This window comes from Acidimicrobiales bacterium (genome assembly GCA_030747595.1).
Taxonomy (GTDB): domain Bacteria; phylum Actinomycetota; class Acidimicrobiia; order Acidimicrobiales; family MedAcidi-G1; genus UBA9410.
On the sequence record JASLKK010000007.1, the window covers coordinates 57293 to 114963 of the forward strand.

Sequence of the window (57671 nt, forward strand, 5' to 3'; positions counted from 1 at the left end):
TGCCAGCGTGGGGCGCATAGACACCATCGGTCACCGGGATGCAACCCCGGGAAGCCGGGCCGCGGTGTCGATAGGTCATTGCCAGCTTCCTTGGAGAAGGCCAGAAACTCCTCGGTCATCAGAGCGCACACGGTGTGCACGCCGAGGTCGTCAGCTCCGGTGTTGCAGCAACCATCCCGGTAGAAACCGGTCAGGGGGTCAACACCGCATTCCTGGAGCGGCGTTCCCAGCACGTTGACGGCCATCGGTCGAAGCCCCAGAGGACCGTCAGGCTCGAGCGTTCTTGAGGCGCTTGACGGTCCGGGCGCGAGCGGTGGCGTCGAGTTCGACCTTGCGGAGACGCACCACGCCCGGCATCACCTCGACGCACTCGTCGTCAGCGATGTACTCCAACGCCTGCTCGAGGGAGAGTCGCCGCGGCGGTGTTAGGCGGATCGTGTCGTCAGATGCCGAGGCCCGCACGTTGGTGAGCTTCTTTTCTCTGCAGATGTTGACGTCCATGTCCTCGGCCCGGGGGTTCTCGCCGACGATCATCCCGGCGTACACCTCCTCGGTGGGGCCGATGAACATCGAAGCCCGTTCCTGGATGCCGGTGATGGCGTACGCCGTGGCACTACCGATGCGGTCGGCCACCACGCTGCCTGTCTGGCGGATTCGCAGGTCACCCATCCACGGCTCCCAACCTTCGAACACGTGGTGCAGAAGGCCGGTACCCCGGGTTTCGGTCATGAATTCGGTCCGGAAACCGATCAGTGCACGGGCAGCCACCACGTAGTCGAGACGGACCCAACCGGTGCCGTGGTTGGTCATGTCCCCCATGCGGGCCCGGCGCTCGCCGAGTAGTTGGGTGACGGCACCCACGTACTCCTCGGGGACGTCCACTGAGAGGCGCTCGGTGGGCTCGTGCAAGGTGTCGTCGATCTCACGCAACAGCACAGCTGGCTTACCCACGGTGAGTTCAAAGCCTTCGCGGCGCATTGTCTCGACCAAGATGGCCAACTGGAGTTCGCCACGACCCTGGACCTCCCAGGTGTCAGGACGCTCGGTGGGCATCACCCGTAGCGACACGTTGCCGACCAGTTCAGCGTCGAGACGGTCCTTGACCTGGCGGGCGGTGAGTTTGGTGCCGTCCGATCCGGCCACCGGTGAGGTGTTCACTCCAATGGCCATCGACAGCGTGGGCTCATCGACGGTGATACCGGGAAGAGGACGGGGATCATCCAGGTCAGCCAGGGTCTCACCGATGGTGACATCGACGATGCCCGACACATAGACAATCTCACCCGGTCCGGCCTCCTCCACGTCGACCTGTCCGAGGGCGTCGGTGACGGTGACGGTGCCGATCTTGGCCGGCTGGATGGTGCCGTCGGTGCGGCACCATGCCACCGGGGCACCTCGCTTGAGGGTGCCGCTGTCGATTCGACAGATGGCGATGCGACCTAGATACGGCGAGGCGTCGAGGTTGGTGACGTGGACCCGTAGCGGGGCTGTCTCGTCGAACGAAGGCGGCGGCACGTGCTCGAGCACCACGTCGAAGAACGGGCTGAGATCTGCACCGGGGACAGACGGATCCAGGGTTGCGGTACCGGCCCGGGCATCGGTGTAGACAATCGGGAACTCGATCTGGTCTTCGGTGGCGTCGAGGTCCAGGAACAACTCGTAGGTCTCATCGACCACCTCGTCAAGGCGGGCGTCGGGCCGGTCGACCTTGTTGATGACGAGCACGATGGCCAGACCGGCTTCGAGTGCCTTACGAAGCACGAACCGGGTCTGGGGGCGTGGGCCCTCTGCGGAGTCGACGAGCAGGATCACGCCATCGACCATGTTCAGTGCCCGCTCGACCTCGCCGCCGAAGTCCGCGTGACCGGGAGTGTCGACGATGTTGATCTTTACGCCGTCACGGACAACGGCCGTGTTCTTGGCCAGGATCGTGATGCCCTTCTCACGCTCGAGATCCATGGAGTCCATGACACGCTCGGCGATCTCCTCGTTGTCCCGGAAGGCACCGGACTGGCGCAACAAGGCATCAACGAGGGTTGTTTTGCCGTGGTCGACGTGCGCGATGACGGCGACGTTGCGTAGGTCGGGACGGCTTCCCGTGCGCGCCGGGTCGGAGGTCTGAGATTTAGCCACGACGAAAAGGTTACGGCCCGGCGAGCCTCCGTAGACGGAGGTGTGACCGATGGGCGCAACCAGCAGAATCCGCTGATCTGTGCCGGTCAGCGGTGGCGGCCGGTCTCCAGGCGCCGACGGGGCGCCTCGCTTCCCCGGCGAGCAATGGCCTTCCCGAGATCTTCTACTGCGTCGTCCAAATCGGGCCACGTCCCAAAGGCCGGCCCGGTAGTACCCAGCATGGCGAGGCGCTCAGCGGCATCGGCGACCAGCAGCGGGTGGGGAGGGCGTCCGTCCACCTCGTCCACCGCCGCCCGGGTGGTGGCCGCCCACAGCACGAGGTCGGACGCCACAGGTATCTGGACGGCGTGCAGCGGGGTGCTTCCCCGGACACGGCGCCCGGTGAAGGTCACCACCATCCGGGGGCGTGTCCGGCGCCACGAATCGAGACGGGTGGCCAAGGTCTTGTGGGGCACGCCGAGCCGTTCGGCCAGCTCTCGGATGCCGCCGACTCCGAGGAGGACAAACCCAACATGTTCGGGCCGTGCCGTGGCCTCATCAACGAGTCGAGCCCAGAGTGATCGCTGCTGGTGACTCTTGAGGGGATCGGTCCGTCGGATGCCGGGCGCCCGTGAGAGGCCGGCGGCGATTCCCCGCATGATCGACCGCGGCACCAGCGAGTCGGGTGACCGATCGGCAGCTTCACGGATTACCTCGAACCGGGAAGCCAGGGCGCCGTATTCGAGTGGTTCCTGCCCGGGACCCCGGGGATCGTCGTCAACAGGCGCGGGCACGTCGTAAACGGTAGTCCCAACAAGGTCGAAAGACGGAACGCGACGAGGGTCGGGCTGGAGACTGTGGTGTTAACTCGGTGCTGCTGTCCGAGGGCGTCTCTGACACCCTCGGTGTAGGTACGCGCAGTCCGGGGCATTGTCGAAATATGGTTTCGTCATGAACGACAAACATGGGGCGACCGAATTCGGTCTGGTCAGTGAGGTTCCGTATTACGCCACAATCTTCACTACTCGTATGACAAGCAATCTTGACGGATATGAAGAGACGGCTGACCGCATGGCCGAACTAGTCAACGCCCGTGAGGGCTTTTTAGGCATGCAATCGGCTCGGGGAGACGACGGCCTCGGAATCACCGTGTGCTACTGGCGTACCGAAGAGGACATCGCCGCCTGGCGAAACGACCTGGAACATGAGATTGCCCAGGACGAAGGCCGTAATCGCTGGTACGCCCAGTACACGGTCGAGGTGGCGCGGGTAGATCGGACTATTGGATTCAAGCGCCCTAGCTAGAGCTTGTCGAACCCTCCGCTACAGCGGGCGGGAGGCGGCATCGAAGCCCGCAGGTGCGGATATGCGCAGACAGTCTGAGTGCTCGGACCCCGCCCCAAGGGACGGGCTCCGAGCGACAGGGTTCTAGTTGTCGTTGATTGCGGCTGACGCAATCGGCCACCACTCATCAAGGGCTACGAACGGCCCAGCGGAAACGAACTCCAGCAAGCCTTTCGCTGAGATCTCGATCTGGGTCTTCACCGCTGCAGCCGAATCCTCATATTTTGTAACCGATACGTTGACGCCGCGAGCTAGGTCCTGACCAGATAGGACCATTTCACCGCCATTGGCAGCAAGAACCCCAAAGAGTTCAGCCAACAAGGCGTCACCTTCCTCGGTGGTCTCTGCCGCCTGCATCCGTGGCCCGGGCCTCGTAGTGGTAATGCTCGTATAGGACATGGTTCCCCTTTTCGTATGTGAGCGGATAAGGGTCCCACAGATCAAATGCTGACGCTGGTGAACCCCATCCTTAGGGGGGTGGCCCTAGGTACGAATCCCCTAGGAGTAGATATGCACGACCGTCACGTTCACCTAGATCGCCGCCAGTACATACTGGCCTGGTGCGAATTCTTGGATTAGTCCTGCTTCTGGCGACATCATCGATTAGCTGCAGCGTTGACGGCAGCGACTACGACGAAGAAATTCGCAACAACTTCCTAGTCAGTTGCCAAAGCGAGGCTGATGCGTCTTCTTGCGAGAAGATGCTCAACTGCATCGAAGGAAAGTTGTCTCAGGACGAGTTTCTTTACGAGGAGAGGCGCTCGTTTCTCACGGGCGAGTTCTCGGATCGGCTCGCAGAGGTAATAGCCCGGTGCACTTCTGATTGAGTATCCCACCCCTCCCTGAGGGGTGGGATACGACATCAGACCTCCCAGGCGTAGACACGCGCAGGCGTTATGCCACAGTGGATACCAGCCTGCGGCCCGACCTAATCGGCGTAGGACTTGAAAAGTTCCCAAGCGATGCAATCCACTGCGCCGTACTCGCTGCAGCCTCCTTCGCGTCTGGCGTATCGGACGGTTGAATTCGCCAGGATTGAGATCGACATATCGAAGCGGGACGAGTAGTAGACCCGCGAGGTGTAGCCCGCTCCTCCTCCGGGATGCCCAAGAACCGATAACAATGTTCCGTCTTCGAGTGGGAAGGTTCGTCTCCCCACGTAGTAGCCGTACTGCTGCGGTTGCCCAGCAAGCGAGATGGTTTCTTCGTTGATCGAGTTGAGGAGAACCGACCGGCTCTGGTCCGCGAGTGCGGAACCGTTGCCGCTATAAAGCTCGTAGCCCCAGCGAGCAATGTTGGCCGGGGTCGACACGATTCCCGCTGTAGCCCAAGCCAGCCGTGCATCTTGTTCGTACCAGTCGTCAGCCGTGTTCCCGTACCGGGTCCTGTCCAACTCGATCATGTCGCCGAACCCACTTCCCCCCCAGTAATCAAGGTCCGTGTATGGGCGTGCCGTGCCTTCGGGAACTGGTTCATCGGGGAGCAGTACGGCAGCAATGTCGAGCGGATCGAGGAATCGTTCTCGGTAGAGGACAGAGAGATCCTTTCCGGTGTGTAGCTCAGCGACCATTCCAAGGAGAAAGTTGTTCGAATCGGAGTACTCGTACTCCCCGGGTTCAACCCATGGGTCCTTTATTAGACCAACTGTGTCCACTGGCTTCCACGACGGTTTCTTGACGACCCAGAGCAAATCCAGGTTGTTCTCTTCGCCTGCTCCCGCTGCGAAGGGACGAATACCTGAACGCATGCTCAAGAGTTCGTGGACAGTTACGGCGCCGTTGATCGTCGTTGGGTCGAGCAACGAATAGTCAGGATCGGCTGACAGGACCGATTCGAGAGAGTCAGTGAGTTGGAAGTGGCCGTCCTCGACTAGATCAAGGATCAGCGCAGCCAGAAATGTCTTAGAGGTGCTACGGATAAGTGTCGGCGTACTAGTCGTCATCGGCGTCGTTGCCGAAGCGTCTCCGACCGCGTATGTCCACAGGAATCCATCGGTGAAGACGGCGACTGCCATACCAGACTTGTAGGTGCCCATGGCCGTGAACTCGCTGTCCACGACTGCCTTGAATCCATCTTGGGTCTGGTTGTTAAACGCGCCGAAGTTTGTTGGTGCTTCAAAGTCAGGTGCAGGCAGTACGACCTTTGGTGCCGCTGTCGTGGTTGGTGCCGCTGTCGTCGCAGGAGCCGCTGTAGTCGTAGGTGCCACCGTTGTGGTTGGTGCCGCTGTAGTGGTTGGAGCCGCTGTAGTGGTTGGTGCCGCTGTCGTCGCAGGAGCCGCTGTAGTGGTTGGTGCCGCTGTCGTCGCAGGAGCCGCTGTAGTGGTTGGTGCCGCTGTAGTGGTTGGTGCCGCTGTCGTCGTAATGGATGGTTCTTTAGTTGTCGTCGTGCCTGGTGCTGCTGTGTCTGAACTTCCACCACAGGCCGATGCAACCAGAACAAGCGTCATGACCACTGCAAGTGTCCTCATCTCGTAAGTCTGCCACCCCATCTCGGAGGTGGAGGTGGTCCTAGGTACGAACCCCTAGGTGTAGATACGTGCAGGCGGGTCAGCGCCTAGCGGTTAGGCCTACCATCAGCGCATGGTCTCCGAGGGAACACTGAGCGGGCGCATGGCCCGCACCACCATCGCTGAGGGGTTTCACATCCTTCCTGGCATGGGCAACTGTCTGGCTGCGGAGACCGACGCCGGGATGGTCATCGTCGACGGCGGGCCGGTCGCGGTGGCGCCCCAGATGATTGATCACCTACGTGGAATCACCGACGCCCCTGTTCACGCGATCTGCTACAGCCATGGCCACAACTCGTACAACGCGGGGCTTGGAGCCTGGCTAGAGCACGCCGCAGACCGGGGGGACCCGCCACCTCGTCTGGTGGCTCACGTCAATATTTTGGACCGCTACTCCCGCTACCGAGAGACCCACCATCTCCAAGCCCGAATGGCCGCCGTGCAATTCCCGGGGCGCAACGGGGTTCCCCTAGCCGCTCTTGATGACGTATTTGTCCACGTCGATCCCACCGAGACCTTCGAAGACCACCTGGTGCTCGTAGAGGGCTCCCGACCTGTGGAGGCCTACTGGGCTCCCTCGGAGACCGACGACGCTCTGGCCCTGTGGTTTCCTGCGGATGGTCTTCTCTACGGTGGCCCAGCCACCCCAGCCGACTCCATCCCCAACGTGGGTACTCCTCTACGTACCCAGAGGTTCACCGTCCGGTGGGCCGACACCCTGGACCGTCTGGCCGCCCTAGGCGCCCAGACTCTGGTCACCGAATTCGGTCCGGTGGTATCCGGTGCTGAGATGGTGCGAGAACGTCTGACCATGACCGCCGAAGCACTGCGCTGGCTTCGAGTCGAGGTGGTCCAAAGGATGAACCGAGGCATGAGCGAGGCTGAGATTCTCGCCGACATGTCTTACCCGCCCGAATTGTTTGACCACCCGTGGATGGCCCCTACTTACGGCTGTGCCGACTACATCGTGCGAGATCTCTACCGAGAGGAGAATGGGTGGTGGGACCGCAACCCCACCACTCTGCATCCATCCCCACCTGACCAGGCGGCTTTCGAGATTCTGTCCGCCCTAGGCGATCCAGCGACCGTGGTGGATAGGGCCAAGGATCTCGCACAAGGGGGGCAGACCCAACTGGCCCTCCACGTCATTGACCTGGTGGCCCTGGCCCCCGGCGATGACCCGGTGGTAGCCGAGGCCCGTGTCGTCAAGGCCGAGTTGTGTCGGGTGCGTTCCAAGGAGGTGGAGCCCTTCGTGTCGAAGTCCTGCTACCGCTCATCAGCCCGGCTTCTAGACGAGGGCCACACCTCCTGGCAAGACCTCCCCTGACGGGTCGACGTGCAGGCGGTGCGTCCGACGGTGCCCCATAACGCACAAATGACCAGCATTTCCGCTGGTCACCGTGGTGGGCCGTGAGGGATTCGAACCCCCGACCCCCTGCGCGTCATGCAGGTGCTCTAGCCAACTGAGCTAACGGCCCCGGAACGACACAGGCTAGCGGTCGCCCTTTAGTGGCACACCCAGCGAGAGATGGGTCAGCGGGAGCCAAACGACCAGGGACCACGGTCCAACAACGCGCCACCAACCAGCAGTACCCCACCGAGCGCCACCACTGGTAGGCCGCTGCCTACCGACCGTTCGAGCGACGAGACGGCGTCGACGGCCCGCACGTCGGAGATCTCCAGACCGGCCACTGCCAGCAGCACGCCCCCGGCTAGCAGCAGCACCAGCTTGTGCACCAGCCCCCGCTGTCCGATCCACAGTGCCCCGGTCACTCCGGCGGCAACCAGGCCGGTAACCAGCACGAGCACGGCATCGCCGGCGAGATCCCACCCGATCAGGTGGTCGACGGCTCCGTCGGCCCGATCCACAACGATCCACGGCAGGAACGTCCCCATGATGGCCAGCACCACGCCGACCGTCGCCGCCATCGCCGCCAGGCCGTTGCCCGCGGGTCGTTCCCGACGCGGTGGGTCGCCCCCGAGGTCGGGTGGACCGACCGGCGGCGCGTCGCCGGGATGTACGGCCCTGATGCCGAACGGCGGCGTATGGGGCAGCGGCGAATCAGCCCCGCGGGCACGGTCATCGCTGGTGCTGGCCTCGACCTCGTCGGCCGATTCCTGATCATCCATGGGTTCCCCCGTTTCTCATCGGTCGCCCCGACCCGCTGTTGCGGATCGCCCGATCAGTCGAGCACCGGGCGGGATTTGAACCCGCGGCTTTACGGCTTTGCAGGCCGTCCCCTTGGGCCTCTCGGGCACCGGTGCATCTCTCCGGTCGGAACCGGAGCAGAGCCAATGGTAGCGCTGCGTCCCCGGCCTCAATCGGGCCGGTCCTCGGCCAACTTCACCGTGCAGGTGCCCTGGGCCAGAGCCACCAGACGCATCCCGTCGTCGGCCAGGTTCTCGACCCGGATCGAGACCACCGCGGATCGCTTCGTCATGGCCTCGATGGTGGCCGTGGCCCGGCACGTCCCCTCCGACACCGGCTTGAGGTAGTTGACCTTGAACTCGGTGGTGGCCGCCCATGACCCCGGCGGCATCACCGGGTAGAGGACCACGCCCAGGCAGTGGTCACAGAGGGCGGCCAGGCAACCCCCGTGCATGTTTCCGATGAATGACAGGTGCTGGTCGTCCACGTCGAACTCGGCGACCAGGCGGCCGGCCGATATCTCCTCGTGGCGGATCCCCAGAAATCCGTCGATGCAGGTGTCGGACTTCCGCCCGACCATGAAATCGATGAAGCCCTGGTTCCGGACCTGTAGCCCGGACGCAGGAAGATCTTGTGTGGTCATCGTCGGCTCTCCTCACCCCGTCGGGGATGGTCGTCGCCCACGCTATGCACCAGCAAGGATGGGGCCATGACCGGCCCGAGGATGCGAACCGCCATCCAACTGGCTGCCGAGCAGGCGCCGTGGCCCGAGCATGTCGCATGGGTCGTCGAAGCCGAACGCCTGGGCATCGACCACTGCTGGGTGGCCGAAGCGTGGGGTGGGGATGCCGCCACGCCGATCGCCGGCCTTTCCCAACACGTCGAGCGGATGACCTTCGGTTCGGGCGTCTTCCAGGTGGGTGCCCGGTCAGCGGCCAACACCGCCATGACGGCCCTCACTCTTCAGCACATCACGGGTGGTCGGTTCAGCCTTGGCCTCGGGGCGTCGGGACCCCAGGTGGTCGAAGGGCTACACGGCGTGCCGTTCGCTCGCCCGCTCACCCGGATGCGTGAGACCATCGAGGTGGTTCGGATGGCCGAGGCCGGTGATCGTCTGGCCATCAACGGTGAACAGATCTGCCTTCCCCTGCCCGGCGGGGAGGGCAAGGCTCTCCGTTTGGCCCTACGACCGCCGGCCGGATCGGACTATCCACCCCTTCCGATCTACATCGCCTCGTTGTCGCCGAGGATGCTGGCCCTCACCGGCGAGGTGGCCGACGGTTGGTTGGGGACGAGCTTTGTCCCGGAAGGGGCAGCATCGTCTTTCGAGTCCCTGACGGCGGGGGCTCAACGGGCCGGGAGGTCGCTAACCGACCTGGACCTCTGCCAGGGCGCCGAGGTGGCCTTCGCCCGCGACGAGGCGGACCTGACCGCCATGGTCGACATGCGACGGGCCGGGCTGGCGTTCAGCCTCGGCGGCATGGGGTCGGCCGACACCAACTTCTACAACGACGCGTACGCCCGCCAGGGCTTCGCCGAGGTGGCCGCCGAATCCCAGCGCCTCTGGCTGGCTGGCGACCGGGCGGCCGCCTCCTCGGTCATCCCCGACGAGATGGTGCTGGCCACCACCCTGCTGGGCACTGAGGAGATGGTGGCCGAACGCCTCCGGGTGTGGCACGACGTCGGCATCACCCACGTCCGCCTCTACCCGGCCGGCGACAACATTGAGGAACGCCTCGAGACGCTTGGACGGGCGCTGGACCTCATTCCCACCTGAGTGGAGTCCCGCTGGGAGGTCGCGCTGTGCCCGGCCATAGGGTCGATGCCATGAGCGACACCGATTACGCACCGAGCCCCTGGGAGCCCGTTGCCGACCACGTCGAGCGCTATCTGGCTACCGACGGCGTCGATGGCTTCGAGTTCAATGGTGCCGAATGCATCATCCTGACCACGATCGGTCGAAAGTCCGGCATGGTCCGGCGGTCGCCGCTGATCCGTGTCCACGACGGCGAGTTCTATCTCGTGGTTGCCTCGATGGGCGGTGCGCCCAGGAACCCGATCTGGTACCTGAATCTGGCGGCCAACCCGGAGGTCACCATCCAGGACCGGGCTGAGGTCCACGAGCTGATGGCCCGCACTGCTTCGCCCGAGGAGAAAGCTGAACGCTGGCCGGCCGCATTGGCCGCATGGCCCGCCTATGCCGAGTACCAGACGAAGACCGACCGCGACATCCCCTTGGTGGTCTGCGAACCCCGCTGACCAGGACTTCTCTGTCGGTCAGCGTTTGCGACCGGACTCCCGCTTCGAGTTGATGACGCCGGTGTCGAAGCCGGCCAGGTGTAGGCCGCCGTGGAAGCGGGCGTGCTCGATCTTCAGGCAACGGTCCATCACCAGGTCCATGCCTGCGTCGAGCACGGTCCGGGCCGCCTCGGGGCTCCACAGACCGAACTGGGTCCAGAACACCGGGGCACCCGCGGCCACTGCCTCGTCGGCGACCTCGGGCACGTCGTCCAGCCGACGGAACACGTCCACGCAGTCGGGCACCACCGGTAGATCGGCAAGCGTCGGCACGCAGGGCCGACCGAGAATCTCGTCGGCCATCGGGTTCACGAAGTAGACCTCGTAGTCGGTACCCAGCAAGTAGGTAGCTACAAAGTTGCTGGGGCGGGAGGGGTTGGCCGACACCCCGACCATGGCGATGGTCCGTATCCTGGCCAGCAGATCGCGGCGCTCGACGGCCGATGGTGGGGTCCAGCCGTCGATGGCCGGCCACCCGCTCACTGGGCACCGCCGGTGAGGGCCTGGTCAAGGTCCCACAGGATGTCGTCGACGTCTTCGAGGCCGACAGAGAGCCGCACCATGTCGGAACTCACACCACCGGCGACCATGGCCTCCTCGGAGAGTTGCTGGTGGGTGGTCGACGCCGGGTGGATGACCAGCGTGCGGGCGTCGCCGATGTTGGCGAGGTGACTCACCAACTGCAATCGCTCGATGAAAGCCGCTCCGGCCGCCCGGCCGGCACCTCCCTCGGCAGCAATACCGAACGTGAACACGGCACCGGGTCCATCGGGCAGGTATCGATCGGCCAGGGCCCGATACGGAGAGCCAGCCAACCCTGGGTAGGCGACCCACGAGACTGCGGGGTGTCCGTCCAGGAACTCGGCGACGACCCGAGCGTTGGCCACGTGCTCGACCATCCGTTGGGGCAGGGTTTCGAGACCCTGTAGGAGCAGGAAGGCGTTGAACGGCGACAGGGACGCTCCGACGTCACGGAGCTGCTCGGCCCGCAGCTTGGTACAGAAGGCGAACTCGCCGAAATTCTCCCAGAACCGGAGGCCGTTGTACCCGGCGTTGGGTTCAGTCATCTGCGGGAAGCGGCCGCTCCCCCAATCGAACCGACCCGACTCGACGACCACACCGCCGATTGACGTGCCGTGACCACCGATGAACTTGGTGGCCGAGTGGACGACGATGTCGGCCCCGTGCTCTATGGGACGACACAACCACGGAGTGGCGAACGTGGAATCCACCACCAGCGGCAGGTCGTGGGCATGGGCCACGTCGGCCACCGCCGCCACGTCGGCCACCGACCCTGATGGGTTGCCGATGATCTCCGTGTACAGGAAGCGGGTGTCGTCGTCGATCCGGGCGGCGAAGGCTTCAGGGTCGTCGCCGTCCACGAAACGAGCGTCGATCCCGAATCGACCCAGGGTGGTGTCGAACATGGTGTGGGTGCCGCCGTACAGCGCGGACGAAGCTACGAAGTTGGTGCCCGCCTCAGCGAGGGCCGCTGCGGTGAGAAACTCGGCGGCCTGACCCGACGAAGTCGCCACCGCGCCGATGCCTCCCTCCAGGCTGGCCATGCGCTCCTCAAATGCCGCAACGGTCGGGTTGGACATCCTCGAGTAGATCGTCCCGTACTTCTGGAGGGCGAACAGGTCGGCAGCATCGGCCGCGTCGTCGAACACAAAGCTTGTGGACTGGTAGATGGGCACGGCCCGCGCCCCGGTGGTCGGATCAGGCTGTCCCCCAGCGTGCAGCGCCCGGGTCCGGAAACCCCACTCGCGGTCGGTCATGGACAGAATCTAGGCGTCGTGCATGCTGATCAACCGGTGACCGTCAGACGTTGGGCCGCCTTCTCGCCGCTCATCCAGGTTCCGGACCGACGGCCGCCGGCCGGTCCGAGTGGCTCCACTGTGACCAGGACCCCACGAACAGGCGGCCCCGTCCCAGCCCGGCGTGCTCCATGGCCAACAGGTCGTGGCACGCGCTGACACCGGATCCGCAGTAGGCGACCACGTTGGTGGCGTCCACCACCCCGATCTCCTCGTACCGGGAGACCAGGTCATCGGGTGACCGGAACCGGCCGGTCCGGGGGCCCTCGACCTCGAGGTTCACAGCAAACGGTGCGCTCCTCGCCCCTGGGACGTGCCCAGCCCGCGGGTCCATTGGCTCACTCTCTCCCCGATACCGCTCAGCACCACGAGCGTCTAGCACGATCCCCTCAGCCCCTCCCGACGCCGCCAGAGTGGCCACCTCGTCGATGGTGGCCACTGCACCGACAGGCCAAGGTTCGACCGGCATCACCACCGGCGATCGGACGGTCGGCGAGGTCTCCAGCGGCCCATCCCAAGCCCCGACGCCACCGTCGAGCAACGCTGCAGGTCGGCCCAGTACACGCAGCATCCACACCAGGCGTCCGGCGGCCATCCCACCGGCATCGTCGTAGGCAACCACCGGGTCGTCCCGCCCGATGCCCAGATCTCTCATCGATCGAGCAAACGCCTCGGGCGTGGGCAGCGGATGGCGACCTACCTCGGAACCCGGTGTCGAGGTCAGGTGTTCGTCGAGGTCGACGAAGACGGCGCCCGGGAGGTGGCCGGCGTCGTAGGCATCGCGACCCGATCTGCCATCCAGGTACCACCGCACGTCGCACATCACGACGCCCCGAATAGCCGCCACCTCAGAGGCCTCGACAATGGGGGCGAACTCATATCGGGTCGGCACGCCACGAGCATCCCACCGGGAATGCCCCTCCTGATCCGCGCAGCCCCGTACGGGTAATCAGATCGGTAACTTTGCACTCTTATTCTTACTGCCCTAAGGTTTCGGCCATGCTTCACCGGCTCCTCGCCCCACCTCTTGCGTCCACTCTGGACACCCGCAGCGATGCCTTCGCCCAGAACCGCTCTGACATGGAAGAACACCTGGCCGTGATCGAGGAACTCCTCGACGAGGCAGACGCCGGTGGGGGTCCCGAGTCGATGGCCCGCCTCCGCTCCCGGGACAAGATGCCCATCAGGGAACGAATAGCCCATGTAGTCGACCCCGACAGCCCATTCCTCGAGATCAGCCCGCTGGCCGGATACGAGTCCTCGTACACGGTGGGCGGGGGCTTCGTGGTGGGGATCGGCGTGATCGCCGGCGTCGAGTGCGTCATCTGCGGAAACGACCCGACAGTGCTGGGCGGCGCCATGACCCCCTACATGGCCAAGAAGTGGATGCGGGCCATTGAGATCGCCCGCCACAACCGGATGCCCTACGTCAGCTTCGTGGAGTCCGCCGGTGCCGACCTACGGGTCCAGACTGGCGGCGGCTCCGGCGGGCGGCGGGCCAGAACCGACCACTTCGCCGAGACCGGTCGCTTTTTCTACGAGATGATCGAGCTCTCCAAGTTGGCCATCCCCACGATCTGCGTGGTGTTCGGGTCGTCAACGGCCGGCGGGGCCTACCAGCCCGGTATGTCCGACTACACGATCTTCATCAAGGAACAGTCCAAGGTCTTTCTGGCCGGGCCCCCGCTGGTGAAGATGGCCACCGGAGAGGACGCCGACGACGAGACCCTGGGCGGCGGCGCGATGCACGCCGAGAAGTCCGGTCTTGCCGACTACCTGGCTAATGACGAGATGGACGCCCTACGCATGTGCCGCGAGGTCGTGTCTCACCTCGACTGGCGCAAGGCCGGCCCCGATCGGTCATACGAGGTGACCGAACCGATCCACGACGTTGAGGGCCTCATGGGCATGGTGTCCAAGGATCTCAAGCAGCCGGTCGACGTCAGGGAGATCATCGGTCGAGTTGTCGACGGTTCCCGATTCGAGGATTTCAAACCCCGGTACGGACCGACAATGATCTGCGGGTTCGCCACCATCCACGGCTACCCGGTTGGAATCCTCGGCAACAACGGCGTGATCTACCCGGAGGCCGCCGAGAAGGCCGCCCACTTCATCCAGCTCTGCAACCGGCAGGACACACCGCTGGTTTTCCTTCAGAACATCACCGGGTTCATGGTGGGCACCGACTTCGAAGAGGCGGGAATCATCAAGAAGGGCTCCCAGATGATCAACGCCCTGACCAACTCCACCGTGCCCCACCTCACGGTCATCATCGGCGCCTCCTACGGGGCGGGCACCTACGCCATGTCGGGGCGGGGCTACGAGAACCGGTTCACCTTCCTATGGCCGATGGCCAAGATCGCCGTCATGGGTCCCAAGCAGATCGCCGGCGTCATGTCGATCGTGCGACGGGGCCAGGCAGCCCGCAAGGGCATCGAATTCGACGAGGAGGCAGACGCCGAGATCGTTCGACAGGTTGAGGCCGCTCAGGAGAAGGGGTCTCTCGCACTGGAAGCCACCGGGGCGGTTAGCGACGACGGGATCATCGACCCACGCGACACCCGCACGGTGCTCGGACTATGCCTGTCGGTGGTGAGGACAGCGCCTGTCGAAGGCGCCGAGAACTACGGGGTGTTCCGACTGTGAATCACACCTCCAACGTCCCGATCACGGGGGTACTCGTTGCCAACCGCGGCGAGATCGCCTCTCGGGTGTTCCGCACCGCCCGCTCCATGGGCATGCGTTGCGTCGCCGTGTATGTCGACGCAGATGCGACCGCGCCCTACGTGGCCGAGGCCGACGTGGCCGTCCGACTCGACGACGGGGGCTACCTCGACGGCGACGCTCTAGTAGCGGCCGCCAAGGCAGCCGGCGCCGATGCCGTGCATCCCGGCTACGGGTTCCTAGCCGAGGACGCGGCCTTCGCCATAGCGGTATCCGATGCCGGCCTGACGTGGATCGGCCCGACGCCCGACGTCATCGCCTCAATGGGCGACAAGATCTCGGCCAAGGTCACTGCGGTCGCCGCCGGAGTCCCCACCCTTCCGTCCTCGGACGACCCCACCAATGATGAGGCCGTGGGCTATCCGCTCCTGGTCAAGGCAGCAGCGGGCGGCGGCGGCAAGGGCATGCACCTCGTAGAACGACCCGAGGACCTGGCCGACGCGGTGGCAACCGCACAGCGGGAGGCCGCAGCATCGTTCGGCGACGACCGGGTGTTCCTCGAGCGGTACGTGGCCCACTCCCGCCATATCGAGATCCAGATCCTGGGTGACGCCCACGGGAACCTGGTGCACCTCGGTGAACGGGAGTGCTCCATCCAGCGCCGCCACCAGAAGGTGGTCGAAGAGTCCCCAGCCGCCGTGCTCGATGCCGACGACCGGAACGCCATGGGAGCAGCTGCCCGGCAACTGGCCGACGGGATCGGCTACCGGTCAGCCGGGACGGTCGAGTTCCTGGTCGACGACGCCAGCGGCGAGTTCTTCTTCCTGGAGGTCAACACCCGCCTCCAGGTCGAGCATGCGGTGACCGAAGAGGTCACCGGCATCGACCTGGTCCGCGAGCAACTACGAATCGCCGCCGGCGAACCGCTGGGCTACGGGCAGAACGACGTGACCTTTGACGGCCACGCCATCGAGGTGCGGCTCTACGCTGAGGACCCGTCAGCCGGCTTCCTCCCGGCCACCGGAACGCTGGAGGCCTGGGAGCCGGCCGACGAACCAGCCGTGCGTTGGGACACCGGGGTGACAGCGGGCAGCGTGGTCGGGGTCGACTTCGACCCCATGCTGGCCAAGGTGGTGGCCCACGGGCCGACCCGCGCCGAGGCCGCTGGACGCCTGGCCCTGGCGCTTGAACGCATGCACCTCGGTGGGGTGACCACCAACCGGGACTTCCTGGCCGCCACGCTGCGTCACGAGGCGTTCCTGGCCGGCGACACCACCACCGACTTCATCGAGAGGCACACCCCGGCGACGACCATGGTCCATGACGGCCCGACGGCCGACCGGGTGGCGACCACGGCCGCCCTGTGGATCCAGGGACGCAACCGGACCAACGCTCTCGTTCAGGGCCAGGCCCCCAGCGGTTGGCGCAACGCCCGCCTTCCCGATCAGGCGGTCACCCTCGCCCGGGTGGGAAGCGAAGACGCTCCGACCGCCGTCCGCTACCGCTCGGAGCGCGACGGGACGTTCTCGGTGAGTATCACCCAACCTGACTCCCGGTCCGACGACGACTCGGTCCGACATCAGGCGACGATCTACGCCTGGTCGGCCAACGGGATCGACCTGGCGGTCGACGGCATTCGAACCACGGCACTGATCACCGCGGTGACCGCCGACGAGTTAGCCGGCCGGGGCGAGGTACTCCACGTCACCATGGCCAACACCACCACGTCGCTGGAGACGGTCCCCCGATTCAACCTGCCCGGGACCGAGGCTCCGACCGGTGGCCTGACGGCACCCATGCCCGGGAAGGTCCTCGACGTGCTCGCTGCAGCCGGTGACGTGGTCATCGCCGGACAGGCCATGGTCGTGCTGGAGGCCATGAAGATGGAACACCGCATGACCGCCCCGTTCGACGGCACAGTGGCCGAGGTACGGGTGACGGCCGGCGATCAGGTCGACAACGGAGCCGTCCTCATGGTCATCGAACCCGCCGACGGTCACCCGATGGGCGAAGATGGCGCTGATGGCTGAACCGATCCGCATCGCCAACTGCTCCGGCTTCTACGGAGACCGCCTCTCGGCGGCCGCCGAGATGGTAGAAGGCGGCCACATCGACGTCCTGACCGGTGACTGGCTGGCCGAGTTGACGATGCTGATTTTGGCCCGCACCAAGGCCAAGCGGGCGGGCGGCGGCTTCGCCGGGAGCTTCGTCAAGCAGATGGAACAGGTCATGGGCACCTGCCTCGACCGGGGCATCACGGTGGTCAGCAATGCCGGCGGTCTCGACCCCGCCGGCTGTGCCGAGGCGCTCGCCGAGGTGGCCGATCGCCTCGGGCTGTCACCCACCATCGCCTACGTGGCCGGCGACGACCTGCTGGGACGCCTCGACGACCTGCTGGCCGCCGGCGTGGACCTTCCCGACATGGTGACCGGCGAGCCGCTGGCCGACCCGGGCCGCTTCGTGAGTGCCAACGCCTACCTCGGCTGCTGGGGCATAGTCGACGCCCTGGACCGGGGTGCCGACATCGTGGTGACCGGTCGGGCCACCGACGCTGCCATTGTTTGCGGCCCGGCGGCGTGGCACCACGGCTGGGCCCGTGACGACTGGGACGCACTGGCCGGAGCCGTGGTAGCCGGCCACGTCATCGAGTGCGGCACCCAGGCCACCGGTGGCAACTACTCGTTCTTCACCGAGGTGCCGGGCATGGGCCGGGTGGGTTTCCCGTGGGCCGAGGTGGCCGCCGACGGATCATCGACCATCGGCAAGCACGACGGGACCGGCGGCCAGGTGTCGATCGGCACCGTGACCTCGCAGTTGCTGTACGAGATCGGATCACCGGCCTACCTGGGCCCTGACGTGACGTCACGATTCGACACCATCCAGCTCGACGAGGTCGGGCCGGACCGTGTGCGGATCCACGGCGTACAGGGCGAACCACCCCCGACGACGTTGAAGGTCTCGATGAACGCCATGGGCGGCCACCGTGCCGACCTCTCCGTCGCCCTGACCGGCCTGGACGTCGAAGCCAAGGCTGCACTGGCAGAGGAGGCATTCTGGATCGCTATGCCCGATGGGCCCGACGACTTCGAGTCGGTCGAATCCCGCATCGTCCGTACCGACAAGATCGACCCGGCATCCAACGAGGAGGCGGTGGCCCAGTGGTGCCTAACCCTCAAGGACGCCGACGAGCGAAAAGTGGGTCGTGGAGTGTTCAACGCCATGACCGAGATGGCCTTGTCCACCATTCCCGGGTTCTTCTCGGTGCGTAGCAGCGCGTCCAGAACCTTCGGTGTCCACCGGGCAGGCCTCGTGCCCGCCGACCTCGTCCCGCAGGACGTGGTGGTGCTCGAAGCCGGCCAGGTGACCTCACGAACCATCGTGGAATCGGCTGCTCCAACCAGTGAAGCGGCCGATGTCTCTGTCGAACCCCGACCGGGGCCCGACGTGACCATCCCTGGGGGCCCAACGGTGGCCGTGCCCCTCGGCCGCATCGCCGGTGCCCGCTCGGGCGACAAGGGTGGCGATGCCAACCTCGGCCTATTCGTCCGCGACGATGCAGCCTGGGCGTGGCTGGACGACCACCTCACCGTGGACCGCCTCCGAGTCCTGCTACCCGAGACGGCCGACCTGTCCATCGAGCGTCACCGGCTGCCGGCTATCCGGTCGCTCAACTTCATGATCCGTGGCCTATTGGGCGAGGGGGTGGCTGCGTCGTCCCGTCAGGATGGCCAAGCCAAGAGTCTCGGCGAATGGATCCGAGCCCGGATCGTGGACGTGCCCGCCTCACTGCTCCCCGCCGAGCAGTCGAACGAGGCCTCCGGCTGATGGCCAAGAGCACGGCCCTGCTGGCCGTCGAACAGGCCACCGAACAGGCCGCCGAACAGGCCCGCCGACTCCGGGCCGTGCCCGCCCCCCGTCCCGTCCTGGACCGCGAGCGGGAGGACCAGCTCACTGGCCGCCAGCGTGAAGTCCTGGACCAGTTGGTGGCCCTCTTCGCCGACGGCTTCGTCGAGCTCACCATGGCCGACATTGCCGCCCAGGCCGGCTGCTCGTTGCGCACCCTCTACGACCTCGCACCCAGCAGGGACGAGCTGGTACTCACGGTCATCGACCGCAACCTGCGACACATCGGACGAGCCGCCGTTGGCGCCATGGCTCCCGACATGGCCCCGCTGGAAGCCATCCGGGCCTACCTACGGGCGGCCAACCTGGCCGTGGCCTCAACCACGCCGGCATTCGCCCGCGACCAGGCGGCCACCCCGTCGACCCACCGGCTGGCCACCGCCCACTCCGACTATCTGGTGGCCGTCACCCGAACTCTTCTGGACCTGGCCGTAGAGCGTGGCAACCTGGCCGATCCGAGCGGCGATCCGATCGACACCGCGGCAGTGGCAAGGGTGGTGGCCGGCCTGGGGGCCATGTTCGCCCTTCCTGAACACATCGAAGCCATCGACTCGACACCCCGAGATGCCGCCAACACCATGGTCGACGTCATCCTTCGAGGACTGGAGAGCACACCGTGACCGACTCGCCTCTCACCATGGCGAATCTCACCGCCGACCTCACGGCCGAGCAGCAGGCCCTCGATGACGTCGTAGCCCACCTCGACCTCGACGCCTGGGATATGGCGACGGCCAGCCCCCGCTGGACGGTCGGCGACCAGATCGCCCACCTTGCCTACTTCGACGCGACCGCCACGTTGGCCATCACCGACCCCGAGGGCTTCCGCTCGGCGGTCGATGGCCTGATGGGCGTGGCCCGAGATGGCGAGGAGGCGATCGACGACCTAACCATGGGCGCCTACCGGCGACTCACGCCACCCGAACGACTCGACGCATGGCGCGACGGCCGCCGACGGTTAGCCGCGGCGGCCGGCACACTGGCCGACGACGCCCAGGTGCCGTGGTACGGACCGTCGATGGGTGGTAAGTCGTTTCTCACGGCCCGTCTCATGGAGGCGTGGGCCCACGGCCAGGACGTGGTGGACGCCGTGGGCGCCATCCGTCCGCCGACCGACCGTCTCCGCCACATCGCCCAACTTGGGGTCATGACCAGAGGGTGGTCCTACGCCAACCGACGAATGGAAGCTCCCGATGTGGCCGTCGACGTCGTGCTCGAGGCACCGTCGGGCGCCGTTTGGACGTGGGGCCCCGGTGATGCATCCGAAACGATCAGCGGGCCGGCCGAGGACTTCTGCCTGGTGGTCACCCAACGCCGACACGTTGACGACACTGGGCTCCGGATGGCAGGTGACGGCGCCCGGGACTGGATGGTCCGGGCCCAGGCCTTCGCCGGCCCACCTACGAACGGACCCGATGCAGGGAGTTCCTGATGCCACTGGTAGAGACGACACGCGGTGAAGACGGCCTTGCCGGCGTCGTCACGGTCACCTTGGCCGACGAAGAGAACCGCAACGCCCTGAGCGCCGCGCTGGTCGGCGAACTGGTCGAGACACTGGACGCCGCGGACAGCGATCCAACCGTCCGGGTGGTGGTGCTGACCAACAGGGGTCGAGTGTTTTGTGCCGGCGCCGACCTATCGGAACGCTCGGGCGGCGGCGCCCGAGATGGTGGTCCTCCTCCAAAGTCAGTCGACCCCGCGGCACTGTTCTCGCGGTTTCGGTCGTCCCCCAAGATCTACGTGGGCCGAATCGCCGGTCACTGCGTAGCCGGCGGCATGGGACTAGCCGCCGCCATGGACCTGACGGTGGTCGACGAGTCGGCGAAGTTCGGCTTCACCGAGGTGAGGCGCGGTATCGCCCCGGCAATGATCTCGGTGCTGTGCCTACCGAAGATGCGGCCCACCCAGGCTGCTGAGGCCATGCTGCTGGGCAACCGAATGACAGGCGCCGACGCGGCCCGTCTCGGCCTTGTCAACCAGGCCGTCCCGGCCGACGAACTGGATGCCGCCGTCGAATCGTTCGTGACCGACCTGCTGGCCGGTGGCCCGGACGCACTGGCGGCCACCAAGCAACTGCTGACCCAGGTGCCGGGCATGGACGTCGACGAGGCCTTCGCCTGGACGGCCGAACTCTCGTCAACGATCTTCCGATCCGACGAAGCCAGAGAAGGCATGCGGGCCTTCCTCGAGAAGCGCCCCCCGTCCTGGACCGACTGACCACCGAATTGGCCAGCAATCCCCCTCAGCCGTTCAACAGGGCGGCCACCACGTCGAGCACCGCGTCCTTGCCGTCGCCAAACAGCATCAACGTGCCGTCAGCGGCGAACAGCGGATTCGGAACCCCCGCGAAACCCGGACTGAGCGACCGTTTCACAACCACCACCGTCCGGGATTCATCGACATCCAGGATCGGCATTCCAGCGATCGGCGAGTCTGGATCGGTCCGGGCCGAAGGGTTCACCACGTCGTTGGCGCCGATCACGATGGTCACATCCGTCTGGGCGAACGTCGGGTTGATCTGATCCATATCGAGCAAGCGTTCGTAGTCGATCTCGGCCTCGGCCAGCAGGACGTTCATGTGGCCCGGCATCCGACCGGCCACCGGATGGATACCGAACACCACCTCTACACCGGAGTCGTTCAACGTCCGCATGAGGTCCCGGACAGCGTGCTGCGCCTGAGCCACGGCCAGGCCATAACCGGGGACGATGGCCACCCGCTCGGCCACCTCCAACAGCATCGCCACCTCCTCGGCAGACGTGGATATGACACGGTCGCCGTAGACGTCCGAGGCGTCGGGTGCCACCCCACTGGCCGCCAGGGAACCGAACACCACGTCGAACAGGGAACGGTTCATAGAGCGACACATGATCTGCGTGAGGACCAGCCCGCTGGCCCCGACGAGCGAACCGGCGACGATGAGCAGCGAGTTGTCAAGGACGAAGCCCGCCGTGGACGCAGCGACACCCGAACAGGAGTTCAGGAGGGCGATCACCACCGGCATGTCGGCCCCTCCGATGGCGATGGTGCCAAATACTCCCAATAGGGCCCCGGCGGCCACCAGTGCCCACATCCAGCCCTGATCGCCGGGCCGGGTGACCACCATCACCGAAGCCACTACTGCGACGATGACCATGGTGGCACGCAGCACGGCGAGGCCCGGGAAGGAACGCAGGCTCCCGATCTCCTGGAGTTTGGTGAAGGCCACCATCGACCCGGTGAGGGTGACGGCGCCGATCAACGCTGTCAGGGCGGCAGCCACAGCGAACTGGTCGTCCACCAAGCCCTGATCTCCCACCTCGACGAGCGAGGCCGTGGCGACCAGCACCGACGCACCTCCTCCGAACCCGTTGAACAGGGCAACGAGCTGTGGCATCGCCGTCATCCGGACCTTGACGGCCAGCACCATGCCGATTGCAGAACCCACGACAAGCCCGGCCAGAAGGACGCGGAAGTCGACGATAGACCGGTCGAGCAGGGTCGCCAGAACAGCGACCAGCATCCCCGAAGCGCCGAGAAGGTTTCCCCGGGGGGCGGTCCGCGGCCGTCCGAGAGACTTGAGGCCCAGAACGAAAAGCACCGCGGCGACCAGATAGGCCGCGGCGACCAGGTCGAGCCGGCTCATGACGGTTCCTCCCCAACCGACGGTCGACGCTTCGTCGATCGGGCCGAGAACATGGCCAGCATCCGCCCGGTCACCAGGAACCCACCCACGACGTTCACCGTGGCCAGGACGACGGCAACGAAGCCGAGCCACGTGGTCAATGCCGAGTGGTCGGTCCCCGCCGAGACCATGGCCCCGATCAGGGTGATGCCCGACACCGCGTTGGAGCCCGACATGAGGGGCGTGTGCAGGGTGGCCGGAACCTTGGTGATGAGTTCCAGGCCGAGGAAGACAGCCAGTACGAAAAGCGTGAGAGCGACCAGCAGGGTCATGTGTTCGCCTCCCCGCGGCCCAACGCATCACGGACCACCGGGTGGACGATCTCGCCGCCGGTGGCTACCAGCATCCCGGCCAGCACCTCGTCGTCCGGGTCGACGAATGGTTCACCGTCTCTATCGAGCATCCGGACGAGGTTCACGAGGTTGGTGGCGAACATCCGGGACGCCGTCACCGCGGTACCAGTCGCCAGCTCGGAGGGCCCGAGGACGGTCACCCCGCCGAGAACCACATCTTCGTCGAGCCGGCTGACCGAACAGTTGCCGCCCCGCTGGACGGCTAGGTCAACGACCACCGATCCCGGACGCATGGTCTCAATCATGGCCTCGGTCACCAACAGCGGGCTCTGTCGACCGGGGATCTGGGCAGCGCCGATCACCACGTCGGCGTCGACCACGTGAGGCGCAAGGACCTCGTGGATCCGGACGGCATCGGGGACCCCCCCGTCGGCGCCCACCGGCGGTTCGATCGAACGTCCACCCAGCGACCGGATCTGCTCCAAGGCCTCGGGACGGATGTCGAACCCCTCGACGATCGCACCTAGGCGCCTGGCCGTCGCCACCGCCTGAAGTCCAGCCACGCCGGCACCCAGCACCAGTACCCGGGCCGGGGGTACCGTTCCCGCCGCGGTCATGAGGAGGGGAAACATCCGGTACGAACGTGTAGCCGCCAGCACAACGGCCTGGAAGCCGGCCACGGTGGCCATCGACGACAGTACGTCGACAGCCTGGGCCCGAGTGCTGCGCGGAACAAGGTCCAGCGATATGGCCGTTGCCCCGGTGGTGGCCAGGGCCGTGACTCCCTCGGGTCGCCAGACCGGATCCAGCAGGCCGATCACGACGTGCCCCGGACCCAACAGACCGATCGTGGACAGATTCCCGGGGCCACCGATCGAGGTGACCAAACCGGTATCACCGACCACCGATCCCACATTGGACTCCACCAACGCTCCCGCCGAGCGGTAGTCCCCGTCAGCCATCCCGGCTCCATCGCCAGCACCCGCCTCGACCACAACCTCGTGACCGTCCGAGACCAGGGTCCCGACAGCCTCCGGGGTTAACGAGACACGGGTCTCGCCATCGCCCCGTTCTCGCAGCACCGCAATCCGCACGATCCCCTCCATCCGCGCCGATCGGCGTCGGTCGAGGATGGTAGCGCTCGTCGACTGGGCCGGTCACTCCCTGCCAGATCAGGACATGGGTCGGTTACGGACGTCAACGTCGACTGCATCGACCCATCCGGCGACCACGAACTCACCGACGACGGCCTGGGCGGAACTCAGTGTGTTGATTCCGAAAACAGGCAGAACCCCCTGCTGGGCAGGGGGTTCATTTGGAGCGGACGACGAGATTCGAACCCGCGACCCTCACCTTGGCAAGGTGATGCTCTACCAGCTGAGCTACGTCCGCGTCAGACCGAAACGATAGCGGTCGGGCGCTGCTTTGCGCCCCATGGGTCAGTCGTCGACTGTCGACCGGAGGTCGATCCGCATGGTCAGTACCCCATCGACAAGATCCGCTTCGGCGTCACCAACGATGCCGAAGTCCAACAAGTCGTTCTGGGCCTGGTCGATGAACCGCTGGCGCTCCTCGCCTCCCACCGGAGGAAGAGTTCGGGTTCGCACGGCGGCGGCCCGCTCCCGGAAACGCTGCAACATCGCGTCGACATCCAGCATCGGCTCGGTCATCGGGCTACCTCCTCGTTCTCGATCCGGATCTCGTCCTCGGCCGCCACCTGAAGCTCGTCCCGGTTCTGGTTGCGGACACCATTGACATTGGGGCGGGTCCTCCACCAGTAGGCCGCGGTCGACACGACCACAACCACACCAAGAACCCTCAACATGACCACCGCCTGGTCGATTCGTTCGCCGGCCGTCCGGCCCTCGTCGTCGACGTCGGGCGGCACGGTCTCGATGGTCGTGACCTGAGCGTCAGCGGGCAGGGCAAATGTCCCCAGCCACAGGCTGGCCAGAAACACCAGCGCCAGGACATGGGCGCGCCGATGCACCGCGATCAGGCCCCTTCTCCGCATACCTGAATCGTACTTCCGCTGCCTAGCACCGACAGTTCAGCGCTGGTGTCCGGGACACCACCAACTGGTTCGACCACCCACCGTGTCCCGTCGAAGGGGCTCCCCGTCCCGGGGACACGCCCCGCCGGGTCGGCGATGCTCAAAAAGGTCGCCCGTGTGGCTCCCACCCCGCCGAGCCATCTGGTCCAACGTGCGTCGGATCACCCGGTGGAGGTGCCGGGCCTCGTTGGGATCCAAGCCGCCCGACGCTCGGAGCGGCGACAGTCCGGCCCGCCACAGCACCTCGTCGACCAGCAGGTTCCCGAGGCCGGCCAGCCGCCCCTGGTCCAACAGCCGGGCCTTCAACGGCCCCCGCCCACCGGTCAACGCCATCCGCAACTGAACAACGCCTAGCGTCCACGCATCAGGACCGAGCGAACCGAGGTTGGGTTCCAGCTCGGCACCCCCAAGGCGTCGGGGGTCATCGATCCACAGTCGCCCTCCCCCGCGGAACCTCAGCCCGAACCGCTCCCATACGGGATTAGACCGCCGCCCTCCCCATTTCAGATACTCAATGGCCGCCCGACCATCGACCAGCAGTCGTCCGGTCATCCCGAACCGCAGGCCCAACGTCGGACCACCGGAATCCAACAACAGGACCTTTCCGTGCCGCCGGGCCGCGGTGATCCGCCGCCCGGTCAGGGCATCAGCCATCCCGGTCGGCGTGACCCCGCCCTTGAGGAACCAGTGATCTGGCGCCTCGACCGTGGCGATGGTCCGTCCGACCACCTGCTCAGCCAGGCGTCGATACGCCTCGACTTCGAGAATCTCCGGCACGATTCCTCCCGGCGGGCCCGCCTATTGGGGGTCTCGGGCGCCTGCCGCGTTAAGTCCACGGTCGAAGTCGTCCACCAGGTCATCGACGTGCTCCAGCCCACATGACACACGAACCGTCCCCTCTCCGATGTCTGATGTCTCGAGCTCTTCCGGCGTGAGGCTCACGTGTGTGGTGGTCGCTGAATGGCACACCAGGGTCTCTGGTCCACCCAACGACGTGGCCTGGCGGGCAATGGACGTGGCCTCCACGAATCGACGACCGGCATCGATGCCGCCCGCCAGGTCGAAGGTGAGCAGACCACCCATGGACTGCATCTGTCGGACAGCCAGTTCGTGCTGGGGATGGGAGGCAAGGCCCGGGTAGCGAACGCTCGCTACCTCGGGTCGGCCTTCGAGGAACTCGGCTAGGACCAGCGCCGTCTCGGACTGCTGCCGGAGCCGGGCACCGAGGGTCCGGACGCCCCGGTGGGCGTTGTAGGCGTCATACGGCGAGGCGTTGGCCCCGTGGAGGGTGGCAAACCCCCACAACCACGAGATGAGGTCCTGGGATCCGGCGATCACTCCGAGGGTGGCGTCGTTGTGACCGACAATGCCCTTGGTGGCGGAGTGGAGGACCAGATCTACCCCATGGTCCAGAGGTCGCTGGCCCAACGGCGTCGCGAACGTGGAATCAACCACGGTCAAGGCGTTGGCGATCAACCCGAGGTCGTCGAGGTCGACCAAGTCGAGACGGGGGTTGGACGGTGTCTCGGCGATCACCAGCATCGTCCGTCCGGGCACGACGGCCTCCGTGAAGGCGCTGGGCGTGGTGCCATCCACGAACGTAACGTCGATACCCATGCGGGGACACACCGTCTGGAGGAACAACTGGGTACCCGCATACAACTGACGTTGGGCCACCACGTGGTCACCCGACGAACAGATCCCGAGCACCACGGCACTGACTGCTCCCATGCCCGAAGCAAACGCCCGAGCGGCCTCCGCCCCCTCAAGATCGGCGATGGTCGACTCAAAGGCGTTGATGGTGGGATTCCCGTAGCGGCTGTAGAAGCGGTCGGGACCCATAGCGGTGGCCAGGCGACGCCCTTCGTCGACGCTGTCGAACGCGAAGGTCGACGTCGGGTATAGCACGGGAGCCAGAGAACCCTCCCCGGCGGGCCGGCCACCCAGAACGGCCGCCGTCTCGGGATGAAACCTTGCCGGCTGAGGCGCTTCCGGCTGTTCGGACTCGAGGCCCTGATCGTGGGTATCGGTCATGTGGATTCCACCTCCCGAAGGAATGTGTCGAGTAGCGATCCGATCTGCCGGGTGGCCAGCAGGAAACCGTCGTGACCATCGGGACTCTGGATCACATGGTGGACGCAGCGTCCACCAGCCTCCCGGATCGCGTCCCGTATGGCCGTCTGCTGACCGGTCGGATACAGGGTGTCGGAACTGATGCTGAGGGTCAACGCCGGCAGATGGGCCAGACGCCTAACAGCATGGTCCATGCCACCACGGTCACGGGCGAGATCGTGGAGGTCCATGACCCGGTTCAGGACGAGGTAGCTGTTGGCGTCGAAGCGTCGCACCAACTTCTCACCTTGGTAGTCGAGGTACGACTCGACCTGGAAACGGTCCCACCGACCGAACAACGCACGAGGATTAACGAGATCCCGGGCGAACCGGTCGTCGAACACCTCCTTGCTGCGATACGTGATATGGGCCACCGCCCGGGCCAAGGCCAGGCCGGCGAACGGACCATCACCCGGTTCGGCTTCGTAGTAGTCGCCGCCACGGAACCGAGGATCGAGGGCCAGCGCCGTGCGTCCAACCGCGCTCCACGCCACCTGCTGGGCGCTAGCGGCCAACGCGGTGGCGATCGGCGAGAGGGCGCGCACCCGGTCCGGATACATCACACCCCACTCGAGGACCTGCATGCCGCCCATCGAGCCGCCGACCACGGCCAGCCAACGGTCGATGCCCAGATCGTCGGCCACCGCGGCCTGACATCGCACGATGTCCCGAGTGGTCACCGTGGGAAAGGTTGAACCGTATGGGCTACCGGTCGACGGATCGATAGTGGCCGGGCCGGTCGAACCCTGACAGCCGCCGAGCGAGTTGACACACACCACGAAATGACGGTCAGTGTCGATGCCGCACCCCGGCCCGACCACGCCGTTCCACCACCCCTCGGTGGCATGACCGCCACCTGAGGCACCGTAGGCGTGGCTGTCGGCGGTCAGGGCGTGACAGATGAGGATGGCATTGTCGGCGGTCGGCGACAGTTCACCCCATGTTTCGTAGGCGACCTCGATGTCGGATAGGGCCTCGCCGCTCTCCAACGAAAGGGGCCGGCCTCCACCTACCGAGGTGAACCTCCGTCCGCCGACCGGATCTCCATGGCGCCATGCTCCGGTGACCGGAAGCCCATCCGTGTAGGCGCGCGGATGCACCGGCAGAGCGCCTGGGAGGTCCACGGGCCGGAGAATGGGCGGCTCAAGGGTCGGGTCAACGGGGTATCCGTCGTCGCTCCTCGGTTTGTCCGTCATGGCGCCGTTCTCCAACAGGACCTTCCACGCGCTCGGCGCCGACAGCGTGACTCGAAAGCCAGCCGGCGGACACTTCGTTGCCCCTCTCAAGGCCACATCCCCACCGTCTCCGACGGGCGAGCACCTTGGGTGTCCGTCCCAGGTTGCCGGACCCGGCGAACCGGGCCTCTCGTGATGTCGTCGTACCAGTGTAGGCGGGGTGGCTCGCAAGGACGCCAATGCATTGATCTCGGCCAGTCGATGTCCGCCCGACGGCTCAGTGCCTCGCCGGGTGGCGGGACCACCACCAGTCCACGAGCGTGGCCGCCGCTTCCGGATCGACAACGCCGTAGGCCGCGACCATGACCCGACCGAACTCCCGCCACGTATCGGAAGCCGCAGGTGCCCCGGAGGAACGGTGCAGCGTTCGGGCTAGCGCCGTCCCTTCGTTCCAGGCCCCAGCATCGGTCGGCAGCGGAAGGTCGGAGACCTGGGCGGCCGAGAGCCGGAGCCGACCAGAGGACCGGGCCGCCCCGAGGAATCGGCGGACGGCAAGGGCGGTGATCGACGGTGCCGACAACGCTGCCGCCAGTCGCCACAACACCTCGAGGTCGACCTCCCGGCTCCTACCGTCCGGCTCGACGACGATCAGCGGGGTGACGGGCACGAGATCGCCCGTCTGGTCAACAACCACCTCGACCACGGCGGTCTGAGAAGCCACCAACAGCTTGGGTCGGCGACGCTCAGCGAACCATCGTCCAACCTCGGGATCACCGGCGGTCACGGCATCGAGATCAACCACCGGCGCCTGCCAACGGCGGCCGTCAAAACGGCAGGGCCGATCTCCCCAACGAAGGTGTAGGGGATCTACCGACCCCGTGGTCACCATCGACGGGCGCGGGTCATCCGGACCGGATCGCTCGACGACGCCGGCCACCAACCCGTAGAAGTGCTGCCGGAAACCCGCTGTTACCGCGCCCATGGTCCCGATGGAGCCGCCCGTCGTAGTCCCGCCGCCGGACGGCACCCCCGGAGGTACACCGAGCACACTGGCCAGCACTCCGCCCCACGTCTCACCCACGGCGGGTTCCGGCGACCGGCCGGCGATGACTACCTCCCGATCCACGAACACCTTCACGGGTGCCTCGACGCGGGGGCTACGCCGGCAGGGAGACCGTTCGACCACCGGGGCACAGACCTCGGCATGGCCAGCGAACACCTCCGAGCGGTCCCACCAAATCCCGGCCAGCCGGGCCGTCGAGATGACGAGATCACGGACCGGTCCCGCATCACGGGCGGCCAGCACCGACTGGGGCTGGATCAGCACCATCCGTCCACCGTCGGCCAACAGTTCTAGACCGGCAGCCAGGAACAACCAGGCCACGTCGGTGTAGGCGGCGACCAGTCCCGGAAACCGATACCGGAGCCGTTCCCGGTCAGCGGCAGACACAACAGTGGACGCCCGGAGCTGACCCAGAAACGGAGGATTGCCCACCACGGCATCGAACCCGGTGGTAGCACCTCCGCCGGGACATCCAGCCCAGACGTCACGACCGTGGTGGAGCGGATCGCCGACCACCACCCCCTCAACCTGACCGGGCTCGATGCCCGCCCACGTCGCCAGAAGGCGGCGGGTCACCTCAACCGATGTTGGGTCGATGTCGGCGCCAAACAGGTGGCGCCGAACCACGGTGGCCGGATCAGCGACCCCCTGATCTACGAGAAGCCGGCCGGCGGCCAGCAGAAACACCCCGGCCCCACACGCCGGGTCGGCCACAGTGCCGGCTGTTGAACCGTTCGTGGGAACGAGCGCGAGCGCTGTTAGTCGTTCGGCTATGTCAGATGGCGTGAAGAAAACACCACGCTCGCGACGGTCATCGACCCGCTGCAGGTCGGCCGCCAGGACGGCGGCCAGATCATCGACCTCGTGGGAGGTCAGGCTGCGTCGGCGGCCGGGTCCCACGCCATCAGGTCATCGAGCCGCTCGTCGTTGGAGTACACCTCGACGATCGGCTGCTTCATTCCGAGGCGGCGTAGCAGCTTGCGGACCTCGAGTTCCTCGTTCCAGAGCACGAGGCTGACCACCACGCCGGACTCGCCGGCCCGGGCGGTCCGACCCGACCGGTGGAGGTATGTCTTGGCATCGGACGGCGGGTCGTAGTGGATCACCACATCGACATCATCCACGTGAATGCCGCGGGCAGCCACGTCGGTGGCAACCAGGCACTTGATCCTGCCGCCGGTGAAGTCCGCTAACGCCTTCTCCCGCTGAGCCTGACGGAGATCGCCGTGAATCGGTGCCGCGTCCACCCCAGCGTCCACAAGCTTTGCAGCCAACTTGTCGGCACCCCACTTGGTACGGGAGAAGACGATCGTCCGCTTCGATGCCTCAATGATCCGAGCCGCCACCCGTATCCGGTCCATCTCGTGGACGGTGAGGAAGCGGTGCTCCATCTCGGCAACGGTGACCTCCCGCGACGCCACCTCGTGGGTCACCGGATCGGTCTGGTATCGGGCGATGAGCGCGCCGACCATACCGTCCAAGGTCGCTGAGAAGAGCAGCGTCTGGTGCTCTTTCTCGGCCCGCCGAAGGATCCATTCGACCTGGGGCATGAACCCCATGTCGGCCATGCGGTCGGCCTCGTCGATGACGACGCCGGCCAGGTCGACCACCGAAAGCTCCTCCTGCTGGATGAGGTCGATCATGCGACCCGGGGTGGCGACCACAAAGTCGACTCCACTGGTAAGCGCTGCAATCTGCTTCTCGATCGGGGTGCCGCCGTAGATGGCCTCGATACGAAGCCCACGAACCTCGGCCAGGGGCTCAAGATCTTTGCAGACCTGAACAGCCAACTCGCGAGTAGGCACAAGGACCAGGCCGGTAGGCCGCTTCGGGTTTCCTCGGGGCAGTCGCTGGATCAGCGGGATGCCGAAGGCCAGGGTCTTGCCCGAGCCGGTCTTAGCCTTTCCGCAGACATCCCGTCCGGCGAGGCCGTCGGGGATGGTCAGCGACTGAATATCGAACGGGGTGGTTATGCCCCGCTCGGAGAGGACTTCGACCAGGTCCTGGTCAATGCCCAGATCGGCGAACTGGATCGTCATGGTGAACCTGTGCTTCCCGACGGCTGTGCCGCCGTGTCGTCACCCGCTCCTTGGCGGGTCCGCCACCACTCTTCCCGGGTGACGAGACCGTCAGGGGTCGGCGTACAAGCGGCCGACGGACCCCGACGGGTATCGCCAGCCTACCGGCGAGTGCCTCCAACCCTGAGATTCGAGGCGCCACCTACCGGTCGTCAGGTAGGACGGACCCGACCGTCGCTTACGTCCACGCCCTCGGCAGCCAGAAGGCGGGCCTGTTCGACCTCGTGGCCGGGCACCAACCGACCCGTTGAGGTCACAACACGCCACCAGTGGTGCCCGCCGTAGTCCCGCAGGAACCGGCCGACGGCCCGGTGAGCACCCGGATGGCCGGCCTCGGCGGCAACTTCACCGTAGGTCACGACCTCGCCGTCACAGAGCGCGGCGAGCACAGTGGCGACGTCGGTCTCAAACGGTGTCATGGAACAGGGTTCATGGAACCGGATCCCTCCAAGGTGGTCAGTACCAACCGCCACCGGATCCGTGGGCGTCTCCGCCCAACGGCACCAGCCGGACAACGTCGATCCCCTTCTCGAACCCCTTGATCTGCTGCCTAATGAACGCCTGTTCCTCGACGTTTGTCATCAGCGGGGTGACAGTTCCCTTTTCGGCCAGCACCTGGTGGGCTTCGGCGAGGTCGCAGAGCCGGGATGCCAGATTGACTGCCGGCCCGACGTAGTCGTCGCCGCCAATGAGCATGACTGGACCCCGGGCGATGCCGGCCCGCATGGGCAACGGAGAGTTCGCCTCATCGATCAGGACCTCGATGTCAACCACAGCCTCAACCAGGTCCTCCGGTTCGACGCCGACCATCATGACCCCGTCACCCAACCACTTAGCGAGTCGTACCCCCCGTTCAGATGCCACCTGTCGTACGACGGCCCGGAACGCGGTCACCACGTCGAATGCCGCGACGTCACCCTCTTGATCCGTGAAGGCCGTGAAGTTGCACAGGTCGAGGAATGAGAACGTGCGGTCGATCCTCTTGATGGGGCGTCGGATCATCTCCCCGGTCATCGATCCCCCACCTCCATGGGCGCTAGGTCGGCCGGAATCCGGCCCCGCCAGGCCACCAGACCACCGATGAGGATGGCCGCGAGGGCCATCCAGACATTGACCCTGACCCCAACCACCAGCGAGGCGACATCGCTACGGAGCATCTCCACCCAGAGTCGGCCCAGGCCGTAGCCACATACCCATAGACCGGTCACGTACCCCGGGCGAAGCACCCCACGTCGTTCGACCCTGACCAGCACCATGGCGAGGGCCACGTTCCACAGGCCCTCGTAGAGGAAGGTCGGATGAAAGGTCGGCGAAGCTGCGTATTCAGAGGGTCGGTGCATGGCATCGATCTCGAGTGCCCACGGAAGGTCACTGGGACGGCCGAACACCTCTTGGTTGAACCAGTTCCCCCAGCGGCCGATGGCCTGGGCCAACGGGATGGTGGGCACCATCACGTCCATCGCGGCGGACATGGTCAGCCCCCGCCGCCGGGCCACCAGCGTTCCGACGAGCACACCGGCCATCAGGCCGCCGGGAATCCCGAGACCACCCTGCCAGAGGGCCGGCACGTCCTCCCATCGTCCACGGAACGACCGCCAGTCCGTGGCCACGTGGTACAGCCGGGATCCAACGAGGCCCGCCGGAATGGCCCACATCGAAATCGAGGCGATGGTCTCCGCATTGCCACCACGCGCCGCGTACCGACGTTGGCTCCAGGTCACGGCGGCGAACGCCCCGAGGGCGATCATCAGCCCATAGGCCTGCAACTCCAACGGCCCGATGGACAGGGAGTTGACCGACGGGCTGGGGATCGAGGCAAACACCTGTGATCCTCCAGTCAGGCAGAGAATGCGTCAGCAGGAATCTCGAACAGGTCGGCCTTGCCGGCCATCACCGCTCCCATCTGTGCGCGCGCTATCGGCAGGAGTTGTTCGGCGTAGAAGCGGGCGGCCACCACCTTGGTGCCAAGGTGGGTGGCATCGCCTTCGCCGGCGTCGATTCGACGCTGTGCTCCCAGGGCCAGACGGGCCAGCAGCCATCCGCCGACCAGTTGTCCGAACATCCGGAGATACGGCGTCGCTCCGGCCATGGCGTCGTTGGGGTCGTTTAGTCCGTTGGCCACCAACCATCTGGTTGCCTCCTCCGTGGCGGCCAGAGCATCGGCTAGGCCCTTGCGGATTGAGGCGAATGTCTCGCCGGCGGCGGCCAACTCGATGTCGAGACCGGCGATCTCGGCCAGCAGGTCGACCATGACGGCCCCACCGTTCATAGCTAGCTTGCGACCCACCAGGTCCATGGCCTGAATCCCGTTTGTGCCCTCGTAGATAGGCGAGATCCGTGAATCGCGCCAGTGCTGGGCAGCCCCGGTTTCTTCGATGTAGCCGTATCCGCCGTGGACCTGGATGCCCAGCGACGACATCTCGACGCCCACGTCGGTGCACCACGCCTTGGAGATCGGTGTGAGCAGCTCAGCACGGTCTGACGCCGCTTGACGAACGTCGGAGTCGGGGTGACGGGCGGCCACGTCGAGTGATGCGGCATTGAGGTACAGCAGGCAACGCATGGCGTCGGTGTAGGCCCTCATGGTGAGCAGCATCCGACGGACGTCGGCGTGGTCCACGATGGCCGACTGCTCGCCGGCCGGTGCACCAATGGCCCGACCCTGCTGTCGCTCAATGGCGTAGTCGGCAGCCTGCTGGAGGGCACGTTCGGTGACGGCCAGGCCTTCGACACCCACGCCTAGCCGGGCGTTGTTCATCATCTTGAACATGTAGCGCATGCCCTGGTGTTCCTCGCCAATGAGGAAGCCAACGGCACCGTCACCCCCATCACCGTACGAAAGGACGCAGGTCGGACTGGCGTGCAGACCCAGCTTGTGTTCTACGGACAAGCATCGGTAGTCGTTTCGCTCGCCGAGGCTGCCGTCGTCGTTCACGAGGTACTTGGGAACGATGAACAGCGAGATTCCCTTGGTTCCCGGGGGGCTGTCGGGTGTGCGGGCCAGCACCAGTTGGATGATGTTCTCAGTCATTTCATGCTCGCCGAAGGTGATGAAGATCTTGGTTCCAAAGATCCGGTACGACCCGTCGTCGGCAGGTACGGCCCGAGAGGTCAACGCCCCGACGTCGGAACCGGCCTGAGGCTCGGTCAGGTTCATGGTCCCCGACCACTCGGCGGTCACCATCTTCGGGAGGTAGGTCTCCTTCTGTCCCTCGTCAGCGAACGAGTGCAAGGCGTCTAGCGCTCCGACGGTCAGCATGGGCCCCATGGACCATGCCCGTGAGGCCGTGGCGAGCAGTTCGGTCAGGACAGTCTGCACGGAGCCCGGAAAGCCGCCGCCGCCATAGTCCGGGTCCTGGGAGATCGCCGCCCAGCCGGACTCGACGAACTTGTCCCACGCCGTGCCGAAGGCTTCAGGCGCGGAAACCACCCCGTCGGTCACCGAGCAACCTTCCTCGTCGCCGATCCGGTTGACTGGGGCCACCACCTCGGCCACGAATCGGCCCAGTTCGTCGAGCACCCCGTCGACCGTCTCGGGGTCGACGTGTTCGTAGCCCGGCAAGTCGCAGATTGTGGCGAGATCACTGATCTCGGCCAATACGAGGCGGATGTCGTCCAACGGCGGTCGGTAGTCACTCATGACCATGAACCTACCGTCCGGTCACCTGACCGACCCGAGTGGGCCAGCCTCCGGCAGGCACCTCCGGGATTGCCGCGACTACCTTCCGCGACATGTCCGACGCTCCGACCGCCATAGCCAACCTCCTGTACCGGTACGCCGAGTTGATGGACGCTGGCCGGCTCGACGAGTGCGTCGACCTGTTCACCCATGCCCGCGTACTGCTGGGCGACCCGGCCAACGACGACACCCCGATCGTGGACCGCGACGGCCTGGCTGCCGTATGGCAGTCAATGGTCCGCCTCCACGGGGACGGGACACCGCGGACCCGCCATCTGGTGGCCACGCCGATCATCGAGGTAGCCGATGATGAGATGAAGGCGACGTGCCGGAGCACCTACACGGTGTTCCAGCAGGTCGGCGACGGGCCGCTCCAGCCGATCATCACCGGTCGGTACCACGACCGATTCGAGTTGGTCGACGGAGCCTGGCAGTTCGCTGAACGGGCCTACCTGATGGACCTCACCGGAGACCTCTCAAGCCACCTCATGGGCGGGCTCGGCACCTGAGTCCAGGAGCGATCCGGCCTGGCCCCGGACACCGGAGTCGCCCGCCGTCCAGTGCCGGCGGCACCGGAGTTCGTAGGTGACGACGTGGTCCTCGGGATCGTCCACCACGAACAGCGCTCCGTCGTAGACCTGCACCCCGTCCACTAGGCGGGCGTTGTGGGTGGCCCGCTCACCACACCAGCACCGGGCCTCGACCTGGACCTCAACCCGCTCATCAGCCACCTCGAGGAGCCGGCGGGTACCGTCGAACAGTTGACCCTGAAAGCTGGTGAGCAACCCGAAGGCGAAGACGTCAGCACCTAGGTCGTCGACAATGCGGGCTAACTGGTCGATCTGACTCGGAAGGTAGAACTGGGCCTCATCGCAGACCAAATAGTCGATACGTCCTCGTCGGGAAGCCGCTGCCAGGGCCATCTCGAACAGGTCTAGGCGAGGACCAACCTCCACAGCGTCAGCGGACACTCCAAGGGCGCTGGACACCCGACCGTCTGCCCGGTCCAGCTGACTACACAGGATTCCCTGAAGGCCCCGCTCTCGCAGGTTGTGGTGGATCTGCAGGGCCAGCGTGCTCTTGCCGGACCCCATCGTCCCGAAGGAGAAGCGAAGAATCGCCATCAGTAACGGCCCTCGAGGGGACTTGGGATCACGAGCATCCGCTGGTCGCACCACAGTCGGTGCACACGTAGCACGACCCGGCCCGCTGCATGGCCACGCCGCACTGCATGCACAGCGGTGCGTTGGCCGATGCCCGGACCGACGGTGCGTCAGCGAGGGACAGTTGGGCGGCGAACTGCGACGCCGACGGCACGGTCGGCGGATCCGCCGGCACGTCGTTGCCCTGACGGGTCTCGGTGGCCGATTCCTCGACACCGGGCAACGTCGGCTGGGTGCGTTCACTGGTGGTGAGGATGTTCAACTCGGCCCGTTCCTCGGGGCTGAGGTATTCCACCGCTAGGCGGCGGAATAGATAGTCGATGAGGCTTGTGGCGATCCTGAGGTCGGGATCGTCGGTCATGCCGGCCGGCTCAAAGCGCATGCCGGTGAAGGCGTCCACGAAGGCCCGAAGCGGAACCCCGTACTGCAGTCCGTGACTGAGCGAGATGGCGAACGCATCCATGATTCCCGCCATGGTCGAGCCCTGCTTGGAAACCCGCACGAAGACCTCGCCGGGTCGGCCATCCTCGTATTCGCCGACCGTGACAAAGCCTTTACAGTCGGCAACCCGGAACTCAAAGGTGCGTGACGCACGGCTACGGGGCAGGCGACGCCGGACCGGTTCTGGCAGTTCGGCGTTCACCTGTTCAGTTACCCGGGCTGCCACGTCAGCGGGCCCACCGGCGGACGTTGACGAGGCGTCGCCAACCGTAAGGGGCTGGGCCACCTTGCAGTTGTCGCGGTAGATAGCCACTGCCTTGAGGCCGAGGCGCCATGCCTCGAGGTAGAGCTCCTCGACATCGTCGACGGTGACCTCTTCAGGCATGTTGCAGGTCTTTGAGATGGCGCCCGACAGAAACGGCTGGACGGCACCCATCATCCGGATATGTCCCATGTGGTGGATGGGGTTGTCGCCCATCGAGGTGGCGAACACCGCCATGTGTTCCGCACTGACGTCGGGGCAACCGATCACCGTCTGGTGCTCATCTATCCATGCCAAGACGGCTGCCGTAGCAACGTCGTCGTAACCGAGGCGCCGCAGGGCCCGAGGCACGGTCCGGTTGACGATCGACATCGTGCCGCCGCCGACCAGGCGCTTGTGCTTGACCAGGCTGAGATCTGGCTCGATGCCGGTCGTGTCGCAGTCCATGAGCAAGCCGATGGTGCCGGTGGGCGCCAGCACGGTGGCCTGACTGTTCCGCACGCCCACCCGCTGCGCCAACGCGCAAGCCTCGAACCACGCTGTACGACCCGCGGTGACCAGCTCAGGTGCCACCGCGTCGTCAAGCAATTCGGCGGCCTCCCGGTGCATCTCGAGCACGCTGAGCATCGGTTCGCGGTTGTGTTCGAAGCCCTCGAACGGCCCCATCCGGTCAGCCATACGAGCCGAAGTGCGGTAGGCGTGACCGGTCATGAGCGAGGTAATCGCAGCGGCCACCGACCGACCCTCATCGCTGTCGTAGGGCAGTCCGAGAGCCATGAGCAGCGCACCGAGGTTGGCATAGCCCAGGCCGAGTTGACGGAAGGCCCGGGTGGTCTCGCCAATGGCCTCGGTCGGATAGTCCGCGTTGCCGACCAGAATCTCCTGGGCGGTGAACACCACCTCGACGGCATGGCAGAAGCCCTCCACGTCGAACCCACCGATGACTCCGGTGTCGTCGTCTGACGAACCGAGGAAGGTCAGCAAGTTGAGGCTGGCCAGATTGCAGGCCGAATCGTCGAGGTGCACATATTCCGAGCATGGATTACTGGCGGTGATCCGGCCGGTGTTGGAGGCCGTGTGCCAACGGTTGATCGTGGTGTCGAACTGGATGCCGGGATCGGCGCACTCCCAGGCAGCCTCGGACATCTGTCGGAACAGGTCACGGGCACCGATCGTGTCGAGCACCGAACCGTCCGTGACGGCCTTGAGGTCCCAGACGGCGTCGGCCTCGACGGCCATCATGAACTCGTCAGTCACCCGGACCGAATTGTTGGCGTTCTGGTACATGATCGAATGACTGTCAGCGCCGTCGAACCCGACGTCGAACCCGGCCTGTTCCAGGACACGGACCTTGCGCTCCTCGCGGGCCTTGCACCAGACGAACTCCTCAACGTCAGGGTGAGCCACGTCGAGAACGACCATTTTCGCGGCCCGGCGGGTTGTGCCTCCGCTCTTGATGGTTCCGGCCGAGGCATCGGCACCACGCATGAAGCTGACCGGCCCGCTGGCCTGGCCTCCGCCCCGCAGGGCCTCTCTGGAGGATCGGATGGCACTTAGGTTGATGCCGGCGCCCGAACCGCCCTTGAAGATCGTGCCTTCCTCCACGTACCAGTTGAGAATGGACGACATCTGGTCATCGACCGAGAGGATGAAACAGGCGGATGCCTGTTGCGGTACTTCGGGGACGCCGATGTTGAACCAGACCGGCGAGTTGAAGGCAGCCCTCTGGGTGATCACCAGGTGGCGCAACTCGTCGGCGAACGCCGCAGCTTCGTCGGCGTCGACGAAGTACCCATCTCGCAGGCCCCAGTCGGCAATGGTGCCGGCCACCCGGTCGGCGACCTGACGCAGAGAGGATTCCCGCTCCGGGGCATCGAGCGCCCCCCGGAAGTACTTCTGGGCGAGGATGTTCGTGGCGTTGACCGACCAGTCCGCGGGGACCTCGACGTCATCCTGTTCGAAGGCCACCGATCCATCACGGTGGTCGATCAGGCGGGAGGTCCGAACCTCCCACTCAATGTCGTCGTAGGGATCCACCCCGTCGCGTGTGAATCGACGGCGGATCCCCAGGATCCCCCGCTCCGGCGCCATCGACATCGTGTACCACCCTCATCCGTTCGAACTCTCGGGCCCGTTGCCCGGACCACCCGCCGCAGTTCAGACCGTACGGCCGACCAGTGACAGTTACCGGTCAACTCCGACCGGACAGGACCCGATGGGTCGTGGCCGGCGGCGGAAGGCCCAGGTCGAGGACCGACCACCCGGAATCCCGAGGGAGTCCGGACTCTCAGTCCCAACGTCGATCCGGACGAACCGATGCGACGGGTTTCAGCCGGGCCGACCGCCGCCGGCCACGAAGACCGACATTAGGGACGTCTCCCTGTGGACAGATAGAGGGAGGAGCTGGGGATTTCCCGGTGGATGACGTGGCGGTTCTCCACAGGGATGTGATGGTCGCCTGCAGAGTCCGGCGCCACCCCGCCGAGGGCTACGGTCGTCACGTGCGACGAATCCATCCTGAACCGGGCCGCGACGTCGATCCGGTCGGGCTGCACCTCGACGATGATCGACCGGTTCCGCCGGGCCGCCCCTGGGTAATGGTCAACATGGTGGCCTCCGTCGACGGAGCCACCGCTGTGGCTGGACGATCAGAGGGACTCGGGGGGCCGGCCGACCGGCAGGTCTTCCAGACCATCCGGGGATGCGCCGACATGATCTTGGTGGGTGCGGGGACTGTCCGGGCCGAGGGCTACCGGCCACCCCGGTCCCTGAAGGAGACGGTGCCGGAAAGCCGGGCTGCATCGGACCGCTCACGGAGACCCCGTCTGGTGGTCGTGTCGGCCAGCCTGGACCTGGATCCGACGGCGCCACTGTTCGCTGACCGAGACCCGACGGATCCACCACCCATCGTGGCCACCGTCGCCTCGGCACCCGCCGATCGACGGGCCGGGCTGGAACCAGTGGCCGAAGTCATGGCCTGTGGCGAGACCCTGGTCGACCTCACCGGCCTGCTCGCCGTGCTGGACGACATCGGGGCCCGCACTGTCCTGTGTGAAGGCGGACCGGATCTCAACCACCAACTCTTCGCTGCCGGTCTGGTCGACGAACTCTGCATCAGTTTCTCGCCGAAGCTCGTCGGCGGTATCGGCAGGGAGGGCCGCAGCCTGTTGGACGGTCCGCCGCTCGCCGCGGCCACCCGCTTGGTACTGGATCGCGTCCTGACCGAGGACGGTTTCCTCTTCTGCCGTTACCTCGTCTCCTAGCGACTGGCGCTAGCCGACGGGTAAGGCGATTCGCTGGCCCGGTTGGAGGATCGATCCGCCCGCCGCATCGACCAATCGGTCGACTGTGGCCCGTAGGTCCCGACCGTTCGGGTTGATCGACACGGCGATTGACCAAAGGGTGTCACCCGGCTGGACCACGTGGACGATCGGCTCGCCCACCGCGGCGACCGCCGGTGCCCCCGTTGTGCCCGTGACCCGACCAATGAGTTCGCCACCCAACAGGGAGAGCGCCGAGACGAGCAACCCGAGGACCACCGCGGCCAAGAACCGGCGCTGCCGGTAGACCCTCGGGGAGACCGCCGATGCGGCAGGAACCACCCCCTCGGCGGTGGTCTGTCGCCGAACGGCATTCACCACGGCGGGCTCGGCAGCGAAGACGTCGGTGACCAGTCGGTGCACGGTGGCCAGTCGCTCGGCGGGTGCCGGTTCGACCGGCGGGACCACCCGCAGGAGGGTCGGAGACTCGACGTCCGGGAACCGGGGGAAGTCGAGCGGAGGTTGGGAGGCGGTGGCGGTATTCATGAGGACCATCCTTTCGATCGAGTGTGACAACCCCCAGGGAGGGGGTACTTGACACGGAACGTCCGTTCGACGAACATGGTTTCGACGTACACGTGTTCGATCATGAGATGCAGTATATCGAACACCTGTTCGATATCAAGAGATGGCGACGGAGTACATAGCCGGTACGACGAGACCGCACGACGAAACCCACCGTGCAGAGAGAAGGAACCCCGACATGAGCGCCACGGGACTTACCCCACGCCAGCAGGAGATCCTCGAGTTCATCGACATCCAGATCAGTGACCGTGGCTATCCGCCGTCCGTCCGCGAGATCGGCGATGCGGTCGGTCTCACCTCCCCGTCGACGGTGCACTCCCACCTGGCGACCCTTCAGGACCGGGGCTTCATCCGACGCGACCCGAGCAAGCCCCGGGCCATCGAGGTTCGCCTCGATCCGGCGAGCGGTGCGGCGGTCGATCGGGGCTCCGTGCGCCACGTACCCCTGCTTGGCGACGTGGCGGCCGGTACCGGTGTCATCGCCGCCGAGAACGTCGAGGAGTCCCTCCCTCTGCCGGCCGAGTTCACCGGCGACGGCGAGCTCTTCATGCTCCGGGTGCGAGGCGACTCGATGATCGGAGCCGGCATTTTGGATGGCGACCACGTGGTGGCCCGGGTCCAGCAGAACGCCGATGCCGGCGACCTGGTGGTTGCCGGGATCGACGGCGAGGAGGCCACCGTCAAGCACTTCCAGCGTGATGGTTCGGCCATCGTTCTGGTTCCCTCCAATCCGAGCTACGAGGAGATCCGTCGGTCGGCCGACGAAGTCACCATCTACGGCCGGGTGGTCACCGTTCTCCGACGGATCTGACCCGGCAACGCGCCGCCCAGGTCCGGTTCAGGCTCCGTTCAGGAGCAGGTCTCGGAGCACCTGGTAGCAGGACTCCAACGCCGATCGCTCCACCCGCTCGTCCGCCGTGTGGGCCAACGTCGGCTCACCCGGCCCCAGGTTCACCGCGGGCACGCCGTGCTCGGAGAAGAACGCCACGTCGGTCCACCCCAACTTGGCCCTGACCTCCAGACCACCTTCGGTGGCCAGACGCTGCAATAGCGGGTGAGACATTCCCGGGAGGGCGGCTGGCGAGTGGTCGACTAGCGCCACCTGGTCACCGTCGTCCAGGTACGGGGCCAGGACAGAGCGAACATGGGCCTCGGCCTCGTCACCCGTCCGGTCCGGTGCATAACGGTGGTTGATCCGGACCATGGACCGGTCAGGTACAACGTTTCCGGCCACGCCACCTTCCACGTGGACGGCCTGGAGGGCTTCGCGGTAGCGACAACCGTCGATTACCGGCTCCCGGTGCTCATAGGAGCCGAGTGCGGTCAACAACGCACCCAGACGGTGGACGGCGTTGCGACCCATCCACGGGCGAGCTGTGTGGGCGCGGACGCCCGCCAGGGTGACCTCGAAACGCATCGTTCCCTGACAACCCGCCTCGACGGCTCCACCGGTGGGCTCTCCCAGAATGGCCACGTCGCCGACCAGCAGGTCGGGGGCCTCAGCGAACAATTCCCGCAGGCCGTTGTGGGCAATGGCCACTTCTTCGCGTGCGTAAAACACCCAGGTGACGTCGACCGCCGGTTCGGCCACCGTGCGGGCCAGTTCCAGCATCACGGCGAGGCCGCTCTTCATGTCAGCGGCACCCAGTCCCCAGAGGGTGTCTCCGTCGAGTCTGGAGCCAGAGGTTTCACCGGGAACGGTATCGGTGTGTCCACCGAGCACCAGACGATGACCCCGACCGAGGGTGGTGCGGGCCACCAGGTTGTCGCCGATCCGATCCACGGCCAGACCGGGAACAGCTCGCAACTCGGCTTCGAGGTACGCGACGAGGTCAGCCTCGTCGAAACTGACCGACGGGATATCGACCAGTCCCGCGGTCAGGGCTAGGAGATCGGTCACGGGATAGTCCTTCGGTCCGGAGGCGACCCGGCTCAGGTGGTCACGCCGTGGGTGCGCAGGACATCGTTCAGTACCGACTTGTCGTGCCGCTCCCCCGGGTCGAGATACTTGAGAACCAGCACGCACGGCAGGCCGAACTCGCCGCCGTCAAACGTCCTTGGTCGGGTGGCCTGGACGGCCACGCACCAATCGGGGACCATGCCACGGCCCAGTTCTTCGCCACTGGCAGCGTCGATCACCGGGATCGACGCGGTCAGCACGGCACCGGCGCCCAGCACCACGCCATCACCTACTCGGGCACCTTCGGCAACAATGCAGCGGCTCCCGATGAGGCAGTCGTCGCCGATCACCACCGGCACGGCGTTTGCCGGTTCGAGTACGCCCCCGATGCCGACCCCGCCAGAAAGGTGGACATTGCGGCCGATCTGGGCACATGAACCCACGGTGGCCCACGTGTCCACCATTGTGTTGTCCCCCACGTACGCACCGATGTTCGTGTAGCTCGGCATCATCACCACGCCGGGGCCCTGGTAGCTACCCCAGCGGGCCTGGGCGCCGGGCACGACGCGAACCTGGCGGGCTATCCAGTCGGTCTTGAGCGGGATCTTGTCAGCGAACTCGAACGGCCCCATCTCAATGGTCTCCATCTCGGACACCCGAAAGAGCAGCAGGATGGCCAGTTTCAACCACTCGTTGACGACCACGCCGCCCTCCGTGTCGGACTCGGCCACCCGGGCCGCTCCGGTGTCGAGCAGGTCGATAGCGGCGTGGATGGTGGCGACGGCTTCGGTGTCGTCATGCGACAGGCCGTCACGGCCTGCCCACAACTCCTCAATCCGTGCCTTCAGGGCATCATGTGAAGAATCGGTCAGCATCGGGCGAGGCTACCGGTCGGTTTCCGTCGGGCCGGAACCGGTTCCGTCGGATTCAGGTCAGGTTTACGTCAGGCCAGCCCGGGCACGAACTAGAGCCAACTGCTCGTCGGGCACTACGGCGGCGATCCGAACGTGACCGGCTCCGTCGGGACCGAACGTCGTGCCGGGGCTGGTCAAGATCCCCAGCTCACGAGCTAGGGATCGGGTGAGGGCCAGCTCGTCTCCGTCGGGGGCGGTGATCCATAGGTAAAAGCCCCCCTCGGGCATCGAAGCCGACAGACCGAGGGCAGCCAACACCTCGATGAGCGATTCCAGGCGCCGCCGATAGCGGCCGGCCTGCACCTGTACGTGGTCCTGATCCCGCAGCGACGCAGCTCCCGCGGCCTGAGCCGGCCCCGGAATCAGAAAGCCCTGATGTCGTCGGGTCTCGCGTAGGTACCAGACGAGGTCCGGATCGCCGGCGTAGAAGCCGACCCGCAATCCAGCGAGATTGGAACGCTTGGACAACGAATGGACGGCTAGCACCCCGTCCAGGCCGTGCTGTAGCACCGAGCGGGACGGCTCGTGCCACGTGAACTCCACGTAGCACTCGTCGGACACCACCGGAACGCCTCTGCCCCGACCCCACTCGGCGGCCGCCCCAAGGTCGTCGAGCGCACCGGCCGGGTTGCCGGGCGTGTTCACCCATAGGCATAACGCACGCGAGGCGTCGTTCTCGTCGATGGCCGACAGATCGATCCGCCAGTCGGCGGTCATAGGGACCGGTACAGCCCGGCAACCAGCCAAAATGGCCCCCATCTCGTAGGAGGGGTAGGACACCGCCGGGTAGAGGACGGTATCCCGTTCAGGGTTCCGCAGCCGCAGCAGGTGGGGCAGGCCGGTGACCATCTCCTTGGTGCCGACACAGGCTCCGATGGACAACGGGTCGAGCGGTACACCGAGTTGTCGATCACACCAACCGGCGACAGCGTCGAGAAGTTCTGGCGTACCCACCGACGGCGGGTAGGGCCGTGCCGAATCCGGCTCAGCGAGTGCCGCAGCCACCACGTCGGGTACCGGATCGCAGGGAACGCCGCGGGACAGGTCGACTGCTCCCCCGTCGATCGCCGAGGCTGTCCGGACCACGTCGGCTGGAACGTCAAATGGATAGGGCGGAGGAACGAAGCCGGTGGGTTCGGGAACGGAGGTCACATGCTCACCCTGTCACGTCGGTTCCATTTTGGTTACCTGATCCGGAGGCCGGTGATTCAGGGGGTAGATCATCGACCCGAAACTCGGTGAGACGACCGGCCGAGCCCTCGTCGACCCGTACCAGAATGTGCCACCCGTCCTCCGATTCCTTGGTCTCCATAACCTCGCCCTCCCGGTGGGCGAGGGCCAGCACGTCACCTCGCTGATAGGGAACGTGCAGTTCAGCCACGATCGTCTGACGTCGGAGCCGTCGGGCCACTACGGCCAGCATCTCGTCGATCCCCTCACCGGTGGTCGACGAGATAGCCACCGACCCCGGTTCCCGGTCGACGAGTCGTCGGGCGGCCAAGGGTTCCACATCGGCCTTGTTGAACACGTAGAGCTCAGGCACCTCACCGGCCCCGATCTCGTCGAGCACGACACGCACCGCGGCAATGCTGCCCTCCGGGTCAGGATCCGACGAATCGACCACATGGACCAGCAGATCGGCGTCGATTACCACGTCGAGCGTTGACTTGAAGGCTTCGACCAGTTGATGGGGCAGCTTGCGGACGAAACCCACCGTGTCGCTCACGAAGACCGCCTCACCACCCGGTAGTTGCAGGCGGCGGGTCGTGGCGTCCAGCGTGGCGAAGAGGCGGTCCTCGACTAGCACGCCTGCGTCGGTCAACCGGTTCAGGAGAGTCGACTTTCCGGCGTTGGTGTAACCGACAATAGCCACGGCCTGGTTGCTGGTGCGGCGACGGGCTTTGGACTGGGTGGATCGGTTCCGTCGGATCTGCTTCAGGTCGGATTCCAATCGGGTGACCCGTCGCATGAGACGACGGCGATCTACCTCCAACTGGGTCTCGCCGGGGCCACGGGTGCCGATGCCGCCACCCTGCTGACTGAACGTCTTCCCGGACCGGCGGAGCCGAGGCAGGCGATATCGGAGTTGGGCCAACTCAACCTGGGCTCGGCCCTCGGGGCTGCTGGCGTTTTGGGCAAAGATGTCGAGGATGACCGCCGTGCGGTCCAGCGCTGTCCGCTTAAGGGTCTCTTCAAGGTTTCCCTGCTGGGCCGGGGAGAGCTCATTATCGAATATCACGGTGTCGGCATCCAGCGACTCGGAGACCGCTCGTAGCTCCTCGACCTTGCCTTTGCCGATGTAGGTCGCCCGGTCCGGGGTGTCGCGGTGCTGAAGTACCCGGGCCACGGGGTCGGCCCCCGCGGTGTCGACCAGGCGGGCCAGTTCATCCATGGACGCGTCGGTGGCTTCAGGATCGGCTCGACCGAGGGTGACGCCGGCCAGCACGATGCGCTCCCGGAACGTCCGGTCGATGAGGCCGGTGGCCTCGCCGCCGAACTCGCCGAAGGCACCACGGTGCGAGTCGTCGTCCCCGTCACCTGGAATATCGTGGGGCTCCAGCGGGCCCATTGGTTCTGATGGTTCCAGCGGCGCCAAGGGCTCCGTCGACTCGAGCGGGTCCGGCGACTGGTCACCCACGATGGGCGTTCCCGTCGTCGAGATCTGCGGTCCAGATCGCCGGCCCGGTCAAGCGGATGGGATCGCCGACGGCCACGGTGGCCGAACCACCGGGCATCTGGACCTCAACCACATCGTCCACGAGACCCCGACCGTGGGCCACGTGGGCCGCTGCGCAGGCACCCGACCCACAAGCCTCGGTGAGCCCGGCGCCCCGCTCCCACGGTCGTAACCGGATAACCGAGCGGGTCTCGACGACAACCAGGTGGACATTGCAGCCCACCGGCGAGAAATGGGCTTCAATGGCCGGCCCCACAACCCCCAGATCCACCGCCTCGGGGTCATCGACCATGAGTACGAGATGGGGGTTCCCGAGGTTCGCACTATCGGCGTGGAGCACCTCTACGCCCACTAGGCCTAGGTCTAGACCGTCGCAGGTCGGGCCGGGCCCGGCGACGCCCATCTCTACGGTGGCCAGCACCTCGATAGCCGTCGGGTCGCCGCGGACGGCAACATGACGAGAACCCGCCGCCGTGTCGACCACCACCTCGAGGTCAGCGACGCCATCACGACGAGCCAGAGCCTGCCCGAAGCAGCGTAGGCCGTTGCCACTTACCTCGGCCCTGCTCCCATCGCTGTTGAACAGCGTGAACACGGGGCGGCCGTCGACACCGGTGGTGCCGAGAACGAGCCCGTCGGCGCCTCTCGAGGATGCTGCAGGGGTGGCGGCGATGCCAGTCGCCCGGTCACAGAGACGGCGCGCCATCTCGGCCCCGTCGGCGGGAACCTCGTCGACGAATCCGATCAGGAAATCGTTTCCCAGACCGTGGTGGTGAGTTAGGCGCACGACGACATTCTTCCCCACCCCGGCGTCAGACTCTCGCCAGATTCGCCCACTACACGCCAACCTGCGCAGCGTCGAAACGGTCGAGGACCTGATCGAGGACCACCATTGGCTCGTCGCCCACGTCGAACCACTCGATTCTCGGGTCCCGTCGGAACCACCGGTCCTGTCGGCGGGCGAACTGCCGGGTGGCCGCCATCGCCTCATCAACCGCCTCATCCAAGGTGCATTCGCCTCGCAGGTGAGACAGCAACTCCCGATAGCCCAATGCCTGAGCGGCCGATCTCGACGGCCCGCCGGGAAGGTCGGCTAGACGGCGAACCTCGTCGAGGAACCCTTCATCCATTTGGCGGCGGTAACGGTCAGCGATCCGTCGGTCCAACAGATCACGATCGACCCGGAGGCCCACCTGGGTGAAGGGGGTGGGCGGGTAGGCATCCAGTCCCGGTCCAAACGACGAGAACGGCCGACCCGATCCGATCGAGACCTCGAGCGCCCGAATCACCCGGCGACGGTTTGTAGGCTCCATTCGTCGTGCGGCCAAGGGATCCAGCTCGACGAGACGAGCGTGCAATGCGGTGGTGTCGGACTGAGCATTGAGGTCTGAGCGCACATCGGCCCACTCACCTGGGATCTCCAAGTCGTCGACGACGGCTCGGACGTGGAGCCCGGTCCCCCCGACCATCAACGCCCGACAGTTCCGAGCGGTGATGTCACCAATGGCCGTTTGGGCCGCCTCTTGGAACATGGAGACCGAATAGTCTTCGTTGGGATCGACCAGATCCAGCAGGTGAATGGGAACCTCGGCCCGCTCTGCGGCCGTCGGAGACGCCGTACCGATATCCATACCCCGGTATAGGGCCATGGAGTCCATGGAGACCAACTCGGTGCCCGGGCGATGCCGGGCCACCTCGAGGGCCAGAGACGACTTGCCTGAGGCCGTGGCCCCAATGATCGCGAGATGCCCGTTGGGCTGCACCGATCAGGCCGAGGCGACGGGAATGCGCCGGCGATGTCGGGGCGGTGCGGTCACCTCGACCAACTCACCAAGCAGGTAGTGGGTAGCGGCGTCTGTGATACGGACCGTGGCGTAGGCCCCGGTCCGCAGCCCGTCTCCGGCCGCTAGGTGCACGAGCTTGTTCTGGCGGGTCCGTCCGGTCACCTGGTCGGGCTCCCGCTTCGCCGGGCCCTCGATCACGACCTCTTCGGTCCGTCCGATCCGAGCCCGGTGGGTAATGGTGGCCGATCGCTTTAGAACACGCTGGAGCCGCTCGAAGCGGTCGACGCACACTTCATGATCCACGAAGTCTTCCACCATGGTTGCTGCCTCTGTGCCCTCCCGTGGCGAAAAAACGAAACAGTAGGCCGAGTCGTAGCCGGCCTCGGCCACCACCTCGAGCGTGCGCTCAAAGTCGTCGCCGGTCTCACCGGGGAACCCCACGATGAGGTCCGTGGTTACGGCCAGGTCGTCGATCCCCATCCGGGCAGCTTCGAGGCGTTCGAGGTACCGCTCGGCCGTGTAGCCACGGTGCATGGCAGACAGAATTCGATCACTGCCCGACTGGAGGGGCAGGTGGAGGTGCTCGCATACCTCCGGGGTGTCGGCCATGGCGGAGATCGTCTCGGGACGGAGGTCCTTGGGGTGTGGGCTGGTGAACCGGACCCGGCGGATCCCCTCAACAGCACCACTGGCCACCAACAGGTCGGCAAAGAGCGGTCTGGCCCGACGGGTCGGGTCGGCCGTCCAGACCGCTCCCGCCTCATAGGCATCGGCCGGTCCCGCATCTATGCCGCGAAGTCGCAGCGTCAGGTCACGTCCGTAGGAGTTCACGTTCTGGCCAAGCAGGGTGATCTCGCTGACCCCGTCGGCAGCCAGGGCCGCCACCTCGTCCACCATCTGCCCAAAGGGTCGGCTGATCTCGGGCCCCCGCACCGCTGGCACGATGCAGAATGCGCAGCTGTTGTCACAGCCGATCTGAATGGTCACCCAGGCCTTGTGGTCAGCGTCCCGCTGGGCCGGTAGCGCCGAGGGGAAGGAATCGGCGTCGTCGCGAGCCGTCTCCTCAAGGATCTCTATCACCGGGCCGTGACCACGCGCCTCGGCCAGAAGTTCGACCGCCCGGTGGACGTTGTGGGTACCGAAAACGACATCAACGTGTCCAGCCCGCTGCTGGATGAGGTCACGGTCCTTCTGGGCCAGACAACCTCCCACCGCCACCTGGACATCGGGCCGTTCGGTCTTCAGAGCTTTTAGGTTGCCGAGGGCGCCGTAGAGCTTGTTGTCGGCGTTCTCCCGGATACAGCAGGTATTTAGAACGATGACGTCTGCCTCAGCCTCCGACTCGGCGGGGACCATCCCGTCGGCCTCGAGAAGACCGGCGATCCGTTCGCTGTCGTGCTCGTTCATCTGACACCCGTAGGTACGCACGGCGTAGGACCGCACGACGGTCTGCTCGTTCGGGGATGTCACGGAAGAAAGGCTACGGCCCCGACACCATCCCCAGCCCGCCGAAGCGGAGAGACGTTGCCGAGGCCGACGAGCCAGCGACTTGTCAGCCCTTCAGGGAGATCAGGTGTCCAAGGAGATGGGCAGATCGTCGACCTCGGAGAACTCCTCACCGCCGAGAGCCACTGCATCGGCTCCCACTTCGACAGCCTCGAGCTCCTCGGACTCTGCTGGCTGGACCTCCCGCCAGACACGGTCGGTGATCTCGACCATGACCTCGGGGTTGTCGAGCAGGAACTTCTTGGCGTTCTCCCGGCCTTGGCCGAGCTGTTCGCCCTCGTACGTGTACCAGGCACCCGACTTCTTGACGATGCCCAAGTCAACTGCCAGATCAACCACCGAGCCCTCGCGGCTGATGCCCTTCCCGTACATGATGTCAAACTCGGCCTGGCGGAACGGCGGGGCGCACTTGTTCTTGACGACCTTCACCCGGGTGCGGTTGCCCACTACCTCGACACCGTCCTTGATCGCCTCGATACGGCGGATGTCGAGACGGACCGACGAGTAGAACTTCAAGGCCCGTCCACCCGGCGTGGTCTCCGGCGAGCCGAACATCACGCCGATCTTTTCCCGCAACTGGTTGATGAAGATGAGGATCGTCTGGGACTTGTTGAGATTCGAGGTGAGCTTGCGAAGAGCCTGGGACATGAGCCGGGCCTGCAGGCCGACATGGGAGTCGCCCATCTCACCCTCGATCTCGGCTCGTGGGGTCAGGGCGGCCACCGAGTCGACGACCACCACGTCGAGCGCCCCGGAGCGGACGAGCATGTCGGCGATCTCGAGAGCCTGCTCGCCGGTGTCGGGCTGGGAGATCAAAAGTTCGTCCACATCGACGCCGATGGCTCGAGCGTAGGTTGGGTCCATGGCGTGCTCGGCGTCGATGTAGGCACAGATGCCTCCATTGCGTTGGGCTTCGGCCACCACGTGGGTGGCCAGCGTGGTCTTGCCCGAGCCCTCCGGCCCGTAGATCTCGACCACCCGGCCCCGCGGAATGCCCCCGATGCCGAGAGCCAGGTCGAGGGCCAGCGCCCCGGTGGGCACTGTCTCGATCGACATGGAGCCCTTGTCGCCCATCTTCATGACGGCACCGGTGCCGAACTGCTTCTCGATCTGACCTAGGGCCATGTCGAGTGCCTTGGTGCGCTCGGATCCAGCCTCAAGTGCTCCGCCGCTCATCGTCCTGCCGTGCTTTGCCATGTGGTGTTCTCCAGTGTGTCTGTCGGCCCGGTGGCCGGTTCCAGTTGATCTGTTGTCGAGTTCGGGGTTGTTGGCGGTGAACTTAGGGATGGCCTGTGACAGCGTTTCTGAAGTTGCTCCTGAAGCGGGCTTCAGGAACGCTTCCCTTTGAATAACAGGAGTGTATTTCCGAACAGGCGTTCGATGCAAGCACTCGGCCTTTCGAACTACCGTCAGACCATGGAAACCCGCACCGGAGACCCGAACCCCGAGCAGAAGCGAGCCGCCCACGCGGCCGCCAACCCAGATCTGGCCGAGCGGTTGGACCCCATGGCCTGGCACTGCACCCAGGAGGCGGGCACCGAGCGAGCCTTTACCGGCACCTACTGGGACGAGAAGAGGGCTGGCACCTACCGCTGTGCGGCGTGTGACGCCGCGGTGTTCGACAGTGACGCCAAGTTCGACTCGGGTTGCGGCTGGCCTAGCTTCACTGCGCCGGTGCCCAGCGGCCCCGATGGCGCTGTGGTCGACGCCCGGACCGACTCGAGCCGCGGCATGGTCCGTACCGAGACCACCTGTTCATCGTGCGGCGCCCACCTCGGTCACGTGTTCCCCGACGGCCCCGGCCCTACCGGCGACCGGTACTGCATTAACTCGGCCTGCATAACCCTCGAGGAGCGTTGACTCGACCACCGGATCATCCGCCCAACGGGAACGCGGCGATCACCTGGTAGACGGCACCCTCGGGCAACGTCCGACTTGCCATCAGGAGCACCTCATCGACCCGGAACGAAACGGTCACCGGTGATCCGACCGAGCCGGACGGGAGTTCGTCCCTGAAACGACCCAGCGTCAGGTGCCCGACAAACGGGCGATACCCCCGGGGGGCGATCTCCACCGGCTGGTCGAGATGTTCGGTGGCCGCCACCATCAGGGCCGCCAGATCGTCGCAGCCTTCGGCCGGCACCATCACCACGCCATCTCCGAGCAGAGCGGTGGCCGGACCGAGCCTCACGTCCACCGGAGCGATCTCGCCCCACGGGGCTGCGGCAAGCACCGCCGCCACCTCGCCGGGATCAGCGTCACCCAGAAACCGGAGGGTGACATGCCACTGGGCCCGTGGCAGCCAACGCAGCCGGGGCGCCTCAGGCCGAAAAAGCTGATCGAGCACGTCGGCTGCCTCGGTCGACGGCCGTACGGCCACAAAGAGGCGCACGGCGACCTAACTCGCCGAATCTGCCGGTCAGGCGTTCCGACGGGCCAGCAGGCGGATGCGGAGCGCGTCGAGGACCGTGATGACGGTGAACTGCCGGATGCGTGTCCGGTCGAACGGCCAACGGGTCCGAACCGCCTGGACTTCGCCGTCCACACAAGTGGCCATCCACACGGTGCCCGGTTCCTGGCCCTCCTGCGGGTCGGGTCCAGCCACGCCAGTCACGGCCACCGACACGTCAGCCCCCAGGCGTTCGCACGCCCCGAGCGCCATGGCCCTCACGGTCTCCTCGGATACCACCGGCCCCTCGGGCACGCCCAGTAACGACCGCTTCACTTCGCCGTCGTAGGCGACAATCGACCCCATGAAGGCCCGGCTGGATCCCGGCACCTCGGTCAAGCGGGTGCCGATCATGCCTCCGGTCAGTGACTCGGCGGTGGCCAAGCGAAGCCCCTGTGCGACCAGCAGGTCCAGCACCACAGACTCCATGGTCTGGTCGTCCACACCGAACACGATCGGTCCGGCAATAGCCCGCACGCGGGCCTCGCCGTCGGCCAGTAGCGCATCCACCTCGGCGTCGGTGGCCGCCTTGGCCGTGAGCCGTACCTTGAGCCCCTCCATGCCACTGGCCAGAAAGGCAATGGTGGCCCCACCGTCACGGTCGATGCGATCGATCTCGTCGGCCAGGTCCTCGGCCAACCCCGATTCAGACCGCCCCCAGGTACGAAGAGTGCGCGATCGTATGACGCTCGAGATGCCGGCCCGCCGCTTGAGGTCCGGGAGGATGGTGCCCTCCACCATCTGGTGCATCTCCCACGGCACACCGGGCACCGCGTACATGACCTTTGGACTGTCGTCACCATCGCCATCGGCGTCACCGGAAGAGGGGGCGCCCACCGGGCAGACCAGTCCCGGGGCCGTCCCCGGCATCTGGTCGATGGTCCGGGCCCCCACCGGTACGTCCGCCTGACGCAGGTTGTTGGCCGGCATTGGACGCCCCCGACCGCCGAACACAGCCTCGATTCGGGCCACCAACGATTCATCGCGCACGAGCTCCACGCCGAGTAGCTCGGCGATCACGTCACGGGTGATGTCGTCTTGGGTGGGCCCGAGGCCACCAGTGACTATCACCGCGTCGGACCGCTCCAGAGCCTCGCCCATGGCAGCCAGCATGCGGTCCCGGTTGTCCCCCACCGAGGTGTGGCGATGGCAGTCAATGCCTGCCAGGGCCAACTGCTCGCCGATCCACGCCGAGTTCGTGTCAACGATCTGACCCAGCAGGAGTTCGGTGCCCACGGCGACGATCTCGCAACGCATGCCCTGCTCCCCTCCCCGACCCGGCCGCTCAGGCCGACTTGGCGCCCGTGGCGCTGGTGGCCCGACTGCCGTCCAGCAAATACTGCGCGCCCGTCATCAGGGTGAAAGCCACGGCCAGCCACAACAACACGCCGACCACCAGGTCGGCGTCACGCAGCGGCGGCAGCACGGCGACCAACAAGGCAGTGCCCTGCACGATGGTCTTCCACTTGGCCGACTGGCGGGCCGGCACGGCCAGGCCGCGACGAGCAAACCACAGGCGGTACATCGTGATGACGGCCTCACGGAAGGCCAGCAGAGCCACCGGTACCCAGTGGTAGCGGCCGACCATGCCCAAGCAGACGGCCACGCCAATCACCACGACCTTGTCGGCCAACGGATCCAGGAAGGCCCCCCAGCGGCTCACCGTGCCACGGCGGCGGGCCAGGATCCCGTCGAAGTAGTCGGTGGACGCTAGGACCACGCCGAGCACGAAGCCGGCCCACGTCACGCCATCGACGTCCCGGGCGTCGAGTACGAAGGCGAACAACACCGGGGCCAGTAGCAGCCTGGCCAGAGTCACCAGGTTGGCCGGCGAGACCACGGTACGGACGTGCTTCACGCTGCCACCGGTCCGAGTGCCATGGCCTCCAGGTCGGGCCCGAGGGCTCCGGTCACCGTCACAGACTGGAAGGTACCCACCGCAAGGTCCTCGGGCACGGACACCACACCGTCGATCTCCGGCGCCTCGCGGTGAGTGCGTCCCACGCCGGGCTCGTCAACCAGTACCTCGACGGTCCGGCCAATGAGTTCATCCCGGCGATCGGCGGTGATCCGGTCCTGGATCTCGGTCAACTCGCCGAGCCGCTCGGCCATAAGGCCGGGGTCCACCACGGCGTCCAAGTCCGCCGCGTAGGTGCCTTCCTCGGCGCTGTAGGCGAAGAATCCGCACCAGTCGACCTGAGCCTCGACCACGAAGTCGAGCAGTGCGTCGTGATCCTCCTCGGTCTCGCCGGGGTAGCCGACGATGAAGTTGGACCGGAACGCCGCCTCGGGTTCACGTGCCCGTATCGCCTCGATGCGCTCCAGGAACCGTCCGCCGTCACCCCACCGGCGCATGCGGCGCATGAGCGGCGACGACACGTGCTGCAACGACAGGTCGAAGTACGGCACACCGGTGACGCACACGGCGTCCACCAGGCGATCGGTGAGCTCCGACGGATACAGGTAGAGGAGTCGCACCCGGTCGACCCGGGCGGCCACCGCCTCGACGAGAGGGACAATGGCCTTGTCGCCCACGCCCTGGTCACGTCCGAAAGCCGCCAGGTCTTGGGCCACAAGGATGATCTCGCGGGCATCCAGGGCGTCAACCTCAGCCAGCACATCGTCCATGGACCGGCTCCGCTGCGGTCCACGGAATGTGGGGATGGCGCAGAATCCGCAGGCCCGATCGCAGCCCTCGGCCACCTTCACGTAGGCCCACGGCCGATCCGACGCCGGGCGGGGCAGGTTCAACAGGTCGAACAATGGGGCGGTCTCGGGCTGGATGCCGCTGGACGGCTTAGGTCCCAGCGTGACGGGCACGCCAAAGCCGGCCACCCGGTCAACCTCTGGGAGCGCCTCGGCTAGTTCGTCGCCGTACCGCTCGGCCATGCAGCCAGTAACCACTAGACGGGCACCGTCACGACGCTTGTCTGCCAGGGCCAGCACCGTGTCGATGGACTCTCGGCGGGCCTCGTCGACGAAGGCGCACGTGTTGACCACGATCAGGTCGGCCTCGCCCGCACCGTTGACGGCCTGCATCCCGTCAGCCGCCAGGGTGCCGGCCAACTTGTCGGAGTCGACCTGGTTCTTGGGGCAGCCCAGCGTCACCAGGTGGTAGGTGCCGGTCATTGGATGCGGACCATCAGGTCGTGGACTGGATCGCGAAGACGACCATCAATCCCAAGTAGCCGGCTAACAGGGCTGCGCCTTCGGCCCGCTCGATCCGGCGGCTGCGAATGGGGAGGAGAAACGCCATGACGACCATCACGGCCCCGACCATGGCCACCGGACCCCAGCGCCGTAGCCACGGGTCGCCCAGCACTCCGTCTCCGGCCAGGAACAGGCCGGCACCTACGGCCAGGCTGTTGAACACGTTGGAGCCCAGCAAACTGCCCAGTATGAGGCTGGCCTCGTTGCGTCGGGCGGCAGCCACCACGGTCACCAACTCGGGCAGTGACGTGCCGAAGGCCACGATGGAGAGGCCCACGAATCCGCCTTGGAGTCCGAACTGGTCGGCCAACTCAGTAGCCGACCAGACGACGGCCTGAGCGGTCACCAGGGTCACCAGCAGGCTGCCCACCGTCCAGCACCAGGCGGCCGCCGTGGATCCCACCGGCGATAAGGCAGGTGGGGCCAGGTCGTCGGTGTCGATCACGAACATCAGGTAGACGGCCACCAGAACGCCAACGACCAGTACGGGACCGTGCCACCACGACCCCTGGACCTGGACGAGTAGCGCGAAGCCGAGCATCGCCGCCACACACACTCCAGCCCTGCGCTTGGTTCCCTCTGGGATGTCGATCGGCCGGATCAGAGCGCCGATGCCCAGCACCAGGGTGAGGTTGGCAATATTAGATCCGACGATATTGCCTAGGCCGAGGTCCATCTGACCCTGCCCTGCGGCCACCGTAGACACGACTAGTTCGGGGGCGCTGGTGCCGAATCCGAGGACCACGGCACCGATCACCAGAGGTGAGATCTGGAGGCGAACGGCGATCGACGACGCACCGGACACGAACCGATCGGCGGCCAACATCAACAGTTTCATGCCTCCGGCCAGCACGACGATGGCAAGCAGGACGTCCACGTATCGAGGGTACTAAACCTCCCCCGCTGCCGGGCTCGACGAGAGGGGCAACCGGGCCACGACGGGACCCGTAGGAACTAGTAGCCCTGCTCCTGGAGGTCAGTGAGTTCTTCGGGGGCGATCAGAACCTCCCGGGCCTTGGAGCCGATGGACGGTCCGACCACGCCAGCCTCCTCCATGAGGTCCATGAGGCGCCCGGCCCGGGCGAACCCGACCCGTAGCTTGCGTTGCAGCATCGAAGTGGACCCCAACTGGCTGGTTACCACGAGGCGTCGGGCCTCCTCGAACAGTTCGTCGTCGTTGCCGGAATCGGCCCCGGTGGCCGTCGGACGAGAGGAGTCGGTGGTGATGTCTTCTAGGGGCGGCATAGACGTGCCAGCAGGCCATTTCGCCGCCGGGGATGCCGGCACGCTGGCCGGATCGATGGGCGCAGCAGCGGTAGCTGTGTCGCCGGTCGAGTCCATCAGTGCACCGGTGACCGGATCGGTGGCCGCCTCGGCGGCCGACCGCGCCTGGGCCACCCAGGACTCCACGATCTGACGGATCTCGTTCTCATCCACCCAGGCACCTTGGATTCGTTGGGCCACACTCGAACTGGGGCCCAGGAGGAGCATGTCGCCCCTTCCCACCAGACGCTCGGCGCCCGGCTGGTCCAAGATGACCCGGCTGTCGGCCAGGCTGGACACGGCGAAGGCCAGCCGCGCCGGGATGTTGGCCTTAATGACGCCGGTGATGACGTTGACCGATGGACGCTGGGTGGCCACCACGAGGTGGATGCCCACGGCCCGGGCCATCTGGGCCAGCCGGGTGATGGAGTCCTCGACGTCGCGGGCCGCCACCATCATCAGGTCAGCCAGCTCGTCGACCACCACGAGGATGAACGGCAGGCGCTGGTACGACACCGACTCGCCGTCCTCGTCGGCGAGGCCCAACGGGGCCTTCAGGTCGCCCCGGTCGTAGGCAGCGTTGTAGCCCCCGATGTCACGAAAGCCGCAATCCGAGAGCAGGTCGTAGCGGCGCTCCATCTCCTTGACGGCCCAGTGCAGTGCGTTGGCCGCCTTGCGGGGGTCGGTCACCGGTGCGGTCAGAAGGTGGGGCACGCCCTCGTACTGGCCCATCTCAACTCGCTTGGGATCCACGAGGATCATCCGCACCTGGTCCGGCGTGGAACGCATCAGCACCGAAGTGATGAGTGAGTTGATGCACGACGACTTGCCCGCGCCGGTAGCCCCGGCGATGAGAAGATGAGGCATGGTCGAGAGGTTCAGTAGTACCGAGCGGCCGCTGATGTCGCGCCCGATGCCCACCTCAAGGGGATGGCGGGCCTTAGCAGCCTCGGGTGAGGTGAGGATGTCTCCGAGGGCCACCACCACCCGGTCCTCGTTGGGTACCTCGATGCCGATGGCCTGCTGGCCGGGGATGGGGGCCAGGATCCGGACGTCGGCGGCGGCCAGCGCATAGGCGATGTCCTTGTGGAGACTGGTGATCCGGGCCACCTTGACGCCCTCGCCCAACTGCAGGGCGTAGCGGGTGACGGTGGGGCCCACGGTCATCTCTGACAGGCGGGTCTCGACGCCGTGCGCCGCCAGAGCCTCCTGTAGGCGCAACCCGCGCTCCTCGACGACCTTGGCGTCCACGTCGTGGGTTTCGCTGCGTGACAGGTAGCCGGCGGTCGGGAGTCGCCACGTCGAATCGGCGATGGCCGGACCTAGCTCGATGGTCAGCTGCTCGCTGCC

General features: G+C 66.1%; 57 protein-coding genes, 3 tRNA genes and 1 riboswitch (2 of these 61 running past the window's edge). Of the genes, 16 read left to right on the plus strand and 44 right to left on the minus strand.

Going from position 1 to position 57671, the window contains the following annotated elements:
* The 3 genes from QF777_07120 to QF777_07130 all read right to left on the minus strand — a co-directional run.
* On the minus strand, positions 1-245 hold the 5' portion of the coding sequence (locus tag QF777_07120; protein MDP6911324.1) for a DUF2237 domain-containing protein. It extends 118 nt beyond the left edge of the window; 245 of the gene's 363 nt are visible here — the first part of the coding sequence; it begins with the start codon at positions 243-245; the stop codon falls past the left edge of the window.
* Between the two features lie 22 nt (positions 246-267).
* A complete protein-coding gene (typA, locus tag QF777_07125) occupies positions 268-2133 on the minus strand; it encodes a translational GTPase TypA (protein MDP6911325.1) in 1866 nt (621 codons plus the stop codon).
* Positions 2134-2219: 86 nt separating this feature from the next.
* Positions 2220-2906, minus strand: coding sequence for a hypothetical protein (locus QF777_07130; GenBank protein MDP6911326.1), 687 nt, complete (start codon positions 2904-2906; stop codon positions 2220-2222).
* Between the two features lie 157 nt (positions 2907-3063).
* On the opposite strand from QF777_07130, the gene QF777_07135 reads away from it, so the two are divergent.
* Positions 3064-3417 (plus strand): antibiotic biosynthesis monooxygenase, encoded by a 354-nt coding sequence (locus QF777_07135; GenBank protein MDP6911327.1) that lies wholly within the window; start codon positions 3064-3066, stop codon positions 3415-3417.
* Positions 3418-3540: 123 nt separating this feature from the next.
* Here the strand turns inward: QF777_07135 and QF777_07140 are convergent, their stop codons facing one another.
* On the minus strand, positions 3541-3813 hold the full coding sequence (locus QF777_07140; GenBank protein ID MDP6911328.1) for a hypothetical protein: 273 nt from the start codon (positions 3811-3813) through the stop codon (positions 3541-3543).
* Between the two features lie 203 nt (positions 3814-4016).
* On the opposite strand from QF777_07140, the gene QF777_07145 reads away from it, so the two are divergent.
* Complete coding sequence (locus QF777_07145; protein ID MDP6911329.1) at positions 4017-4283, plus strand: hypothetical protein; 267 nt, start codon at positions 4017-4019, stop codon at positions 4281-4283.
* Between the two features lie 101 nt (positions 4284-4384).
* Here the strand turns inward: QF777_07145 and QF777_07150 are convergent, their stop codons facing one another.
* A complete protein-coding gene (locus QF777_07150; GenBank protein ID MDP6911330.1) occupies positions 4385-5512 on the minus strand; it encodes a serine hydrolase in 1128 nt (375 codons plus the stop codon).
* 28 nt (positions 5513-5540) lie between these two features.
* Between QF777_07150 and QF777_07155 the strand changes: the two genes are divergently transcribed.
* The gene (locus tag QF777_07155; GenBank protein MDP6911331.1) at positions 5541-5930 is read left to right on the plus strand and encodes a hypothetical protein; all 390 of its coding nucleotides are present in this window, start codon (positions 5541-5543) and stop codon (positions 5928-5930) included.
* Positions 5931-6035: 105 nt separating this feature from the next.
* A complete protein-coding gene (locus QF777_07160; GenBank protein MDP6911332.1) occupies positions 6036-7289 on the plus strand; it encodes an alkyl sulfatase dimerization domain-containing protein in 1254 nt (417 codons plus the stop codon).
* Between the two features lie 74 nt (positions 7290-7363).
* Here the strand turns inward: QF777_07160 and QF777_07165 are convergent.
* The 4 genes from QF777_07165 to QF777_07180 form a co-directional block, all read right to left on the minus strand.
* A tRNA-Val gene (locus QF777_07165) sits at positions 7364-7440 on the minus strand.
* Positions 7441-7495: 55 nt separating this feature from the next.
* Positions 7496-8092, minus strand: coding sequence for a hypothetical protein (locus QF777_07170; GenBank protein ID MDP6911333.1), 597 nt, complete (start codon positions 8090-8092; stop codon positions 7496-7498).
* A gap of 60 nt (positions 8093-8152) precedes the next feature.
* Positions 8153-8227: transfer RNA gene (locus QF777_07175), tRNA-Cys, on the minus strand.
* A 53-nt stretch (positions 8228-8280) separates the two neighbouring features.
* Entirely contained in the window at positions 8281-8754 is a 474-nt protein-coding gene (locus QF777_07180; GenBank protein MDP6911334.1) for a PaaI family thioesterase, read from the minus strand.
* Between the two features lie 66 nt (positions 8755-8820).
* On the opposite strand from QF777_07180, the gene QF777_07185 reads away from it, so the two are divergent.
* Entirely contained in the window at positions 8821-9888 is a 1068-nt protein-coding gene (locus QF777_07185) for an LLM class flavin-dependent oxidoreductase (GenBank protein ID MDP6911335.1), read from the plus strand.
* Between the two features lie 50 nt (positions 9889-9938).
* Positions 9939-10370 (plus strand): nitroreductase family deazaflavin-dependent oxidoreductase, encoded by a 432-nt coding sequence (locus QF777_07190; GenBank protein ID MDP6911336.1) that lies wholly within the window; start codon positions 9939-9941, stop codon positions 10368-10370.
* Positions 10371-10388: 18 nt separating this feature from the next.
* Here the strand turns inward: QF777_07190 and QF777_07195 are convergent, their stop codons facing one another.
* The 3 genes from QF777_07195 to QF777_07205 form a co-directional block, all read right to left on the minus strand.
* Positions 10389-10892: a CoA-binding protein gene (locus QF777_07195; GenBank protein MDP6911337.1), complete on the minus strand. Its 504-nt coding sequence runs from the start codon at positions 10890-10892 to the stop codon at positions 10389-10391.
* The gene (locus QF777_07200; protein MDP6911338.1) at positions 10889-12187 is read right to left on the minus strand and encodes an O-acetylhomoserine aminocarboxypropyltransferase/cysteine synthase; all 1299 of its coding nucleotides are present in this window, start codon (positions 12185-12187) and stop codon (positions 10889-10891) included. The genes QF777_07195 and QF777_07200 overlap by 4 nt, the downstream gene beginning before the upstream one ends.
* Positions 12188-12257: 70 nt before the next feature.
* Complete coding sequence (locus QF777_07205; GenBank protein MDP6911339.1) at positions 12258-13118, minus strand: sulfurtransferase; 861 nt, start codon at positions 13116-13118, stop codon at positions 12258-12260.
* 107 nt (positions 13119-13225) lie between these two features.
* Here QF777_07205 and QF777_07210 point away from each other — a divergent pair, with 107 nt between their 5' ends.
* From QF777_07210 to QF777_07235, 6 genes are read left to right on the plus strand one after another with little or no spacing between them, the layout of a single operon-like run.
* Positions 13226-14872, plus strand: a complete 1647-nt coding sequence (locus tag QF777_07210; protein ID MDP6911340.1) for a carboxyl transferase domain-containing protein — start codon at positions 13226-13228, stop codon at positions 14870-14872.
* Positions 14869-16920, plus strand: coding sequence for a biotin carboxylase N-terminal domain-containing protein (locus tag QF777_07215; GenBank protein MDP6911341.1), 2052 nt, complete (start codon positions 14869-14871; stop codon positions 16918-16920). Before QF777_07210 ends, QF777_07215 begins: the two co-directional genes overlap by 4 nt.
* Positions 16913-18715, plus strand: a complete 1803-nt coding sequence (locus QF777_07220; GenBank protein MDP6911342.1) for a DUF1446 domain-containing protein — start codon at positions 16913-16915, stop codon at positions 18713-18715. Before QF777_07215 ends, QF777_07220 begins: the two co-directional genes overlap by 8 nt.
* The gene (locus tag QF777_07225; protein ID MDP6911343.1) at positions 18715-19413 is read left to right on the plus strand and encodes a TetR/AcrR family transcriptional regulator; all 699 of its coding nucleotides are present in this window, start codon (positions 18715-18717) and stop codon (positions 19411-19413) included. Before QF777_07220 ends, QF777_07225 begins: the two co-directional genes overlap by 1 nt.
* 17 nt (positions 19414-19430) lie before the next feature.
* Positions 19431-20222, plus strand: coding sequence for a TIGR03084 family metal-binding protein (locus QF777_07230; protein ID MDP6911344.1), 792 nt, complete (start codon positions 19431-19433; stop codon positions 20220-20222).
* Positions 20222-21007: an enoyl-CoA hydratase-related protein gene (locus QF777_07235; GenBank protein MDP6911345.1), complete on the plus strand. Its 786-nt coding sequence runs from the start codon at positions 20222-20224 to the stop codon at positions 21005-21007. Before QF777_07230 ends, QF777_07235 begins: the two co-directional genes overlap by 1 nt.
* Before the next feature lie 25 nt (positions 21008-21032).
* On the opposite strand, the gene QF777_07240 is transcribed toward QF777_07235, so the two are convergent.
* The 15 genes from QF777_07240 to QF777_07310 all read right to left on the minus strand — a co-directional run bounded on the left by QF777_07240 (position 21033) and on the right by QF777_07310 (position 34868).
* On the minus strand, positions 21033-22415 hold the full coding sequence (locus tag QF777_07240) for an NAD(P)(+) transhydrogenase (Re/Si-specific) subunit beta (GenBank protein ID MDP6911346.1): 1383 nt from the start codon (positions 22413-22415) through the stop codon (positions 21033-21035).
* On the minus strand, positions 22412-22726 hold the full coding sequence (locus tag QF777_07245) for an NAD(P) transhydrogenase subunit alpha (GenBank protein MDP6911347.1): 315 nt from the start codon (positions 22724-22726) through the stop codon (positions 22412-22414). Before QF777_07245 ends, QF777_07240 begins: the two co-directional genes overlap by 4 nt.
* The gene (locus QF777_07250) at positions 22723-23853 is read right to left on the minus strand and encodes an NAD(P)(+) transhydrogenase (Re/Si-specific) subunit alpha (protein ID MDP6911348.1); all 1131 of its coding nucleotides are present in this window, start codon (positions 23851-23853) and stop codon (positions 22723-22725) included. The genes QF777_07245 and QF777_07250 overlap by 4 nt, the downstream gene beginning before the upstream one ends.
* A gap of 210 nt (positions 23854-24063) precedes the next feature.
* A tRNA-Gly gene (locus QF777_07255) sits at positions 24064-24139 on the minus strand.
* Between the two features lie 47 nt (positions 24140-24186).
* Positions 24187-24417 (minus strand): hypothetical protein, encoded by a 231-nt coding sequence (locus tag QF777_07260; GenBank protein MDP6911349.1) that lies wholly within the window; start codon positions 24415-24417, stop codon positions 24187-24189.
* Entirely contained in the window at positions 24414-24761 is a 348-nt protein-coding gene (locus QF777_07265; GenBank protein ID MDP6911350.1) for a hypothetical protein, read from the minus strand. Before QF777_07265 ends, QF777_07260 begins: the two co-directional genes overlap by 4 nt.
* A gap of 36 nt (positions 24762-24797) precedes the next feature.
* Positions 24798-25577 (minus strand): DNA-formamidopyrimidine glycosylase family protein, encoded by a 780-nt coding sequence (locus QF777_07270; protein ID MDP6911351.1) that lies wholly within the window; start codon positions 25575-25577, stop codon positions 24798-24800.
* Positions 25578-25598: 21 nt separating this feature from the next.
* A complete protein-coding gene (locus QF777_07275; GenBank protein MDP6911352.1) occupies positions 25599-26834 on the minus strand; it encodes a PLP-dependent aspartate aminotransferase family protein in 1236 nt (411 codons plus the stop codon).
* The gene (locus tag QF777_07280; protein MDP6911353.1) at positions 26831-28108 is read right to left on the minus strand and encodes a homoserine O-acetyltransferase; all 1278 of its coding nucleotides are present in this window, start codon (positions 28106-28108) and stop codon (positions 26831-26833) included. The genes QF777_07275 and QF777_07280 overlap by 4 nt, the downstream gene beginning before the upstream one ends.
* Positions 28109-28171: 63 nt before the next feature.
* Positions 28172-28291: riboswitch (SAM-I-IV-variant riboswitch) on the minus strand.
* A gap of 73 nt (positions 28292-28364) precedes the next feature.
* A complete protein-coding gene (locus QF777_07285; protein ID MDP6911354.1) occupies positions 28365-30050 on the minus strand; it encodes an N-6 DNA methylase in 1686 nt (561 codons plus the stop codon).
* Positions 30023-31189: a DEAD/DEAH box helicase gene (locus QF777_07290; protein ID MDP6911355.1), complete on the minus strand. Its 1167-nt coding sequence runs from the start codon at positions 31187-31189 to the stop codon at positions 30023-30025. Before QF777_07290 ends, QF777_07285 begins: the two co-directional genes overlap by 28 nt.
* Positions 31190-31380: 191 nt before the next feature.
* Positions 31381-31647 carry an MGMT family protein gene (locus QF777_07295; protein MDP6911356.1) on the minus strand — a complete coding sequence of 89 codons (267 nt, stop codon included), beginning with the start codon at positions 31645-31647 and terminating at the stop codon, positions 31381-31383.
* Positions 31648-31684: 37 nt separating this feature from the next.
* Positions 31685-32242 (minus strand): adenylate/guanylate cyclase domain-containing protein, encoded by a 558-nt coding sequence (locus QF777_07300; protein ID MDP6911357.1) that lies wholly within the window; start codon positions 32240-32242, stop codon positions 31685-31687.
* Entirely contained in the window at positions 32239-33051 is an 813-nt protein-coding gene (gene lgt, locus QF777_07305) for a prolipoprotein diacylglyceryl transferase (GenBank protein ID MDP6911358.1), read from the minus strand. Before lgt ends, QF777_07300 begins: the two co-directional genes overlap by 4 nt.
* Positions 33052-33065: 14 nt before the next feature.
* On the minus strand, positions 33066-34868 hold the full coding sequence (locus QF777_07310) for an acyl-CoA dehydrogenase C-terminal domain-containing protein (GenBank protein ID MDP6911359.1): 1803 nt from the start codon (positions 34866-34868) through the stop codon (positions 33066-33068).
* A gap of 92 nt (positions 34869-34960) precedes the next feature.
* Between QF777_07310 and QF777_07315 the strand changes: the two genes are divergently transcribed.
* Entirely contained in the window at positions 34961-35416 is a 456-nt protein-coding gene (locus tag QF777_07315) for a nuclear transport factor 2 family protein (GenBank protein MDP6911360.1), read from the plus strand.
* Here QF777_07315 and QF777_07320 read toward each other — a convergent pair.
* Both QF777_07320 and QF777_07325 read right to left on the minus strand, forming a co-directional pair.
* Entirely contained in the window at positions 35384-36031 is a 648-nt protein-coding gene (locus QF777_07320; GenBank protein MDP6911361.1) for a thymidine kinase, read from the minus strand. The genes QF777_07315 and QF777_07320 overlap by 33 nt on opposite strands.
* A gap of 28 nt (positions 36032-36059) precedes the next feature.
* On the minus strand, positions 36060-38870 hold the full coding sequence (locus QF777_07325) for a vitamin B12-dependent ribonucleotide reductase (protein ID MDP6911362.1): 2811 nt from the start codon (positions 38868-38870) through the stop codon (positions 36060-36062).
* 404 nt (positions 38871-39274) lie between these two features.
* Here QF777_07325 and QF777_07330 point away from each other — a divergent pair, with 404 nt between their 5' ends.
* Positions 39275-40036, plus strand: a complete 762-nt coding sequence (locus tag QF777_07330; GenBank protein ID MDP6911363.1) for a dihydrofolate reductase family protein — start codon at positions 39275-39277, stop codon at positions 40034-40036.
* A 9-nt stretch (positions 40037-40045) separates the two neighbouring features.
* Here the strand turns inward: QF777_07330 and QF777_07335 are convergent, their stop codons facing one another.
* Entirely contained in the window at positions 40046-40579 is a 534-nt protein-coding gene (locus tag QF777_07335) for a LysM domain-containing protein (GenBank protein MDP6911364.1), read from the minus strand.
* Between the two features lie 217 nt (positions 40580-40796).
* On the opposite strand from QF777_07335, the gene lexA reads away from it, so the two are divergent.
* Positions 40797-41429 carry a transcriptional repressor LexA gene (gene lexA / locus QF777_07340; protein ID MDP6911365.1) on the plus strand — a complete coding sequence of 211 codons (633 nt, stop codon included), beginning with the start codon at positions 40797-40799 and terminating at the stop codon, positions 41427-41429.
* Positions 41430-41456: 27 nt separating this feature from the next.
* Here the strand turns inward: lexA and dapE are convergent, their stop codons facing one another.
* The 8 genes from dapE to recA all read right to left on the minus strand — a co-directional run bounded on the left by dapE (position 41457) and on the right by recA (position 50596).
* Complete coding sequence (gene dapE / locus QF777_07345) at positions 41457-42518, minus strand: succinyl-diaminopimelate desuccinylase (GenBank protein ID MDP6911366.1); 1062 nt, start codon at positions 42516-42518, stop codon at positions 41457-41459.
* 32 nt (positions 42519-42550) lie between these two features.
* Positions 42551-43393: a 2,3,4,5-tetrahydropyridine-2,6-dicarboxylate N-succinyltransferase gene (locus QF777_07350; GenBank protein ID MDP6911367.1), complete on the minus strand. Its 843-nt coding sequence runs from the start codon at positions 43391-43393 to the stop codon at positions 42551-42553.
* Positions 43394-43456: 63 nt separating this feature from the next.
* On the minus strand, positions 43457-44584 hold the full coding sequence (locus tag QF777_07355) for a pyridoxal phosphate-dependent aminotransferase (protein MDP6911368.1): 1128 nt from the start codon (positions 44582-44584) through the stop codon (positions 43457-43459).
* 4 nt (positions 44585-44588) lie between these two features.
* The gene (hflX, locus tag QF777_07360) at positions 44589-46070 is read right to left on the minus strand and encodes a GTPase HflX (GenBank protein ID MDP6911369.1); all 1482 of its coding nucleotides are present in this window, start codon (positions 46068-46070) and stop codon (positions 44589-44591) included.
* On the minus strand, positions 46063-46914 hold the full coding sequence (gene dapF / locus QF777_07365; protein ID MDP6911370.1) for a diaminopimelate epimerase: 852 nt from the start codon (positions 46912-46914) through the stop codon (positions 46063-46065). The genes hflX and dapF overlap by 8 nt, the downstream gene beginning before the upstream one ends.
* A 31-nt stretch (positions 46915-46945) precedes the next feature.
* Positions 46946-47872 (minus strand): tRNA (adenosine(37)-N6)-dimethylallyltransferase MiaA, encoded by a 927-nt coding sequence (miaA, locus tag QF777_07370; GenBank protein ID MDP6911371.1) that lies wholly within the window; start codon positions 47870-47872, stop codon positions 46946-46948.
* Between the two features lie 3 nt (positions 47873-47875).
* Positions 47876-49363: a MiaB/RimO family radical SAM methylthiotransferase gene (locus QF777_07375; GenBank protein MDP6911372.1), complete on the minus strand. Its 1488-nt coding sequence runs from the start codon at positions 49361-49363 to the stop codon at positions 47876-47878.
* 99 nt (positions 49364-49462) lie between these two features.
* Complete coding sequence (recA, locus tag QF777_07380; protein ID MDP6911373.1) at positions 49463-50596, minus strand: recombinase RecA; 1134 nt, start codon at positions 50594-50596, stop codon at positions 49463-49465.
* A 219-nt stretch (positions 50597-50815) separates the two neighbouring features.
* Here recA and msrB point away from each other — a divergent pair, with 219 nt between their 5' ends.
* Complete coding sequence (msrB, locus tag QF777_07385) at positions 50816-51259, plus strand: peptide-methionine (R)-S-oxide reductase MsrB (protein MDP6911374.1); 444 nt, start codon at positions 50816-50818, stop codon at positions 51257-51259.
* A 13-nt stretch (positions 51260-51272) separates the two neighbouring features.
* Here the strand turns inward: msrB and QF777_07390 are convergent, their stop codons facing one another.
* From QF777_07390 to QF777_07415, 6 genes are all read right to left on the minus strand, one after another.
* A complete protein-coding gene (locus QF777_07390; protein MDP6911375.1) occupies positions 51273-51779 on the minus strand; it encodes a 2'-5' RNA ligase family protein in 507 nt (168 codons plus the stop codon).
* Positions 51780-51818: 39 nt separating this feature from the next.
* Positions 51819-53105: a competence/damage-inducible protein A gene (locus QF777_07395; GenBank protein MDP6911376.1), complete on the minus strand. Its 1287-nt coding sequence runs from the start codon at positions 53103-53105 to the stop codon at positions 51819-51821.
* Positions 53106-53133: 28 nt separating this feature from the next.
* The gene (pgsA, locus tag QF777_07400; GenBank protein MDP6911377.1) at positions 53134-53706 is read right to left on the minus strand and encodes a CDP-diacylglycerol--glycerol-3-phosphate 3-phosphatidyltransferase; all 573 of its coding nucleotides are present in this window, start codon (positions 53704-53706) and stop codon (positions 53134-53136) included.
* On the minus strand, positions 53703-54977 hold the full coding sequence (gene rimO, locus QF777_07405; GenBank protein ID MDP6911378.1) for a 30S ribosomal protein S12 methylthiotransferase RimO: 1275 nt from the start codon (positions 54975-54977) through the stop codon (positions 53703-53705). Before rimO ends, pgsA begins: the two co-directional genes overlap by 4 nt.
* Before the next feature lie 13 nt (positions 54978-54990).
* Positions 54991-55935: a sodium:calcium antiporter gene (locus QF777_07410; GenBank protein MDP6911379.1), complete on the minus strand. Its 945-nt coding sequence runs from the start codon at positions 55933-55935 to the stop codon at positions 54991-54993.
* A 77-nt stretch (positions 55936-56012) separates the two neighbouring features.
* On the minus strand, positions 56013-57671 hold the 3' portion of the coding sequence (locus QF777_07415) for a DNA translocase FtsK (GenBank protein MDP6911380.1). The gene runs 777 nt beyond the window's last position; only the last 1659 of its 2436 coding nucleotides appear in the window; its start codon lies off the right edge, out of view; it ends in the stop codon at positions 56013-56015.

Bases quoted from the DNA above. Each gene is read 5' to 3' on its own strand.
- QF777_07135 (MDP6911327.1), top strand. From the start codon at position 3,064: ATGAACGACAAACATGGGGCGACCGAATTCGGTCTGGTCAGTGAGGTT.
- QF777_07140 (MDP6911328.1), bottom strand. From the start codon at position 3,813: ATGCAGGCGGCAGAGACCACCGAGGAAGGTGACGCCTTGTTGGCTGAA.
- QF777_07160 (MDP6911332.1), top strand. From the start codon at position 6,036: ATGGTCTCCGAGGGAACACTGAGCGGGCGCATGGCCCGCACCACCATC.
- QF777_07170 (MDP6911333.1), bottom strand. From the start codon at position 8,092: ATGGATGATCAGGAATCGGCCGACGAGGTCGAGGCCAGCACCAGCGAT.
- QF777_07180 (MDP6911334.1), bottom strand. From the start codon at position 8,754: ATGACCACACAAGATCTTCCTGCGTCCGGGCTACAGGTCCGGAACCAG.
- QF777_07185 (MDP6911335.1), top strand. From the start codon at position 8,821: ATGACCGGCCCGAGGATGCGAACCGCCATCCAACTGGCTGCCGAGCAG.
- QF777_07190 (MDP6911336.1), top strand. From the start codon at position 9,939: ATGAGCGACACCGATTACGCACCGAGCCCCTGGGAGCCCGTTGCCGAC.
- QF777_07200 (MDP6911338.1), bottom strand. From the start codon at position 12,187: ATGACCGACCGCGAGTGGGGTTTCCGGACCCGGGCGCTGCACGCTGGG.
- QF777_07210 (MDP6911340.1), top strand. From the start codon at position 13,226: ATGCTTCACCGGCTCCTCGCCCCACCTCTTGCGTCCACTCTGGACACC.
- QF777_07220 (MDP6911342.1), top strand. From the start codon at position 16,913: ATGGCTGAACCGATCCGCATCGCCAACTGCTCCGGCTTCTACGGAGAC.
- QF777_07225 (MDP6911343.1), top strand. From the start codon at position 18,715: ATGGCCAAGAGCACGGCCCTGCTGGCCGTCGAACAGGCCACCGAACAG.
- QF777_07230 (MDP6911344.1), top strand. From the start codon at position 19,431: ATGGCGAATCTCACCGCCGACCTCACGGCCGAGCAGCAGGCCCTCGAT.
- QF777_07235 (MDP6911345.1), top strand. From the start codon at position 20,222: ATGCCACTGGTAGAGACGACACGCGGTGAAGACGGCCTTGCCGGCGTC.
- QF777_07240 (MDP6911346.1), bottom strand. From the start codon at position 22,415: ATGAGCCGGCTCGACCTGGTCGCCGCGGCCTATCTGGTCGCCGCGGTG.
- QF777_07245 (MDP6911347.1), bottom strand. From the start codon at position 22,726: ATGACCCTGCTGGTCGCTCTCACGCTTTTCGTACTGGCTGTCTTCCTC.
- QF777_07250 (MDP6911348.1), bottom strand. From the start codon at position 23,853: ATGGAGGGGATCGTGCGGATTGCGGTGCTGCGAGAACGGGGCGATGGC.
- QF777_07260 (MDP6911349.1), bottom strand. From the start codon at position 24,417: ATGACCGAGCCGATGCTGGATGTCGACGCGATGTTGCAGCGTTTCCGG.
- QF777_07265 (MDP6911350.1), bottom strand. From the start codon at position 24,761: ATGCGGAGAAGGGGCCTGATCGCGGTGCATCGGCGCGCCCATGTCCTG.
- QF777_07275 (MDP6911352.1), bottom strand. From the start codon at position 26,834: ATGACCGATACCCACGATCAGGGCCTCGAGTCCGAACAGCCGGAAGCG.
- QF777_07280 (MDP6911353.1), bottom strand. From the start codon at position 28,108: ATGACGGACAAACCGAGGAGCGACGACGGATACCCCGTTGACCCGACC.
- QF777_07290 (MDP6911355.1), bottom strand. From the start codon at position 31,189: ATGACGATCCAGTTCGCCGATCTGGGCATTGACCAGGACCTGGTCGAA.
- QF777_07295 (MDP6911356.1), bottom strand. From the start codon at position 31,647: ATGACACCGTTTGAGACCGACGTCGCCACTGTGCTCGCCGCGCTCTGT.
- QF777_07300 (MDP6911357.1), bottom strand. From the start codon at position 32,242: ATGACCGGGGAGATGATCCGACGCCCCATCAAGAGGATCGACCGCACG.
- QF777_07310 (MDP6911359.1), bottom strand. From the start codon at position 34,868: ATGAGTGACTACCGACCGCCGTTGGACGACATCCGCCTCGTATTGGCC.
- QF777_07315 (MDP6911360.1), top strand. From the start codon at position 34,961: ATGTCCGACGCTCCGACCGCCATAGCCAACCTCCTGTACCGGTACGCC.
- QF777_07320 (MDP6911361.1), bottom strand. From the start codon at position 36,031: ATGGCGATTCTTCGCTTCTCCTTCGGGACGATGGGGTCCGGCAAGAGC.
- QF777_07325 (MDP6911362.1), bottom strand. From the start codon at position 38,870: ATGTCGATGGCGCCGGAGCGGGGGATCCTGGGGATCCGCCGTCGATTC.
- QF777_07335 (MDP6911364.1), bottom strand. From the start codon at position 40,579: ATGAATACCGCCACCGCCTCCCAACCTCCGCTCGACTTCCCCCGGTTC.
- lexA (MDP6911365.1), top strand. From the start codon at position 40,797: ATGAGCGCCACGGGACTTACCCCACGCCAGCAGGAGATCCTCGAGTTC.
- QF777_07350 (MDP6911367.1), bottom strand. From the start codon at position 43,393: ATGCTGACCGATTCTTCACATGATGCCCTGAAGGCACGGATTGAGGAG.
- recA (MDP6911373.1), bottom strand. From the start codon at position 50,596: ATGGCAAAGCACGGCAGGACGATGAGCGGCGGAGCACTTGAGGCTGGA.
- msrB (MDP6911374.1), top strand. From the start codon at position 50,816: ATGGAAACCCGCACCGGAGACCCGAACCCCGAGCAGAAGCGAGCCGCC.
- QF777_07395 (MDP6911376.1), bottom strand. From the start codon at position 53,105: ATGCGTTGCGAGATCGTCGCCGTGGGCACCGAACTCCTGCTGGGTCAG.
- rimO (MDP6911378.1), bottom strand. From the start codon at position 54,977: ATGACCGGCACCTACCACCTGGTGACGCTGGGCTGCCCCAAGAACCAG.